This window comes from Ancylobacter sp. IITR112 (assembly GCF_041415945.1).
GTDB lineage: Bacteria > Pseudomonadota > Alphaproteobacteria > Rhizobiales > Xanthobacteraceae > Ancylobacter.
In genome coordinates this window covers 2,689,331-2,745,995 of the sequence record NZ_JBGCUS010000001.1, presented here as the reverse complement: position 1 = coordinate 2,745,995, position 56,665 = coordinate 2,689,331, and the positions used below count along the sequence as shown (strand labels likewise).

Annotated in this window: 52 protein-coding genes and 2 tRNA genes (1 of these 54 only partly in view); 28 read left to right on the top strand and 26 right to left on the bottom strand. The window is 69.7% G+C overall.

Translation table 11 applies throughout. From position 1 onward, the window contains the following. The 8 genes from AAC979_RS13145 to AAC979_RS13110 all read right to left on the bottom strand — a co-directional run. A protein-coding gene (locus AAC979_RS13145) for a C40 family peptidase (protein ID WP_371347326.1) crosses the window boundary here: on the bottom strand, positions 1-674 show its 5' portion. The gene continues 175 nt to the left of window position 1, outside the view; 674 of the gene's 849 nt are visible here — the first part of the coding sequence; it begins with the start codon at positions 672-674; its stop codon lies beyond the left edge, outside the window. A gap of 30 nt (positions 675-704) precedes the next feature. Continuing rightward, positions 705-1,055 carry a MarR family transcriptional regulator gene (locus AAC979_RS13140; RefSeq protein WP_371347325.1) on the bottom strand — a complete coding sequence of 117 codons (351 nt, stop codon included), beginning with the start codon at positions 1,053-1,055 and terminating at the stop codon, positions 705-707. A 117-nt stretch (positions 1,056-1,172) separates the two neighbouring features. After that, positions 1,173-2,549, bottom strand: a complete 1,377-nt coding sequence (locus AAC979_RS13135) for a M17 family metallopeptidase (RefSeq protein WP_371347324.1) — start codon at positions 2,547-2,549, stop codon at positions 1,173-1,175. A gap of 24 nt (positions 2,550-2,573) precedes the next feature. Beyond that, a complete protein-coding gene (locus tag AAC979_RS13130; protein WP_371347323.1) occupies positions 2,574-3,161 on the bottom strand; it encodes a histidine phosphatase family protein in 588 nt (195 codons plus the stop codon). Next, positions 3,158-3,778, bottom strand: a complete 621-nt coding sequence (locus tag AAC979_RS13125) for a hypothetical protein (protein WP_371347322.1) — start codon at positions 3,776-3,778, stop codon at positions 3,158-3,160. Before AAC979_RS13125 ends, AAC979_RS13130 begins: the two co-directional genes overlap by 4 nt. 27 nt (positions 3,779-3,805) lie before the next feature. Next, positions 3,806-4,621 (bottom strand): enoyl-ACP reductase FabI, encoded by an 816-nt coding sequence (gene fabI, locus AAC979_RS13120; RefSeq protein WP_371349054.1) that lies wholly within the window; start codon positions 4,619-4,621, stop codon positions 3,806-3,808. A 118-nt stretch (positions 4,622-4,739) separates the two neighbouring features. Next, positions 4,740-5,690: a DnaJ C-terminal domain-containing protein gene (locus tag AAC979_RS13115; protein WP_371347321.1), complete on the bottom strand. Its 951-nt coding sequence runs from the start codon at positions 5,688-5,690 to the stop codon at positions 4,740-4,742. A gap of 102 nt (positions 5,691-5,792) precedes the next feature. Continuing rightward, entirely contained in the window at positions 5,793-6,188 is a 396-nt protein-coding gene (locus AAC979_RS13110; protein ID WP_371347320.1) for an RT0821/Lpp0805 family surface protein, read from the bottom strand. A 132-nt stretch (positions 6,189-6,320) separates the two neighbouring features. On the opposite strand from AAC979_RS13110, the gene pdxH reads away from it, so the two are divergent. Continuing rightward, positions 6,321-6,947 (top strand): pyridoxamine 5'-phosphate oxidase, encoded by a 627-nt coding sequence (gene pdxH / locus AAC979_RS13105; protein ID WP_371347319.1) that lies wholly within the window; start codon positions 6,321-6,323, stop codon positions 6,945-6,947. Positions 6,948-7,010: 63 nt separating this feature from the next. After that, positions 7,011-7,751 carry an SDR family NAD(P)-dependent oxidoreductase gene (locus AAC979_RS13100; RefSeq protein WP_371347318.1) on the top strand — a complete coding sequence of 247 codons (741 nt, stop codon included), beginning with the start codon at positions 7,011-7,013 and terminating at the stop codon, positions 7,749-7,751. Positions 7,752-7,923: 172 nt separating this feature from the next. On the opposite strand, the gene AAC979_RS13095 is transcribed toward AAC979_RS13100, so the two are convergent. Further along, positions 7,924-8,901, bottom strand: coding sequence for a magnesium transporter CorA family protein (locus AAC979_RS13095; RefSeq protein WP_371347317.1), 978 nt, complete (start codon positions 8,899-8,901; stop codon positions 7,924-7,926). A 204-nt stretch (positions 8,902-9,105) separates the two neighbouring features. Continuing rightward, positions 9,106-9,432 carry a hypothetical protein gene (locus AAC979_RS13090; protein ID WP_371347316.1) on the bottom strand — a complete coding sequence of 109 codons (327 nt, stop codon included), beginning with the start codon at positions 9,430-9,432 and terminating at the stop codon, positions 9,106-9,108. Positions 9,433-9,647: 215 nt separating this feature from the next. Here AAC979_RS13090 and AAC979_RS13085 point away from each other — a divergent pair, with 215 nt between their 5' ends. After that, positions 9,648-10,250, top strand: coding sequence for a L,D-transpeptidase (locus AAC979_RS13085; protein WP_371347315.1), 603 nt, complete (start codon positions 9,648-9,650; stop codon positions 10,248-10,250). A 241-nt stretch (positions 10,251-10,491) separates the two neighbouring features. Here the strand turns inward: AAC979_RS13085 and AAC979_RS13080 are convergent, their stop codons facing one another. Next, a complete protein-coding gene (locus AAC979_RS13080; RefSeq protein WP_371347314.1) occupies positions 10,492-11,874 on the bottom strand; it encodes an aminotransferase in 1,383 nt (460 codons plus the stop codon). A gap of 90 nt (positions 11,875-11,964) precedes the next feature. Further along, positions 11,965-13,173, bottom strand: a complete 1,209-nt coding sequence (locus tag AAC979_RS13075) for an extensin family protein (protein ID WP_371347313.1) — start codon at positions 13,171-13,173, stop codon at positions 11,965-11,967. 57 nt (positions 13,174-13,230) lie between these two features. Here AAC979_RS13075 and AAC979_RS13070 point away from each other — a divergent pair, with 57 nt between their 5' ends. Both AAC979_RS13070 and AAC979_RS13065 read left to right on the top strand, forming a co-directional pair. Beyond that, a complete protein-coding gene (locus tag AAC979_RS13070) occupies positions 13,231-13,959 on the top strand; it encodes an HAD family hydrolase (RefSeq protein ID WP_371347312.1) in 729 nt (242 codons plus the stop codon). 21 nt (positions 13,960-13,980) lie between these two features. Continuing rightward, positions 13,981-14,766 (top strand): DUF1499 domain-containing protein, encoded by a 786-nt coding sequence (locus tag AAC979_RS13065; RefSeq protein ID WP_371347311.1) that lies wholly within the window; start codon positions 13,981-13,983, stop codon positions 14,764-14,766. A gap of 6 nt (positions 14,767-14,772) precedes the next feature. Here AAC979_RS13065 and AAC979_RS13060 read toward each other — a convergent pair whose 3' ends face one another. Further along, on the bottom strand, positions 14,773-15,684 hold the full coding sequence (locus tag AAC979_RS13060) for an MBL fold metallo-hydrolase (protein WP_371347310.1): 912 nt from the start codon (positions 15,682-15,684) through the stop codon (positions 14,773-14,775). A 110-nt stretch (positions 15,685-15,794) separates the two neighbouring features. Between AAC979_RS13060 and AAC979_RS13055 the strand changes: the two genes are divergently transcribed. Together AAC979_RS13055 and AAC979_RS13050 are read left to right on the top strand one after the other, a co-directional pair. Beyond that, complete coding sequence (locus AAC979_RS13055; RefSeq protein ID WP_371347309.1) at positions 15,795-16,409, top strand: carbonic anhydrase; 615 nt, start codon at positions 15,795-15,797, stop codon at positions 16,407-16,409. Between the two features lie 99 nt (positions 16,410-16,508). Beyond that, positions 16,509-17,054, top strand: a complete 546-nt coding sequence (locus AAC979_RS13050) for a DUF892 family protein (RefSeq protein WP_371347308.1) — start codon at positions 16,509-16,511, stop codon at positions 17,052-17,054. A 42-nt stretch (positions 17,055-17,096) separates the two neighbouring features. On the opposite strand, the gene AAC979_RS13045 is transcribed toward AAC979_RS13050, so the two are convergent. The 3 genes from AAC979_RS13045 to AAC979_RS13035 form a co-directional block, all read right to left on the bottom strand. Next, entirely contained in the window at positions 17,097-17,480 is a 384-nt protein-coding gene (locus AAC979_RS13045) for a response regulator transcription factor (protein WP_371347307.1), read from the bottom strand. 98 nt (positions 17,481-17,578) lie between these two features. Then, a complete protein-coding gene (locus AAC979_RS13040; RefSeq protein WP_371347306.1) occupies positions 17,579-18,238 on the bottom strand; it encodes a response regulator transcription factor in 660 nt (219 codons plus the stop codon). Further along, on the bottom strand, positions 18,235-19,662 hold the full coding sequence (locus AAC979_RS13035; protein ID WP_371347305.1) for a sensor histidine kinase: 1,428 nt from the start codon (positions 19,660-19,662) through the stop codon (positions 18,235-18,237). Before AAC979_RS13035 ends, AAC979_RS13040 begins: the two co-directional genes overlap by 4 nt. A 402-nt stretch (positions 19,663-20,064) precedes the next feature. Between AAC979_RS13035 and AAC979_RS13030 the strand changes: the two genes are divergently transcribed. The 5 genes from AAC979_RS13030 to AAC979_RS13010 all read left to right on the top strand — a co-directional run bounded on the left by AAC979_RS13030 (position 20,065) and on the right by AAC979_RS13010 (position 25,219). Then, the gene (locus tag AAC979_RS13030; RefSeq protein ID WP_371347304.1) at positions 20,065-20,640 is read left to right on the top strand and encodes a helix-turn-helix domain-containing protein; all 576 of its coding nucleotides are present in this window, start codon (positions 20,065-20,067) and stop codon (positions 20,638-20,640) included. Positions 20,641-20,946: 306 nt separating this feature from the next. Next, on the top strand, positions 20,947-21,783 hold the full coding sequence (locus AAC979_RS13025) for an alpha/beta fold hydrolase (protein WP_371347303.1): 837 nt from the start codon (positions 20,947-20,949) through the stop codon (positions 21,781-21,783). Between the two features lie 339 nt (positions 21,784-22,122). Then, positions 22,123-24,084, top strand: a complete 1,962-nt coding sequence (locus AAC979_RS13020; protein WP_371347302.1) for an FUSC family protein — start codon at positions 22,123-22,125, stop codon at positions 24,082-24,084. 14 nt (positions 24,085-24,098) lie between these two features. Beyond that, complete coding sequence (locus tag AAC979_RS13015) at positions 24,099-24,305, top strand: DUF1656 domain-containing protein (protein ID WP_371347301.1); 207 nt, start codon at positions 24,099-24,101, stop codon at positions 24,303-24,305. Further along, positions 24,302-25,219: an efflux RND transporter periplasmic adaptor subunit gene (locus AAC979_RS13010; protein ID WP_371347300.1), complete on the top strand. Its 918-nt coding sequence runs from the start codon at positions 24,302-24,304 to the stop codon at positions 25,217-25,219. The genes AAC979_RS13015 and AAC979_RS13010 overlap by 4 nt, the downstream gene beginning before the upstream one ends. Positions 25,220-25,279: 60 nt before the next feature. Here the strand turns inward: AAC979_RS13010 and AAC979_RS13005 are convergent, their stop codons facing one another. After that, the gene (locus tag AAC979_RS13005; protein WP_371347299.1) at positions 25,280-25,870 is read right to left on the bottom strand and encodes an adenylate kinase; all 591 of its coding nucleotides are present in this window, start codon (positions 25,868-25,870) and stop codon (positions 25,280-25,282) included. A gap of 101 nt (positions 25,871-25,971) precedes the next feature. Further along, positions 25,972-26,046: transfer RNA gene (locus tag AAC979_RS13000), tRNA-Gln, on the bottom strand. Positions 26,047-26,221: 175 nt separating this feature from the next. On the opposite strand from AAC979_RS13000, the gene AAC979_RS12995 reads away from it, so the two are divergent. After that, positions 26,222-26,298, top strand: a tRNA-Pro gene (locus AAC979_RS12995). Between the two features lie 287 nt (positions 26,299-26,585). Here the strand turns inward: AAC979_RS12995 and AAC979_RS12990 are convergent. Next, positions 26,586-28,265: a methyl-accepting chemotaxis protein gene (locus AAC979_RS12990; RefSeq protein ID WP_371347298.1), complete on the bottom strand. Its 1,680-nt coding sequence runs from the start codon at positions 28,263-28,265 to the stop codon at positions 26,586-26,588. Between the two features lie 296 nt (positions 28,266-28,561). Here AAC979_RS12990 and AAC979_RS12985 point away from each other — a divergent pair, with 296 nt between their 5' ends. Continuing rightward, a complete protein-coding gene (locus AAC979_RS12985; RefSeq protein ID WP_371347297.1) occupies positions 28,562-29,536 on the top strand; it encodes an amidoligase family protein in 975 nt (324 codons plus the stop codon). A gap of 57 nt (positions 29,537-29,593) precedes the next feature. On the opposite strand, the gene AAC979_RS12980 is transcribed toward AAC979_RS12985, so the two are convergent. From AAC979_RS12980 to AAC979_RS12950, 7 genes are all read right to left on the bottom strand, one after another. Next, positions 29,594-30,049, bottom strand: coding sequence for a MarR family winged helix-turn-helix transcriptional regulator (locus tag AAC979_RS12980; RefSeq protein ID WP_371347296.1), 456 nt, complete (start codon positions 30,047-30,049; stop codon positions 29,594-29,596). 121 nt (positions 30,050-30,170) lie between these two features. After that, complete coding sequence (locus AAC979_RS12975) at positions 30,171-30,848, bottom strand: ABC transporter ATP-binding protein (RefSeq protein ID WP_371347295.1); 678 nt, start codon at positions 30,846-30,848, stop codon at positions 30,171-30,173. Beyond that, on the bottom strand, positions 30,845-31,621 hold the full coding sequence (locus tag AAC979_RS12970; protein ID WP_371347294.1) for an ABC transporter ATP-binding protein: 777 nt from the start codon (positions 31,619-31,621) through the stop codon (positions 30,845-30,847). The genes AAC979_RS12975 and AAC979_RS12970 overlap by 4 nt, the downstream gene beginning before the upstream one ends. Then, positions 31,618-33,501, bottom strand: a complete 1,884-nt coding sequence (locus AAC979_RS12965) for an ABC transporter permease (RefSeq protein ID WP_371347293.1) — start codon at positions 33,499-33,501, stop codon at positions 31,618-31,620. Before AAC979_RS12965 ends, AAC979_RS12970 begins: the two co-directional genes overlap by 4 nt. Positions 33,502-33,525: 24 nt before the next feature. Then, positions 33,526-34,791, bottom strand: coding sequence for an ABC transporter substrate-binding protein (locus AAC979_RS12960; RefSeq protein WP_371347292.1), 1,266 nt, complete (start codon positions 34,789-34,791; stop codon positions 33,526-33,528). A gap of 100 nt (positions 34,792-34,891) precedes the next feature. Then, the gene (locus AAC979_RS12955; protein WP_371347291.1) at positions 34,892-35,806 is read right to left on the bottom strand and encodes a DMT family transporter; all 915 of its coding nucleotides are present in this window, start codon (positions 35,804-35,806) and stop codon (positions 34,892-34,894) included. A 6-nt stretch (positions 35,807-35,812) separates the two neighbouring features. Next, complete coding sequence (locus AAC979_RS12950) at positions 35,813-36,331, bottom strand: GNAT family N-acetyltransferase (protein ID WP_371347290.1); 519 nt, start codon at positions 36,329-36,331, stop codon at positions 35,813-35,815. 200 nt (positions 36,332-36,531) lie between these two features. Between AAC979_RS12950 and AAC979_RS12945 the strand changes: the two genes are divergently transcribed. The 14 genes from AAC979_RS12945 to trxA all read left to right on the top strand — a co-directional run bounded on the left by AAC979_RS12945 (position 36,532) and on the right by trxA (position 56,663). After that, positions 36,532-37,011, top strand: coding sequence for a hypothetical protein (locus AAC979_RS12945; RefSeq protein ID WP_371347289.1), 480 nt, complete (start codon positions 36,532-36,534; stop codon positions 37,009-37,011). Between the two features lie 155 nt (positions 37,012-37,166). Further along, a complete protein-coding gene (gene ubiE, locus AAC979_RS12940; RefSeq protein ID WP_371347288.1) occupies positions 37,167-37,982 on the top strand; it encodes a bifunctional demethylmenaquinone methyltransferase/2-methoxy-6-polyprenyl-1,4-benzoquinol methylase UbiE in 816 nt (271 codons plus the stop codon). Positions 37,983-37,986: 4 nt separating this feature from the next. Next, entirely contained in the window at positions 37,987-39,555 is a 1,569-nt protein-coding gene (gene ubiB, locus AAC979_RS12935) for a 2-polyprenylphenol 6-hydroxylase (RefSeq protein ID WP_371347287.1), read from the top strand. A 105-nt stretch (positions 39,556-39,660) separates the two neighbouring features. Next, entirely contained in the window at positions 39,661-41,211 is a 1,551-nt protein-coding gene (locus tag AAC979_RS12930) for a hypothetical protein (protein WP_371347286.1), read from the top strand. Positions 41,212-41,340: 129 nt separating this feature from the next. Then, positions 41,341-42,570, top strand: coding sequence for a bifunctional phosphopantothenoylcysteine decarboxylase/phosphopantothenate--cysteine ligase CoaBC (gene coaBC / locus AAC979_RS12925; protein WP_371347285.1), 1,230 nt, complete (start codon positions 41,341-41,343; stop codon positions 42,568-42,570). Beyond that, the gene (gene dut, locus AAC979_RS12920; RefSeq protein WP_371347284.1) at positions 42,567-43,040 is read left to right on the top strand and encodes a dUTP diphosphatase; all 474 of its coding nucleotides are present in this window, start codon (positions 42,567-42,569) and stop codon (positions 43,038-43,040) included. Before coaBC ends, dut begins: the two co-directional genes overlap by 4 nt. A gap of 9 nt (positions 43,041-43,049) precedes the next feature. Continuing rightward, complete coding sequence (locus AAC979_RS12915) at positions 43,050-43,493, top strand: Rrf2 family transcriptional regulator (protein ID WP_371347283.1); 444 nt, start codon at positions 43,050-43,052, stop codon at positions 43,491-43,493. A gap of 116 nt (positions 43,494-43,609) precedes the next feature. After that, on the top strand, positions 43,610-44,587 hold the full coding sequence (cysK, locus tag AAC979_RS12910; RefSeq protein WP_371347282.1) for a cysteine synthase A: 978 nt from the start codon (positions 43,610-43,612) through the stop codon (positions 44,585-44,587). Between the two features lie 135 nt (positions 44,588-44,722). Beyond that, a complete protein-coding gene (locus AAC979_RS12905; protein ID WP_371347281.1) occupies positions 44,723-47,311 on the top strand; it encodes an ATP-binding protein in 2,589 nt (862 codons plus the stop codon). A gap of 4 nt (positions 47,312-47,315) precedes the next feature. Then, positions 47,316-49,025 (top strand): tRNA (adenosine(37)-N6)-threonylcarbamoyltransferase complex ATPase subunit type 1 TsaE, encoded by a 1,710-nt coding sequence (tsaE, locus tag AAC979_RS12900; protein WP_371347280.1) that lies wholly within the window; start codon positions 47,316-47,318, stop codon positions 49,023-49,025. Then, positions 49,022-49,741 carry a nucleotidyltransferase family protein gene (locus tag AAC979_RS12895; RefSeq protein ID WP_371347279.1) on the top strand — a complete coding sequence of 240 codons (720 nt, stop codon included), beginning with the start codon at positions 49,022-49,024 and terminating at the stop codon, positions 49,739-49,741. Before tsaE ends, AAC979_RS12895 begins: the two co-directional genes overlap by 4 nt. Before the next feature lie 30 nt (positions 49,742-49,771). Continuing rightward, positions 49,772-52,840, top strand: coding sequence for a double-strand break repair protein AddB (addB, locus tag AAC979_RS12890; protein WP_371347278.1), 3,069 nt, complete (start codon positions 49,772-49,774; stop codon positions 52,838-52,840). Continuing rightward, on the top strand, positions 52,837-56,259 hold the full coding sequence (gene addA / locus AAC979_RS12885) for a double-strand break repair helicase AddA (RefSeq protein ID WP_371347277.1): 3,423 nt from the start codon (positions 52,837-52,839) through the stop codon (positions 56,257-56,259). The genes addB and addA overlap by 4 nt, the downstream gene beginning before the upstream one ends. A gap of 83 nt (positions 56,260-56,342) precedes the next feature. Next, a complete protein-coding gene (trxA, locus tag AAC979_RS12880) occupies positions 56,343-56,663 on the top strand; it encodes a thioredoxin (protein ID WP_371347276.1) in 321 nt (106 codons plus the stop codon). Positions 56,664-56,665 lie beyond the last annotated feature (2 nt).

The following is a 56,665-nucleotide window of genomic DNA, read 5'->3' as shown; positions in this document are numbered from 1 at the left end:
TCGCCGAGGTCGCCGGAAAAGGCGACGGGTACCCCGAGCGCGGCTTCCTGCATGTCGGTATCGCGCGGGCAGGGGATGCCGCAGGCGGTGAGCGCCGCCTGCACGAGGCCGGAACAGTCAAGCCCCAGGCTTGAGCGCCCGCCCCAGAGATAGGCGGCGCCGAGGAAGCGGGCCGCCACCGCGACGACATCCGCCTCGAAGCTGTCGAGCGGGGCGAGATGGGCGGCGAAGATGAAGCCGCCATCCTCCGTCACCGCGAAGCGCTCGCGCGTCTCGACGATGGCGACATGGCTGCCGAAAGACAGAAGTTCGCGCGGCGGCAGCTTGATCGAGGCGCCGGGAAAGACCGGGGTTCGCAGCGCCGCCACCTTGTGCGTCGGCGCCGGCCCCGCCGGGACGAGTGCCCCGGCCGGGAGCCAGCCGACATAGCCATCCGCATCGAGCTGGCCCCAGGCCCAGCCCTCGTCGGTGGTCTCGTAGACGGTCACGCTCTCGCCTGATAGCGCCTCCGTCACCAGTGGCGCCATAGGGTCCGGCGTCGCGCGTACCGGCGCGGTGGGGCGGCGCGTGCGGTGCGTCACCCCGTCGACATAGCGCGCTGCCGGCACCACGCCGTCGAGATGGCGCGCGGCAAGGTCGGGCCGGGCGGGGGTGAGACGGGGATCGAAGGTCACAGGACGCTCCTGCGCGAGGTGAGGCGAGGTTCAGCGTGGCAGGCCGCGCGCGGTGGCCACGACGAGATCGCCGAGCCGCTCCAGAAACAGCGCCCCTTCGACGGTGCGCTGGATGATGACATTGCGCCGGTCCGCCTCGTCGCGCCGGCGCGACACCAGCCGCAACTGGCCCATCGTGTCGAGCGCGCGGGTGATGACGGGCTTGGTCACGCCGAGCCGGGCGGCGAGGCCGCGCACCGTGTGCGGCGGCGCTTCCAGATAGACGCTGAGCAGGATGGCAAGCTGGCGCGGGCTGAGATCGGGCGCGTCGTCGCGCACCTGCGCGAGGGACAGCTCGTGCAGGAGACGCAACGCCTGCGATGGACGCAGCTCGACCGCCATTGGCCTGTCCCCGGTCCGCAATCGTTACGGTTGCGGATTGTTTCCCGGACTATGGCGGTTCGGCGACCAAGAAACCATTAACACCCGCGCGAGCGGGGGCGTTTGGCTGACCTTTCGTCAGCCATAGCGCTCCGCCAGCAGCGCGTCGAGCGCGCGGATGGTCTGGGCCTCGCCGCCTTCGGGGCGGCCGGCGCGGGAGGAGGGGTTCCAGGCGAAGATGTCGAGATGCAGCCAGGAGCCGGCGCGGGCGACGAAGCGCTGCAGGAACAGCGCGGCGGTGATCGAGCCGGCGAAGCCGCCGGCTGGCGCGTTGTTGAGATCGGCGATCTTGCTGTCGAGCATGGAGGCATAGGGCTGCCACAGCGGCATCCGCCAGCAGGGGTCGGCCTCCGCCGCGCCGTGCCGGGCGAGATCGGCGGCGAGGGTGTCGTCGTCCGTATAGGCCGGCGGCAGTTGCGGGCCGAGCGCGACACGCGCCGCACCGGTGAGCGTGGCGAAATCGACCAGCAGTTCCGGGGCTTCCTCATCGGCGAGGCTCAGCGCATCGGCGAGGATCAGCCGGCCTTCGGCATCGGTGTTGCCGATCTCGACGGTGAGGCCCTTGCGCGAGGCGAACACGTCGCCGGGGCGGAAGGCGGAGCCGTCAATGGCGTTCTCCACCGCCGCCACGATGAGGCGCAGCCGCAGCTTGAGCCCGCGCGCCATGATCATCTGCGCGAGGCCGATGGCGTTAGCGGCGCCGCCCATGTCCTTCTTCATCAGCAGCATGCCGCTCGACGGCTTGATGTCGAGCCCGCCCGTGTCGAAGGCGACGCCCTTGCCGACCAGCGTGACCTTGGGCGCGCCGGGATCGCCCCAGGCGAGGTCGATCAGGCGCGGCGCGCGCGGCGAGGCGCGGCCGACCGCATGGATCAGCGGAAAATTGGCGGCGAGCAGATCGTCGCCCGTCGTCACCTTCACCTGCCCGCCGAAACGCGAGGCGAGGGTGCGCACCGCCGCCTCGATCTCGGCCGGTCCGAGGTCGTTGGCCGGGGTGTTGACGAGGTCGCGGGTGAGCGTCACCGCCTCGGCGGTACGGCGCAGAGCGGTCTCGTCGGTTCCCTCCGGCACCACGAGACGCACATCGGCCACGGGGCGCTTGCCGTAGCGGGTGAAGCGATAACCGCCGAGCAGAAAGCCGAGCGCGGCAAGCCGGGGGTCGGCGGGCGGATGGGCGATGACATAGTCGCCCGCCGGCAGCGCGGTCGCCAGCTTGCCGAAGCTGAGCGGGTCGCGCGGCGTGCCTTCGCAGCCGAACAGGATTCCGGCGATCGCCCCATCCGCCGAGGGCAGCACCAGCAGCGCGCCGCTCTCCGCCTTGAAGCCGGTCGCCTCGCCGAAGGAGAGCGCCGGGGCGGGCAGCCCGCTCGCCACCTCGCGCCAGTTCTGCGGGGTGACGCACCAGATCGGGCGGGGGGAGCGGGCCTCGTCGGCACGGATCAACTGGGCGCCCATTCGGCTCAGGCCTCTTGTCTCGGTTCAGGCGACGGCGAGTTCGAACGCGCCGTTCTCGATGAGATAGACCGCCCCCTGGCGTACCGGCAGCTCGACCGCCTGGGCCGGCGGCATGCCGGCGAAGGCGTGCAGCATGGCCCGCACCACGCCGCCATGCGTGACGACGACGCTGTCGCCCGGCAATTCGGCGATAGCGTCCAGCACCCGGGTGGAGAGGGCGGCGTAGCTCTCTCCGCCGGGCGGGGTGAAGTTCCAGGGATCGGCGTCGCGCGCGGCGAGGCTCACGGGATCGCGCCGACGCAGCTCCGGCCAGGTCGAGCCCTCCCAGCGGCCGAAGCTGATTTCGCGCAACCGCGCGTCGCGGCGGAAGGCATCGGGCGACAGGCCGAGTTCCGCACGCAGGATCGCCATGGTCTGGGCGGCGCGGCTGAGCGGGCTCGCGACGAAGTCGAGATGACGCGCCCCGCCGCTCAGGCGTTCCACCACCCGCGCCGTTTCCGCCGCCTGCTCGCGCCCGAGATCATTGAGCGGGATGTCGTTCGTGCCCTGCAGGCGGCCGGCGAGGTTCCAGTCGGTCTCGCCGTGCCGCACCAGAAAGATCCGCCGGGTCATTTGGACGGCAGGCTCACGACATGGGTGTAGCTGATCCGCTTGAACGGATAGGACACGCGCAGCGTCGCGGTGGCGCCGGCGGGGGCGCGGCCCTTGGCGGTGACGAGCACACCGCCGACCGTGCGGCCGAGGCAGCGATGCGAGCCGCCGTCGACGCCGGTGGCGGTGAACTTGCCGATGCTGAAATTGAGCTTCACGCCGGGCGGAGCGGACAGCACCTTCACCTGCGGGGCCTGGGTCATCTGACACAGCGAATCGGCCGAGCCGGCGGCGAACAGCACCGCGCCCTGCCGCCCGCCGGTGAGAAAGCCGCGGCGGTCGCGGTCGTTCTGTCCGTCGCTCGGGCTGACATAGCCGGGGAAGATGGCGCCGCCGAAGCCGAAAATGCGGTCGAGCAGCGGATATTGCTGGAAGGTCGGCGGCACGCCGCTGTCCTGCGCGTCCGGCGGGGGAATATAGGGCAGGTTCGAGAGCCCCGAGCCCGGCGGCGGATTGATGATGATCGGGCCGGACTGCGCCGCCGCCGGGCCGAGGCCGGCCGCCGCCAGCAGAAGGGCGGCGGCGAGGCGGGTTCGGGCGCGCGAATTCAGAAGCGTCTTCAGGCGGGCCTTCATCATGGCGCGTGCTCCGCTGGGGGGATCGGCTCAGTCGCGTTCGAGGGTGAGGTCGGGCGCGTCGGGGTTCTTCATGCCGACAATATGGTAGCCGGCGTCGACATGGTGCACCTCGCCGGTGACGGCGCGGCCGAGATCGGAGAGCAGGTACATGCCGGTATCGCCGACCTCGTCGATGGTGACGGTACGGCGCAGCGGGGCGTTCAGCTCGTTCCACTTGAGAATGTAGCGGAAATCGCCGATGCCGGAAGCCGCCAGCGTCTTGATCGGACCGGCGGAGATGGCGTTGACGCGGATGTTTTTCGGGCCGAGATCGGCGGCGAGGTAGCGCACGCTCGCCTCCAGCGCGGCCTTGGCGACGCCCATCACATTGTAATGCGGCATCCACTTCTCGGCGCCGTAATAGGTCAGCGTCAGCATCGAGCCGCCATTGGTCATCAGCTTCTCGGCGCGCTGGGCGACGGCGGTGAAGCTGTAGCAGGAGATCAGCATGGTCTTGCTGAAATTCTCCGCCGTGGTGTCGACATAGCGCCCGTCGAGCTCGTTCTTGTCCGAGAAGGCGATGGCGTGGACCAGAAAGTCCAGCCCGCCGAGCTGGCGCTCGGTCTCGGCGAACACCGCGTCGATGGTCGCGGGGTCGGTGACATCGCAATGGCCGACAATGGCGGCGTCGAGTTCGGCGGCGAGAGGCTCCACGCGCTTGCGCAGCGGTTCGCCCTGATAGGTGAGGGCAAGCGTCGCCCCCTGCGCGCGGGCCGCCTTCGCGATGCCCCAGGCGATGGAGCGATTATTCGCCACTCCCATCACCAGGCCGCGCTTGCCGCTCATCAATCCGCCCGATGCCATGCTCGTCACGATGCTCCGTACCGTTGCCCGTCTTTCCGGGCGCAGGTTCCTATCGCACAGCAGCAAGAACCGCTCAAGCGAGCGGTGGCGCGCGGCCCGTTTCCGTCGCGGAGATGGCTCAGGAAGTAGCGTCGCGGCGGCGGCGCATCAGGTCCTCAAGCTGCGGGTCCGGCGCGTCGGGCAACATGATGCGCATGGTCGCCAGCAGGTCGCCCGCGCCGCCCTCCGCCTTTGGCAGCCCCTTGCCGCGCAGGCGGAAGGTACGGCCCGACTGGGTGTGGGCCGGTACGGAAAGCGACACCTCGCCGCCGAGCGTCGGCACCCGCACCTTGCCGCCGAGCACCGCGTCGGCGAGCGGCAGCGCCACATCGGTGCGCAGATCCGATCCCTCGATGCGGAAATGCCGGTGCGGCGCATAGGCGACCACCACATAGGCGTCACCCGGTGCCCCACCGAACGGGCTCGGCTCGCCCTGGCCTTTCAGCCGCATGCGATGGCCTTCGACCGCCCCGGCCGGGATCTTCACTTCGACGGTGCGGCCATTGGGCAGATGGACCTTGACCGATCCGCCCTCGACGATGCGCTCCAGCGCCACCGGCACGGTGATGTCGACATCGCCGCCGCGCGGCATCTCGCCGCCGGCGCCGCGCGCCCGGCCGCGCCCGCCGAGCCCGCCGAGAATGTCGGCGATCACATCGTCGAAGCCCCCGGCATCGTGCGGGCCATGGCCGGAGCGGCGCGCGCCTTCCGGACCGAAGGAGAAGCTCTCATAGGCCGCGTCCCCCGGCGGGGGGCGGCGGAATCCGCGATTGAAGCCGCCGCCGGGGAAGCCTTCGAAGCCGCGCGGCTTGCCTTCCGCGTCGATCTCGCCGCGGTCGAACTGCGCGCGCTTCTCCGGGTCGGAGAGAATCTCGTGGGCGGCGTTCAGTTCGGCAAACTGCTCCTGCGCCTTCGGGCTGTCCTTGTTGGCGTCCGGATGCAGCTTCTTGGCGAGCTTGCGGAAGGCCCGCTTGATGTCGTTCTGGTCGGCGGAGCGGGCAACGCCGAGAATGTCATAGGGATCGCGCATGTATGGTAATCTCGTCCGGCGGTTCCGGCTCCCTTGCATGTAGGGAGGGTGTTGCGGGGATGCAACGGCCGGCGCGCGCGGAGTTGGCGGCGCGTGGCGGATTCAAGTGCGGTCGAGCAGGCGGGCCTGATCCACCTTCCATCCGCTCTTGCCGGAACGGCAGGCCTCGCCCTGCAGCCAGTCCTCGCGGCTGTCGCGCACGAAGCTCATCAGGAATTCGCGGCATTTTCCGCCGTCGCCGATTTCGCCGAGCGGGGTCACCGTGCCGCGGGTGGCGCTGGCCAGGTTCTCCCACGGCACGCTCGGCGCCGCGTCCTTCTCGTGCAGCGCCTCGGCGAGGGCGGTGCGGGCGGCGGCCCAGTCGTCGGGGGCGATGCCCTTCGGCACCGGCTCGCGGGCATAGGCGCTCGCCGGCACCGAGCCGGTGGCCAGCGTATCGAGATCAGGGCCGGTAGAGCAGCCGCCGACAAGCAGGGCTACACCGACCAAAGTGAGCACGCGGGGTGCTGGGCGGAAGGATGCCGGGAGCGTATATGGAAGGCGCGCGCCGCTCCGTTCGCGCATTGCCTGCTCCCGCCACCTGTGGAACGTGTCCATGGGTCCCGTACTCGACCGTCCGAAGATGTCGTTATGGAAGCGTCCGAACAGTTAACATCCGGTGATTTCACTGCCGCGACCGAGCCTTTCCGGCTGTTCGAGGAGTGGTTTGCCCAGGCCAAGGAGAGCGAGCCCAACGATCCGAACGCGATGGCGCTCGCGACCGTCGATGCCGACGGGCTCCCCGATGTCCGCATGGTGCTGCTCAATCAGCGCGACGCGCGCGGCTTCGTGTTCTTTACCAATACCGGCAGCGCCAAGGGGCGCGAGCTTGCCGCCGTGCCCAAGGCGGCGGTGGTGTTCCACTGGAAATCGCTGCGGCGGCAGGTGCGGGTGCGCGGCCCGGTGGAGCAGGTGAGCGAGGCCGAGGCCGACGCCTATTTCGCCTCGCGTCCGCGTCTGTCGCAGATCGGCGCCTGGGCGAGCCAGCAGTCGCGGCCGATGGAAGGGCGCTTCGCGCTGGAAGCCGCGGTGGCGAAGGTCACCGCGCAGTACGCGCTGGGCGCCGTGCCGCGCCCGCCGCACTGGACCGGCTTCCGCATCCGCCCGCTTCAGATCGAATTCTGGCACGACCGGCCGTTCCGCCTGCATGATCGCGTCGTCTTCGCGCGCGAAAGTGACGAGGCGCCGGAATGGTCCAAAACGCGCCTTTATCCCTGAGTGTTTCTTCCCCCGGCGGCACCGTCCCTGACACCGCCTCGTCGCTGAGCTAGAACATCGCCCATGAACAACCAGCCCCGCCGCACCCTCCTGCTCACCGGCGCCTCGCGAGGCATCGGTCATGCCACCGTCAAGCGGTTCTCCGCCGCCGGCTGGCGCGTCATCACCTGTTCGCGCCACGCCTTCCCGGAAAACTGCCCGTGGGAGATGGGGCCGGAAGACCATATCCAGGTCGATCTCTCCGATCCCGCCGACACGCTGCGGGCGGTGGAAGAGATCAGGAACCGGCTGCCCAATGGCGAACTGCACGCGCTGGTGAACAATGCCGGCATTTCGCCGAAGGGACCGGGCGGGGCGCGGCTCGGCACGCTGAACACGCCGGAGGAAGACTGGCGGCGGGTGTTCCAGGTGAATTTCTTCGCGCCGATCCTGTTGGCGCGCGGGCTGCTGGAGGAACTGAAGCGCACCCATGGCGCGGTGGTCAACGTCACCTCCATCGCCGGCTCGCGGGTGCATCCTTTCGCCGGGGCGGCCTATGCGACCTCCAAGGCGGCGCTGGCCGGCCTCACCCGCGAGATGGCGGCCGATTTCGGCCCGCTCGGCGTGCGCGTGAACGCCATTGCCCCCGGCGAGATCGACACTTCGATCCTCTCGCCCGGCACGGAGAAGCTGGTCGAGCAGATCCCGATGCAGCGGCTCGGCACGCCCGACGAGGTGGCGAAGATCATCTATGTGCTGTGCACCGAGACCTCGTCCTATCTGAACGGGGCGGAAATCCACATCAATGGCGGCCAGCACGTCTGAGGCGGCGGCCGACGGCGTGCCGCAGCCTGCTCGCCCGCGTGGCGGCGTCATGGCCGGGCTTCACCCGGCCATCCATGTCTTAGCGGGTCACGTCGGCGATGCTCGGCCCCGAAGCCGGGCATGACATCATGACCTCCGGCCGGGATGCCGGTCGCGCGAGAGACGGCGCCCTCTACAGCCACCGCTTCCACTTGAAGAACAGATACGGCACCACCGCCGCCACCAGCATGCCCGCCAGCGCCAGCGGGTAGCCCAGGGTTTCGTCCAGCTCCGGCATGTGCTGGAAGTTCATGCCATAGACCGAGGCGATGAGCGTCGGCGGCATCAGCACCACCGAGAGCACCGCGAAGATCTTGATGATGTTGTTCTGCTCGATGCCGACCATGCCGAGCGTGGCGTCGAGCAGGAAGGTGATCTTGTTGCCGAGATAGGAGACGTGGTCGTTCAGCGAGCCGACATCGCGCTGCATGCTCTTCAACAGCGCGCGCTGGTCCTTGTCGAAACGCTGGGCCTCGCCCTCGGTGGACAGGAAGGTGACGAGCCGGCCCATGGAGACGAGACTCTCGCGCACCTTGGAGGCGAGATCGCCGCGCCGCCCCAGTTCCTTCAATATGCCGCGGAAGCGCCGGCTGTCGCCCGCCCGGCCCGAGCCCTCCTCGAACACCTGGCGCGACACGGCGTCGATGTCGCCGGACAGGCGCTCGATGATGTCGGCGGCGCGGTCGATGATGGTGTCGAGCATGATCAGCAGCAGCCGGTCGCCGCGCGTGCCGGGCGGGCAGGCGCGGTCGAGCTTCGCGACGACGAGGCGGAACGGCGTCGGCTCGTCATAGCGCACGGTGGTGAGCCGGTTGCCGGCCAGAATGAAGGAGATTTCCGCCAGCGCCGGCCGCTCGCCCTCGCTGTTGCAGACGATGGCGCCGGTCATGTAGCGCGCGCCGTTTTCCACCCGCAGCCGGCTCGAGGGTTCGATCTCGACCATTTCCTCCCGCGTCGGCACGGAAAGCCCGAGCGCCTGCTCGATGATCCGGTCCTCGCCCTCGCCGGGGCGGAACAGATCCACCCAGACGGCATCCATCGGCATGTCGTCGAGGCTCCGCACCGGAACGGGGACCAGCAGTCCGTCGCGGATGCAATAGGCGGTGATCATGGCTCCTCCGGCTATGTCGCGGCGGCGCCGACCATGCTCTGGATCGCCAGCGGATTCCAGCCGGCCCCGCGCTGAAGGCGCAGGGCCGCACCATGGCCGTCTTCGCGGCGCGAATCAGGCGAGACATTCCGGCCCGGGCGCGCGCCTGCGCAGCACCCGGAGGGGAGCGGTTCGTCGTTCAGCGGCTCTGAAGGGGAGGCGGCCTCAGGCCGCGAAATATTCTACGTCGCGAAGCGTGACGATTTTGGCTTCCGCATCATCGGTCCGCGCCGCGCCCGAAACGGGGGCATCGGATACCGTCTTGTTGGAGGAGGCGTAGCGGGCCGCAGCGGCCACGGCGGAAATGCCGATCTCGCGCCAATGTGCGCTCTGCTCGGCGCGGTCCCAGCGTTCGCTCGGTCGGCTCTCGGGAGCGCGGCTCTGTTGGGCCGGGCTTTCTTCTTCGGTAGACATGACACTCTCCAGGTTGAACCACCGCGGTCGCGGATGGCTGCCGACGAAGTGGGCGTCGACTGCGTCAAAAATATGCAAAGTCCGGGTCCGAGATAAGGCCCCTCGACGCATAGCCGGCTTCTTCCTGGGTTTTCCCACCTCTTCCAACGTAACTGATGTTTTTCAGCCACAAGTTATGGCGACGAGGCGGTGGCGTTCATGTGGCCCCTTCAAGGCGGGTGCTACATAGGTTAATCGACGGACAGCGAGCGATTTGACGCGCATGGCGCGTGGCGGGATTCGGAGCTTTCAAAATGGTTTTGCGCGGGGCGGCGGTGGTCCTGTTGGCGGTTCTTCTGGCGGCGTGCAGCAATGCACAGCGGCAGCCGGCTCCCGAGGCGTCGCTGACGCCTCGCGACAAGAAGCTGCTGGCCAGTGCGCCGTACAAGAAGGTTCAGCCGCCGGAGATGTACCAGCGCGCGATCGTCGACTATTCCGGCAGCGAGAAGCCCGGCACGATCGTTGTCGATACCGACAAGAAGTTCCTCTATCTGGTCGAGGATAACGGCAAGGCCATCCGCTACGGCGTGACGGTCGGCGAAGAAGGTCTCGCCTTCAAGGGCGAAGCCAAGGTGGGCCGCAAGGCCGAGTGGCCGACCTGGACTCCGACGCCGGAAATCAAGCAGCGCCTCAGCGGCATTCCGAACTTCGTCGGCCCCGGCCCGCACAACCCGATGGGTGCCCGCGCGCTCTATCTCTACCAGGGCAACAAGGACACGCTGTTCCGCATCCATGGCACCAACCAGCCGGAATATATCGGCTGGGCCATCTCTTCCGGCTGCATCCGCATGCTCAATGAGGATGTGATCGACCTCTATACCCGCGTGCCGCAGGGCGCGAACGTCGTCGTCCTCTGACGATCACGAGGGGTACAAATGAAAAGGGCGCTGCCGCCGGCAGCGCCCTTTTTGTTTGTCGGTGCGGTGCTTCAGAGCATTTCACTGTTTCATGGAAACAGTGAAATGCTCTAACTCTTTCTTTTGTCGCGTTTTCTTCACGCGAACCGGTATCCACTTCGCTCGAAAACGCTCTAGGAGCTTACCGCCGCCATCATGCCGGGAAGGCGGGGCCCCGGCGCTCGGCCGGGGCCCCGTTACGTCACGCCGCCAGCAGGTTCTCGCGCACGGCGTAGTCCAGCGTCTTGTCGAGCGCCCGGGTGAGGCGGTCGAACAATTCGTCGATCTCCGCCGGGGAGATGACCAGCGGCGGGCAGATGGTGACGGTGTCGCCGAAGACGTTGCGCAGGATCAGCCCCTCCTGCTGGCAGAAGGCGACGCACTTGGCCGCCATGCCGAGCTTGGGGTCGAACTGGTGCTTGGTCTTCTTGTCCGCCACCAGCTCGATGCCGGCCACCAGCCCCTTGCCGCGCGCCTCGCCGACCAGCGGGTGGTCTTCCAGCGCGGCGCGGCGGGCGTCGAACTGCGGAATCTTCGCCCGCACCCGCTCGAAAATGCTTTCGCGCTCGTAGATTTCCAGCGTCTTCACCGCGACGGCGGCCGCGACGGGGTGGCCGGAATAGGTGTAGCCATGGCCGAAGCTGCCAAGCTTGCTGCTCTCGGTGAGCATCGCCTCATACATCAGCTCCGGCACCATCACCGCGCCGATCGGCTGGTAGGCCGAGGACAGCGCCTTGGCGACCGAGATCGAATCGGGGCGCATCTCCATCGCCTCGCTGCCGAAGGCAGTGCCGAGACGGCCGAAACCGGTGATCACCTCGTCGCCGATGAAGAACACATCGTACTTCTTCAGCACCGCCTGGATCTTGGGATAGTAGGTTTCCGGCGGCACGATCACCCCGCCGGCGCCCATGACCGGCTCGGCGATGAAGGCGGCGACCGTCTCCGGCCCCTCGGCGATGATCAGCGCCTCCAGGTCGTCGGCGAGGCGGGTGGCGAAGTCGGCCTCGCTCTCGCCGGGCTCGGCGAGCCGGTAGTGGTGCGGCGAGGTGGTATGGCGGACCCCGGCGATCGGCAGGTCGAAATCATTATGGTTGCCGGCGAGGCCGGTCAGTGAAGCGGCGGCGATGGTGACGCCGTGATAGCCGCGCATGCGGGCGATGATCTTCTTCTTCTTCGGCCGGCCGAGCGCGTTGTTCATGTACCAGACGAGCTTCATCTGGGTGTCGTTGGCCTCGGAGCCCGAGCAGGTGAAGAACACCTTGGAGATCGGCACCGGCGCCATCTCCTTCAGCTTCTCCGCCAGTTCGATCGCGGGGTCGTGGCTCTTGCCGCCGAAGACATGGGTGAAGGGCAGCTTGCGCATCTGCGTCGCCGCCGCCTCGACGAGTTCTTCATTGCCGTAGCCGAGCGCCGTGCACCAGAGGCCGGCCATGCCTTCGAGGTAGGGCTTGCCGTCGACATCGTGCACCCACACGCCCTTGCCGCGCTCCAGGATCAGCGGCCCGGTCTCACGCACGGTCACGAGATTGGTATAGGGGTGGATCAGCGTCTCGACGTCGCGAGCCTGAAGATTGGTAAGCATGGCAGCTACTCCGCCGGCCGGGTGGAAATGTGCCCACCCTAATGCCGCGACGGCCGGCCCGGAAGCGCGCCCTTGGTCGGAACCGCCATTCTATTGACTTGTGCCGGGCTTTTCGGTCGCACCGGCGGCGTGCCCTTCCTCGTCCGGCTCGTCGGCGTGATCGGGCGTCAGCGGCTTGCGGGGCGGCAGCGGCGCGCGGGCGCCCGCTTCCGTAACGGCCCATTGGCACAGCACCGCGCCGCTGCGCCGCTCCGCCCGGTCCACATGCAGATGCTGTTCATGATAGCCGTCCGAGCCCGGCCCGAGGATGGTGGTGAAATCAGCGCAGGCGCTGGCCTTGATCTGCTCCTGAAACGCGACCGGCATGGGCTGGTCGCCGCTGCCGGGCACTGGGGCGCCGATGACGAAGCGCCGCCCGTCCTGCAGCTTATAGCCGCTGATGTCGAGCGCATTGCCGCGCCCATGCTCGCTGATCTTGGCGCCGGCGACGCGGTTGCGCGGCCGGCATTGCTGCGAGGCGGCGACGAGCACCGCGTCAAGCGGCGCCCCGAGCGTCGCCACCGCCGGCGCGACGCCCTCGCGGACCCAGCGCGCCACGGCGGCGGCCATTTCGCAACGCAGCGTCGCCGCTGGTTCCAGCGTCACCAGCCGCCCGTCCTTCATCCTCACGGCGGAGAGGGCGACGCCGCGGTCGACGGTGCAGGCGGTGTTGGTGGCGGTGACCTCCACCGGGGTGAAGACGCCGAGCGCGTCATTCGACAGTTCCGGGCAGATGGTCGCCACGGTCGTCTGCGGCACGGGCGCGGGGCTGGGCGCGGCCTCGGGCGGCGATGCGGCGGGCGGCGGCAGCGCCGCGAGCTGGCGCTCGGGGCCCGGCGGCGGCAGCGGAACCTCCGCCCGTTCCGGCGCCCGCTCCGGCGCCTGTGCCGGGGGCGGAAGCTCGGCGGGCGCGGTGACGCGATCATCCTGCACCGTAACGGCGGAATCTGGCCGTTCCGCCTCGGGCGTCGGGGCGTCGGCCGGGGACATCGCGTCCATATCCACCGGCCGGGGAGGGGGCAGCGGAACAGCCGTCGCCCGCGGGCGGGTCGACACGCGCCGCCGGGCCGGCCGCTCGGGCGCGACGCCCAGCCATTCGCCGAGCTGGCGGTTCACCGCCGTCCCGGCCTCATCAATGGAGCGCTTGATTTCCTGCGCGGGTTCAGCGGCGAGGGGGCCAGCGCCCGCCGCCAGAAGCGCGAGGCCGGCAAGCCCGGACAGGGCGCGGCGGCGGCCGGATGGGAGGCGGAGAAAATCCATGCTATCAGGCCTCCACTGCCGGCTCACGGACCCGGGCAAACTGGATTGCGACAGACTGTGAACGCTCCTCGCGCCATTCTGTTCGACAAGGATGGTACTCTTGTCGACTTCGACAGCACCTGGGGGCCCGCCGCCGGCGCGGTGATGCGCCGCCTCGCCGGCGAGGAGGGGCCGGTGCTGGAACGGCTGTTCCGCGCCAGCCACTATGTCGCGGATGAGCGGCGCTTCCTGCAGAGCTCGCCGCTGATCGCCGGCTCGTCGCGGCAATATGGCCCGCTCTGGGCCGAGATTCTCGCGCGGGCGGCGGATGCAGCCTTCTATCATCAGGTCGATCTGCTGTTCTGCGAGGAAGGCGAGCGCTACCTCACCCCGATCGGCCGGCCGGCCGAGACGCTGGCGCGGCTGCATGCCGGCGGGCTGCCGCTCGGCATCGCCACCAATGACGCCGAACCCAATGCAAGGCTGCAGGCGGACCGCCTCGGTCTCATGCCCTATCTGAGCGCGGTCTATGGCCATGATTCGGGCTATGGCTCGAAGCCCGCCCCGGGCATGGTGGAGGCCTTCGCGGCGCACACCGGCCTGCCGGCCTCCGCCATCGCGCTGGTCGGCGACACCCGGCACGATCTTGACACCGCGCGGGCGGCGGGGGCGATGGCGGTGCTGGTGCGCTGCGGCCCCGCGCCGGTGGACGATTTCGCCCATGAGGCCGATCTCGTTGTCGACACGGTCGAGGAACTCGCCGCGCTGGTTCTCGGCGCGGCGCAGCCCCGGCCTGTTATGGCGTGAACGGGGGCGGGAGTGGCAGCGATGATCCGCCGGCGGCTTTACATTGACGAGCGGATGTCGCGGCTCGCCGTCTGGAGCCTGCGCACGGCCATCTTCGCCTTTCCCGTCACCTTTATCGGCGCGGTGCTGTTCGCCACCGAGACACTGGATTTCCGCAGCGCGCTCTACACCGTGCTGGCCGGGGTCGCCGTCGCGGTGCTCGCGCTGCTGCTGGCGCTTGCCGGCTTCGTGGTGATCTGGAACGAGGGGCTGAAGGGCCTGTGGCGGGTGATCGGCGCGGCGGCGCTGGCGCTGGTGCTGATCATGCCGACGGCGACGCTCGCGGCGCTCGGCATGGGCGTGCGCAACCTGCCCGACGTGACCAGCGACATGGAAGACCCGCCGGCCTTCGTCACCCTCGGCACGGTGCGCTCGCGCGCCGCCAATCCTCTCGCCTATCCCGGCGAGCGGCTGGCCATGCTGCAACTCGATCTCTATCCCGGCATCAAGCCGATGAGCTTCGACGCGCCGCCCGAGGAGATCTATCGCGGGCTTCTGGCCCTGGCCAAGCGGCACAAATGGCTGATCGTCGCGGCGGTGCCGCCGCGCGAGGGGCGCGACGGGCGGGTGGAAGCGGTGGCCCGCAGCCTGCCCTTCGGGCTGCGCGACGATGTGGTGATCCGCGTCCGACCCATCGCCACCGGCACGCGGGTCGATATCCGCTCGATGGCGCGCAGCGGCGATGTCGATTTCGGCTCCAATGCAAGGCGCATTTCCCAGCTCTTCGCCGAGCTGGCCGACCAGCAGGGGCGGCCGCCGCGCCGCTGACCGCGCTCAGGCGAGCCGGTAGAGGCCCGCCAGCACGGCGGGGCCTTCGGTGAGCACGTCGCCGCGCTCCACCAGATCTTCGAGATGGGCGAGGGTGGAGAGCCCGGCGGCGCCGGCGAGGCGCGGGTCGAGGCCGAAATAGATCGCCCGCACAATCTCCGGAATCGAGCGCGGGCCCTTTTCCAGCGCCCGCAGGATCGCGGTCTCGCGCGCCTGCCGATGGCGCAGAAAGCGCTGCACGAAGGCCGGTCCCTGAGCGATGGCGCCGCCATGTCCGGGCAGATAGAGCGTTTCCGGCCGCTCGCCGAGCCGGCGCAGCGAGTGCATATAGTCGTTCATCGCACCGTCCGGCGGCGCCACCACGGTGGTCGACCAGCCCATCACGTGATCGCCGACGAAGATCGCCCCGGCCTCTTCCAGCACGAAGGCCATGTGGTTGGCGGTGTGACCGGGCGTCGCCAGCGCCTCCAGCGTCCAGCCGCCACCTTCCACACGGGCGCCGTCGGCCAGCGCGACATCGGGAAGAAAGCCGCGGTCGCCGGCCGAATCGAGCGTGCCGACCTCCTGCGCGTGCAGCGGGCGGGCGGCGCGATGCGGGCCCTCGGCATAGGTCGGGGCGCCCGTCGCCGCCTTGAGCGCCGCCAGCGCGCCGCTATGGTCGCGATGGGTGTGGGTGAGGAAGATGTGCGTCACCGTCTCGTCCGCCACCGCGGCCAGCACGGCGGCGACATGCACGGCGTCGTCGGGGCCGGGGTCGATGACCGCCACCTCGCCATGCCCGACAATATAGGTGCAGGTGCCGGTGAAGGTGAACGGCCCCGGATTGGGCGCCAGCACCCGCCGCACCCCCGGCGCCACGGCTTCCACGACACCCGGCACCGCCTCGAAGCGCCGCTCGAAAGGAATGTCGTCCGCCATATGTGCCTCCCGACGCCGTCATGGCGGGCATGCGCCCGGCGCCCGTTTGCACGCCGGGCCCGCCACGTCTATTCAGCTACTGCGCGGACTAGCTATCGCAAGGATGAGGGATGGACAAACTGCTCGACGGCTATCGCCGCTTCCGTGCCACCGGTTGGCCGGAACGCAAGGCGCTTTTCGAACAGCTCGCGGCTCTCGGCCAGAAGCCGCAGACGCTGGTCATCGCGTGTTCCGACAGCCGGGTCGATCCGACGATGATCTTCGACGCCGGCCCCGGCGAATTGTTCGTCGTGCGCAACGTCGCCAATCTGGTGCCGGCCTATTCCACGCCGGACCATCAGCACCATGGAACCAGCGCCGCCATCGAATTTGCCGTCCGTGTGCTCGAAGTGCGCGAGATCGTGGTTCTCGGCCATGCGCTGTGCGGCGGCGCTGGCGCGATGATCGACGGCGCGCCGCCGCAGGCGCAGGACTTCCTGCCCGACTGGATTCGCATCGGCTCTCCCGCGCGCGACATCGCCCTCAAGCTCAGCGACGATCCCGCCGAACGGCGCACCATTCTTGAATATCAGTGCGTCAAGCTCTCCCTGCGCAATCTCGCGACCTTTCCCTGGGTTCGCGAGCGGCTCGATGACGGAAGGCTGGCCCTGCAGGGCGCCTATTTCGCCGTCGCCACTGGCGTGCTGGAGCGGCTGCGTCCCGACGGCACCTTCGCACCGGCCTGATACTTTTGGCTGAGAGGCCCGGAACTTCCACCCCGCACCCCGCGTTTGGCGCTCGACCGGCGCTGCCGGTCCATCAGCCATAAGGCGGGAGGACGTGCCGTGGGACTGCTCTCGAAAGACATCAGGTCGCTTGACGACCTCCTGATCCAGGGACTCGGCGAACTGCTCTACACCGAGCGCCGTATTTCCAAGACGCTGGCCGTGCTGGCGGGCAAGGTGTCCGATCCGGCGCTGCGCCACGATATCGAGGCCTGCCAGGCCGCAGGCAGCGGGAATATCGCGCAGATCGAGGAAGTGTGCCGCCGGCGGGATTGCCGTCCGCATGTGACGGAATCCCCCGCGATCGACGGCATCTTCATCAGTGAAGAAGAATTGGCCGGCGAGATCGACGACGATCATGTGCTGGATATCGCCATTGCTGGCACGGTTCACGCCGCCGCCGCCTATACCGCCGCGCGCTATGCGAGCCTCATCGGGCGGCTGGTGGGCGTCGGCCGGCCCGATTGCGGCCGGCTGCTGCAGGCCGGCATGACGCACCACCAGCGGGCGGCGGAGTCCCTGCGCCTGCTGGCGGAGAAGCGCCTGACGCCTCGCGCTCTCGCCAAGGTGGGGCGCGACCCGGTAGTGGTGGCGATCGCGAGCTGACCGAGGCGGCGGCCCGCCTTCTGGCAGGGCCGGCGATCGCCGTCAGTTGGGCGGCGTGGGGCGCTTCAGCGCGTCGAGCACGAAGCCCATCATGGTGTCGGCATCGAAGGGCTTGGAGAGGAAACCGGCGGCGCCGGCCTCCTGCGCCCGGCGGCGTATCCGCTCCTCGGGGAAGCTGGTGATGAAGATGACCGGCAGGCCGACGCCCCGCGCCCGCAGCAGCTCGACCAGCTCAAGCCCGCTCATGCTCGGCATCTGCACATCGGTCACGAGGCACCGGGTTTGCGGCAGGGCCGGCGAGGCGAGAAAAGCCTCCGCCGAGTCGAACACCGCGGTCTTGAAGCCGAAGGAACGGACAAGGCTTGCGGTTGCCACGCGCACCGACTCATCGTCGTCGACGATGGCGATCATCGGAACGTCAGACACGGGAGAAATCCTTTCGCGGACAAAGCGGCACGCCTTGGCGCGTCAAGCAGAGGATGGCGCGAAAGTTCCGGGATTCAAATCATACGGAGGTTTGCACTTTAAGCCTTTGTGATGCCGAGGCCGAGCGTCTCCGCCATCCGCACCAGATCCGCCAGCGATCTCGCGTTCATTTTCCGCATCACATGGCCGCGGTGAATCTTTACGGTGATTTCCGACAGGTTGATCTGCGCCGCCACCTGCTTGTTCATCAACCCCGAGGTCACCAACGCCATCACCTCCTTCTCGCGCGCGGTGAGCGACTGGTACAGGTCGCGGAGATCGGTCGCGGCCTTCTCCGCCTCGCTCTGCCGGCGGTCATGCTCCAGCGCCGCCGCCACCGCGTCGAGCATGTCCTGGTCGCGGAAGGGCTTGGTGAGGAAGTCGACCGCGCCGGCCTTCATCGCCCGCACGGTCATCGGTATATCGCCATGCCCGGTCATGAAGATGATCGGCATGTTCATCGGCGAGGCGGCGATCTGCGCCTGGAAGTCCAGCCCGCTGACCCCGGGCAGCCGGATGTCGAGCACCAGGCAGCGCGGCGCGGCGGGCGGCTTGGCGGCGAGCAGTTCCGCCGCCGAGCCATAGAGTTCGACGCGCAGCCCCACCGAGCGGAACAGGCTGCTCAGCGCTTCGCGCAGGGCCTCGTCGTCATCGACCACGATCACCGTCGGGGCGGGCGCGGGGGCAGGCGGGCGACCGGAAGAGGCGCGGTTTATCACGGCAAGGATTCCTCGAGTGCGGGCAGCCGGATGGAGAAGCTCATCCCATGGTCGGGATTGGCGGCGAAGGCGATGCGGCCCCCATGGGCCTCGACGATGGAGCGGCAGATCGAGAGACCCATGCCGAGCCCGTCCTTCTTGGTGCTGTAGAAGGCGGTAAAGAGCCGGTCGGCGCTCTGCGCGTCGATGCCCACCCCGGTATCGCGCACCTCGACGCGGACGCAGCCCTGGCCGGCGGCTTCGCCGTCCCGGCGGGTGGTGACCGACAGCCGCCGCGCCCGCCCCGAAACGCCCGCCATCGCCTGAATGGCGTTCATCATCAGGTTGATGACCACCTGCTGCAACTGCACGCGGTCGCCGGAAATGGCGGGCAGCGCGGCCTCAAGCTCAAGCGCGACGCCGACGCCCTGCGTGTCCGCCTCGCGTTCCACCAGCGTCAGCGCCTCCTCGACGATGTCATTGAGGTTGACGGCGACATGGTCGGGATCGTCCCGCCGGGCGAGCGCGCGCAGGCGGGCGATGACGTTGCTGGCGCGCCGGCCATTGCTGATCATGCGCTCCACCGAGGCGCGGGCCTCGTCGAGATCGGGCACCTCGCGGCCGAGCCAGCGCAGGCACGCCTCGCCATTGGTGACGACGGCGGCGAGCGGCTGGTTGACCTCATGCGCGATGGAGGCGGTGAGTTCGCCCATCGTCGCCACGCGGGTCGCGTGGGCCAGTTCGGTCTGGGCCTTCTGCAGCATGGCTTCCGAGCGCTTGCGTTGGGTGACGTCGTTATTGGTCTCCATAACCGCAACCGGACGCCCGGATTTGTCGAGTTGCAACGACCATCGGCTCAGCACGGCGACCTGCGTGCCGTCGCGCTTGAAATGGAGGAGTTCGCCGGCCCAGTGGCCCTCGGCCAGCAGGGCGGCGTGGATGCGCGCCGGCGTGTCGGGAAAGCGGGTGCGCAGCAGGCTGGCGGCGGTCTGGCCGAGCGCTTCCGCCCGGCTCCAGCCATAGAGCCGTTCCGCCCCCTGGTTCCAGTAGGTGATGCGGTCCGTCAGGTCGCGCACGAAGATGGCGTCGTGCGTCAGGTTCAAGAGGTTGGCCTGGGCGCGCAGCGCCGCCGTCACCTGCTGGTTGCGCAGGGTCAGCGCGCTGGTGATGAGGATCGCCGCGAGGCTCACCCCCAGCCGCACCAGTGCCGAACTCTCCCAGTCGTCCTGATGCACGATGATGAAGCTGGTGAGCGCGAGGGCGATGCAACTGCCGGAGACCACCAGCACGCCGCGCTGTCCGAGGAAATGCGCCGATGGCATGATGACGGCGACGTAGAGAACGGCGATGGCGGTGTCGAGCGGGGTGAGCGTGTCGACCGCGAAGATCGGCGCGGCCATGGCGACGGCGAGTGCCGGGAAAAAATAGGGTGACCGTCCCGCCATCGCGCCTCGTCCTTTCTGGTACCGCACCTGCCGCTACCGCACCTGCGCCCTGCGGCGCCGTCTGTCGTGACGTATGGGCAGGCCCCGCATGTCGGGCGAAGGCGTTGATTAAAGCTATCCTGATCGCACGGTCCAGAGCGGCGCCGGCGCAGGGCGGGCGCGGGCAGTCTTCCTTTCCGGAATCCGCCTACAAGCAAGAGGTGTTATATTAAGGCTGGTCGTCAGTCCCGGCGCGGCGGCGGCGTTTCCTGGTGCGGGATGAAACAGGCGCCGCCGACATACCAAGGTATGGGGACCGGCATCCAACAGAATAGGTATTGAAACGCTCGTACAATTTTGCCGGGCGCCGGGATGTCTACTCTCAACTCATCGCATTGCCTGATGATCTTGAGAGGATTTCACATGCATCCCTGCGCAGCCCGGACCACCGACAACGGCGTGTATGGCGAGAGCGCCGAGCGCCTTCAGGAAGCAGACGGCGCGATCAGCGCCATCGACCGCAATGCGCGGGCCCTTTCGGCCCTGCCGAAATGGCGCCTCAAGCGCGTTGTCGACTATGTGAGGATGAACATCGGCGAGCGTGTCACCCTTGCCGATATGGCCGGCGCCGCCGGGCTGAGCCGCATGCATTTCGCCGCCCAGTTTCGGCGCGCCACCGGCATGCGCCCGCATGACTATCTGCTGCACTGTCGTATCGAGGCGGCCCAGGAACTGCTGGCGGGCACGCAGCAGCGCGTCATCGACGTTGCCCTCGCGGTCGGCTTCCAGACCCAGGCGCACTTCACCACCGTGTTCAAGCGCCTCACCGGCGAGACGCCGCGCCGCTGGCGCGTTGCCGAAGTCCGCCGGCGCAAGATGCTGAAGCCGGCGCAACCCCTGCGCGCCTTGTCCTCGGCGTCCGCCCGTCTCGGTCTCGTCACCGCGCTGTGGAAGGATCACGCCACGGCCGCGCAGGCGGGCGTCGTCACCGGGTTCTGAGCGCCGCGCAGCCGCGTCTCTCGCTTACCCCCTCTCGTCTCCCGCAGGCATCCCGTGCCGGTGGGAACGTGCCAGTGGGGACGTGCCGCCGCCGCCCGCGCGCAACTGTGCAGAGCTGCAGACACGAAAACGCATCGCTGCCGTCGATTTTATCTTTCGCGATAAATGATATCGCGCTATGTATTGTCGCGTACGATACAAAGGTCGGCGGGCACCTCCCGGCGGCGCCCCGCATTCCCTGCGTTCTCCCGCAAAGGCGCAGCAAGAGCCTGAAACACATCCTCTTCCATCAGAAGGAGTATCATCATGGGTTACGTCACGACCAAGGACGGCGTCGAGATCTTCTACAAGGACTGGGGCCCGAAGGACGCCCAGCCCATCGTCTTCCATCACGGCTGGCCGCTGTCCTCGGACGATTGGGACGCGCAGATGCTGTATTTCCTCGGCCAGGGCTTCCGCGTCGTCGCCAGCGACCGCCGCGGCCATGGTCGCTCGGCGCAGGTGAGCGAGGGCCATGACATGGACCATTACGCCGCCGACGTGTCGGCCGTGGTGGAGCATCTCGACCTGAAGAACGCGGTGCATATCGGCCATTCCACCGGCGGCGGCCAGGTGGCGCGCTATGTCGCCCGGTTCGGCGAACCGCAGGGCCGCGTCGCCAAGGCGGTCCTGGTCTCCGCCGTTCCCCCGATCATGGCCAAGACCGAAGCTTATCCCGGCGGCCTGCCGATCGAGGTGTTCGATGGCTTCCGCGCCGCGCTTGCCGCCAACCGTGCGCAGTTCTTCCTCGATGTCGCTTCCGGCCCGTTCTATGGCTTCAATCGTGAGGGCGCGCAGGTCTCGCAGGGCGCGATCAATAATTGGTGGCGCCAGGGCATGATGGGCAGCGCCAAGGCGCATTATGAAGGCATCAAGGCCTTCTCCGAGACTGATCAGACGGAAGACCTCAAGGCGATCTCCGTGCCGGTGCTGGTGATGCATGGCGAGGACGACCAGATCGTGCCGATCGCCAATTCCGCCCATCTCTCGGTGAAGCTGGTGCAGAACGGCACGCTGAAGACCTATCCGGGCTTCCCGCACGGCATGCTGACCACCCATGCCGATGTGATCAATCCGGACCTGCTTGCTTTCATCAAAGCCTGAGCCTCACGGCTGGTGACGTGACCGGAGAGCGGCGGTGCCTTTACGGGCATCGCCGCTTTTCGCATGCGCCCGGCCGCGCCGTGTCGGCGCGGGCGCCGGAGACGGTTTTACCGATCAGGTTTTCTCAAACGGATCGGATCGGGCTCCGGCATACCAAAGGGCTAGACGGCGGAACGGCCGTATGATTTTCGCCGGTGCCGCACGGCCTATGCTGGGAACGTCCTCAACCCGGCGGGCTACACGATGAGCGAAGCTCACGCATCATTGGCGACAGGTCGCGGCCCGGCGTCAAGCCGGGGGAAGGCGGCGGCGCTTCTCACCGTTCTCCGGCCGCGCCTGTTGTTCGGGCTTCGCCTCGCCGCCTCGGTGTGCCTCGCGCTGTACATCACCTATTATCTCGAACTGCAGAATGCCTTCTGGGCGGCGACGACCGCCGCGATCGTCTGCCAGCCCAATCTCGGCGCCTCGCTGCAGAAGGGGCGCTTTCGCGCCATCGGCACGATCATTGGCGGGGTGGCGATGGTGGCGCTGCTCGCCCTGTTTCCGCAGCAGCGCGATGCGCTGTTGTTCTCTCTCGCCCTGTGGTGCGGGCTGTGCGGCGTCGCCGTGGTGCTGCTGCGCAACTTCGCGGCCTATGCGGCGTCGCTGGCCGGCATCACGGCGGTGATCATCTTCGCCGACAGTCTGGCGGATCCGGGCGGGGCCTTCTTTCTCGCGGTGATCCGCGTCGGCGAGATCTGCATCGGCATCGCCTCGGCCGGCCTGGTCATGGTGCTCACCGATTTCGGAGCGGCGCGCAAGCAGCTTGCCGGCACGCTGCGGCACACCGCCGGACAGGTCGCGGCCGGCTTCCTCGCGACGCTGGAACAGCCCGGCGAGACGCCCGAGCACGCGGCGGCGCGGCGCGCCGTCGCCCAGAGCCTCGGCCCGCTGCAGGCGCAGATCGACGCCGCGGTCGGCGAGTCCTCCTATCTGCGCTCGCGCGCGGGAAATCTTCAGCGGATGATGGACGGGCTGGTCGGCGCGCTGGTCGGCTGGCGCAATGCCGCCGCGCATCTGGCGCTGCACCCGGAGGATTTGGCGCCGATCCGCGAGCAACTAGTGCCGCTGCTTCGCCGGGTCGATCCCGCCCGGCTCGAACGAGCCCCGCGGCAGTGGCGCCGCACGGCGGAAGAGGTCGCCGGCGCGCTTCACGCGCTGCCCGCCGCCGACCCGGCGAGCCGCATCGCGGTGGACGCGGCGCGGGAGGTGGTCGCCGGTCTCATCGGCCTCACCGATACGATCGTCCTCCTCATCGAACTCGAAAGTCCGCGCCGTGCGGCGCCGCGCCGGCCCTTCGTGACCGCCGATCTGCTGCCGGCGCTGCTGAACGGTGCCCGGGTTTTCCTCGCGGTTCTCGTCACCAGCGTCTTCTGGGTGGAGTCCGCCTGGCCGAACGGCGCCTTCGCCATCGTCTTCGCCACCGTCGGCACGCTGGTGTTCGGCTCGTTCGGCGATCAGGCGCGCGCGTTCGCAAAGGACTACGCGATCGGTGCCGCCGCCATGGTGGTGCTGGGCGGCGTGCTTTATTTCGCTGTACTTCCAGGGCTTTCGACCTTTGCCGGCCTTTTGGCGGTGCTCGCGCCTCTGTTCGTCTGCCTCGGCATGATGCAGGCGGGCACCTGGCATAATGTCGCCTTTCTCGGCATGTCCATCGCCTCATTGCCGCTGCTGGGGGTGGGAAATCCGATCAGCTACGACGCGGCCGCCTATTTCAATCTCGCTCTGGCGATCGTCTCCGGCACGGTCATCGGTGTGCTGTTCTTTGTCGTCATGCCGACCATCGACCCGCAACACCGCGCCCGCCGCCTCGTCGCCCTGTCGGTGCGGGATCTGCGCCGGCTGGCACGGGACGAGGGCCCGGGCGACGCCGCCCGCTGGACCGCGCGGCTGACGCGACGCGCCGAGGCGCTGCCGCCGCAGGCGGCGCCCGAACAGGCCGGTAGCCTGACGGGCCTGCTCGCAATGGGACAGGCGGTGCTTCAACTCAAGGCGCTGCCCGATTGCCCGGTTGCTGCTCCCGCCTTGCGGCGCGCCCTCGACGCGCTGGCCGGTGGTCGACTCGATGTTGTCCGTAATGCATTGGAAGATATACAGAATATGGGCGACGCCGGCCCGGCGGGCCTGCCGGAAGACTCGCCCTTTCGCACCGTGAAAATTCGTGCCGCGGTGGATGTGCTGCGCGACGCCGTCGATCTGCATGCCGGGCTGCTCAGCGCGCGGTTCGACGCGCGAGCGCTGTTCCTGTCGTCCTTCAGCTAGGAAAGCGAGAGATCATGTATAGGGAATTCGACATTTTCGGGGTCTATGTCGCCCCCTTCGCGGTGATGATGCTGGCGGCCTGGCTGGCGACCTTTCCCCTGAGCCGCATCGCCCATCATGTCAGCCTGACGCGCCGGGTCTGGCATCCCGGCCTGTTCAATCTCTCGCTCTACATCATCCTCCTGTCCCTCCTCGTGCTGCTGCTGGGGCCGCGCCAATGACCGCTCTTTCTCCGGCCGATGAGCGGCCGTCGACCACTTATGCTGTCACGCCCATGCTGCTCACCCTGTGCGCGCTGGGCGCCGCCCTTCTGTTGGGCTGGTGGGGCTGGCAGGCCTATATGCAAACACCCTGGACCCGCGACGGCACGGTGCGCGCCTATGTCGTCACCATCGCGCCGCAAGTGTCCGGCCGCATCGTCGACCTGCCGGTCAAGGACGACCAGTTCGTGCATAAGGGCGACACGCTCGCTCTCATCGAACCGGATGACTACCAGATCGCCCTCGCCAACGCCGAAGCCGCCGTGGCGCGGGCCAAGGCCGACCTCGACAACAAGCAGGCGGAAGCCCGGCGTCGCGCTGATCTCGATACGCTGGCGGTCTCCAAGGAGGAGCAGCAGAGCTTTGCCGCAGGGGCCGAGATGGCGGCCGCCGCCTATCAGCAGGCGCTCGCCGTGCGCGATAAGGCACGACTGGACCTCAGCCGCACCCGCATCGTCTCGCCGGTGAATGGCTATGTCACCAATCTCCTCGCCCAGCCCGGGGATTACGCCACCAGCGGCCAGCGGGCCTTGTCCGTGGTGGACGCCGACAGCTTCTGGGTCGACGCCTATTTCGAGGAATCGGTGCTGAGCGGCATTCGCCCGGGAGCGACCGCACGGGTGGCGCTGATGGCCTATCCCGGCACGCTGACCGGCAAGGTCTCCGGCATCGGGCGTGGGATCGCCATTGCCAACGCGCAGCCCGACGGTTCCGGTCTCGCCACGGTCAATCCGGTCTTCACCTGGGTTCGGCTTGCCCAGCGCGTTCCCGTGCGGATCGCTCTCGACCCGGTGCCGCCCGGCATCACCCTCGCGGCCGGCTTAACCGCGACTGTCTCGATCAGCGGCGATCCGCAAGGCGCGGCGGTTCCTTAGCGTTTTCGAGCGAAGTGGATGCCGTAGCCTGAAGGAAGCACGCCAAAACAAAGAATGAGGTCATTTCACTGTGTCCTTGAAACCGTGAAATGAGCCGGCGTCGAGGCGGGCCAGCGCGTCAATGACGGCGCGCGCCAGTTCCTCGGTTGGGCGCTCGCCCTGCAGACGCAGCACGGGGGCGGATTGCTGCTCCAGCCAGCGCTCATGCTGGGCGAGGTTTCGTCCCTCGAAGGTGGGATCGTCATAGCGCGAGGCCCATTGCCGAAAGGCGAGATGCGCGTCGTGCATGTCGCCGCCGGGCCGGATGCGCGCGCCGTGCCGTTCCACCTCCCGCGCGTCCAGCCGCTGCAGCCGAATGGGCGTTGGCGTGACGAGAAACACGATCAGGTCGACGCCGCGAATCAGTGCGTCGCCCCAGCCGATGAACGACCCGGTGAGCACCCAGCCCTCCGCCTCGGCCTGCTTCTGCGCGATCAGGCGGACGCGGTCCTCCGGCGGGCGCTTCTGGCTGTAGGGCGGATCGCTCGGCATCCAGTAGAAGGCGTCCACATCGAGATGCGGCAGGCCGAGCCTCCCGGCTACGATGTTCCCGAGGGTGGAAACGCCGGAGCATGACGCCCCCATCACATAAAGCCGCGGCTGTGCTGTCATCATTGCTCCGGAAAAGACCTGTCGGCGCGGCACGCCTCACGGACGTGCGGTGGCGGCGCATCGCTCGCCAACCGCGCCTGACCTCAACGAGATAACGAGATTGGCTGGGGCGGGAGGATTCGAACCTCCGCATGGGGGAATCAAAATCCCCTGCCTTACCGCTTGGCGACGCCCCAATCGTCGCGCCCTGCCGGGCGCGTTCCGTGGGCGCGGAGATAGCCACAGCTTGCCGCCGCTTTCAACCTCGACGCTCGGGCAGGCCACAGCCGGCTTATCCACCGATCCCTCGACAAGTGGCGGCGGGCCCCTTGCCGGCCGGCTCATTCACATGCTAGAGGCTGCGCGCCGCGGCGGAGTGTAGCGCAGCCTGGTAGCGCACCTCGTTCGGGACGAGGGGGTCGCAGGTTCAAATCCTGCCACTCCGACCACGCGGATCCGAGACATTTCAATGTCTTGGAACATGGGCACACCAGGGCCCAACAGAACGACATTCCTGCCCGGCCACAAAGGTGCCGCTCCCCTGATGCGGCAGCGCCAGCCTTCCCGGCCGGTGCCGCTTCGGCGCGGCGCTGCGAAACGCCGCTCGCCATCCTCGCCAGCCGACCGCATGACAACGCCCGCCTTCGGCTCGAAGGCGGGCGTTGTCGATCTGGCCTTCCCGTCGCCCGGGTGCATGAGGCCGCGCCGTCGCGCCGCGACCTCGCCGGGGAGTGGATCAGCCCGCGCGCAGATTCTGCACGAACTCGGCCACTTCGCGCTGCAGGTCGCCGGCCCGCGAGGACAGCGAATTCGACAGCGAGGAGAGCTGGGTCGAGGCGGCGCCGGTCATTTCCGCCGCGCGGCCGACACCCGCCATATTGTCGTTCACCGCGCCGGTGCCGCTCGCCGCCATATGGGTGTTGCTGGCGATCTCCCGCGTGGCGGCAGCCTGCTCTTCCACCGCCGAGGCGATCGCGGTGGTGACATCGCGGATCTGGGTGATGGTCCCGACGATCTTCTCGATCGAACCGACGGTGCGGCTGGTGGACTGCTGGATTCCCTGCACTTTCAGGCCGATTTCCTGCGTCGCCCGGGCGGTCTGCTCGGCGAGCTGCTTCACCTCCTGTGCCACCACCGCGAAGCCGCGTCCCGCCTCGCCCGCCCGCGCCGCCTCGATGGTGGCGTTGAGCGCGAGGAGATTGGTCTGGGCGGCGATGTCAGTGATGAGGTTGACCACTTCGCCGATCTTGGTCGCCGCTTCGGACAGCTCGCGGATTTCACCGGCGGCGCGGGTCACTTCATCCGAGCCGGAGGCGGCAAAGGCGGCGGCCTGTGTCACCTGCGAGCCGATCTCGCTGATGGAGGAACTCATTTCCTCGGTGGCGCTGGCCACCGTCTGCACATTGGTGGAAGCTTCCGCCGCCGCATTGGTGACGGCGACCGCCTGGCGCGAGGTTTCCTCCGCTGTGTCGGATAGGTTGTGAGCCGCCACCGACACCTCGCTGGAGGATGAGGCGACCTGATTGACGATGCTCTCCATTTTGGCGACGAAGCTCTGGGCGAGCTGGTCGCGCCGGGCCATCGCCTGACGCTCGCTCTCGGCACGCGCGGCCGCCGCCTGGCGGGCATGTTCGGCTTCCTGAAGGCCGTCGCGGAAAGCCAGAAGCGCGTTGCTGATGGCGCCGATCTCGTCCTTGCGTTCGGTGTAGTCCACGGCGGTGGCGAAATCGCCGCCCCGGATCTGCTCCATGGCCGACACGGTGGCGCGGATCGGCACGGCGATCATCTTGTTCAGTATGAAGGCCGCACCGACGCCGATCAGCAGAATCACCGCGACTGACAGGGCGACAGCGAACAGGATCATCCCCTCGGCCGCTTCCATGTCGTTCCGCCGCACGGTGAGCAGTGAAGCCTCGGCTTCCCGGAGTTCGGCAACAAGGCTGCGGATCTTGTCGAAATAGACCTTGCCCTTGCCGGCGTATTCGACCTCGCGGGCGCCTTCTGCAGAACCTGACTTCATGAGGTTGATGGCAAAAGTGGCCACGTCGCGCTTCCAAGCCTCGACCTGCTGGCGAACGGCCTCAAGCCGCTCCTGCTGAGTGGGATTGTCGCTGGTGAGCGACTTCGCCTCGGTCCAGTCCGCAACAAAGGCCGCCTCTCCTGCCCGGAGCGGCGCCAGATTGGCCTCGTTGCCGGTGATGAGATAGCCGCGCAGGCCGGTTTCCTGATCGACCATGGCGGCCATCATGCCGTCGATGTGCTCCAGGACATCGTAGGTGTGGACCGTCCAGTCCACGTTTTGCCGGACAGCGGACTGCGCCTGCAAAATGACGCCGCCGGTGACGAGGCTGGCGATGAGGACAAGCCCGAATGCCAGCATGATCTTGGTACGGATCGCTAAATTCTTCATGTTCATTCCAGGTCTCCGGGCGGCGGCCAGGTGATGCGGCGGTCGCGCATGCACCGGCGCCTGCCGTGGCAGGGAGTGGCGGGGCGCGATCCGGACACGGTTGGAGGAGATCTGCGGAGCCCAGGTTAAGAGCCGGCCGGGGGGGCACACTTCTCACGGAGCGTTCACCTGACCGTGACGCGAACTTCCTGCCGCTGTCTTGCGTGAGGCTGACCTGTCTCACGGGAGCGGACCGCCGCTTCTGGACAAGACGCGCGGCTTCCCCATATGCCGCGCATGAGCCAGCCCCATTGGTGCCGCGGGTGAGCGTGCCCGCTCCGCCGTTCGACCCCCTGCCGACGCCATCGACCGACCACGGCCGTTCCCGGCGGGTCGGGGTGGAGATCGAGTTCACGCGCCTGGCGGAGCGGGAGGCGGCGCGGTGCCTCAGCGCCGTCCTTGGCGGCAGTGTCGAGGAAGAAGACCCTCACGCCTTCCGGCTCGTCGGCTCCCGCCTCGGTACCATCGGCATCGAGCTGGACATGCGCCATGTGCACCCGAAGCGCGCCGGCCCAGGACGGCGGCTCGGCTCCCTGGCCGGCTGGCTGGGGAGGCTGGCGCGCCCCTTGGTGCCGCGCGAACTCATCACCGACCCTTTGCCGCCGGAACGGCTGCACGAGCTCGACGCCGTGACGCAGGCGCTGCGCGCGGCGGGGGCGGGGGGCGAGGGGGCGATCGCGACCGATTCGCTCGGCCTGCATTTCAATATCGGGCCGGCGGCCACCGATGCACGGACGCTACTGCGCCTGCTGCGGGCCTATCTTCTGCTCGAACCGGCGTTGAGGCGGGCGACGCTTACCGGCCCGCTGCTGCGCTTTCACGCGCCGCCGGCCTATCCGCCGGCCTATGTCCGGCGTGTGCTGTCGGCGGACTACCGGCCGGACCTCGCCATGCTCTGCGCCGACTATGTCGCGGCCAATCCCACACGCAAGCGGTCGCTCGACCTGCTGCCGCTGTTCCTGCATCTCTTTCCCGACGAGGTCCGCGCGCGGATTCGCGGCAAGGTCACGCCGCGGGCCGTGCTGCATTACCGGCTGCCGCTGGCCTATGTCGGCCGACCCGGCTGGAGCCTCGCCGCTGACTGGAACCGCTGGGTGGCGGTCGAGGCACTGGCCGCTGACGCCTTGTGCGACGGGCGGGGCGATGTGAGCCGACTGATCGAGAACTGGATCGACGAGACCGGACGCCGGGCGTGGTTCCGCTCCGAATCCTGCCGGCATGAGGCGCACCGGGGCTGATCTCTCCCGCCGGCATCCCGTGCCTTCCCCTGGCGCCAACGGGTGGCGGACGCCGCCTCAGCCGAGCTTGTGCAGCAGCCGCACCACCTCGGTCCGCTCGCCCGGGGTGAGGGGTTCGAGGGTGGCGTCGGTGATCTCACCGGCGACGCGGATCGCCGCGTCAGCCACCTCCCGGCCGGAGGCCGAGAGGTCGACCGTGCGCCGGCGCCGGTCGCGCGGATCATCGGTGATGACCAGCAAGGCGCGGGCCGCGAGCCGGTCGACCACGCCCTTGATGGTGGCGGCGTCGAGATGGATCATCCGCCCCAGATGGTTCTGCGAGCAGGGGCCGATCTCGCGCAGCTTGGCCAGCGTGGCGAATTGCGGCGGTGTCAGCCCTTCGATCATCCGGGCGGCGAAGAGGGAGGCATGGCGCTGGCAGGCGACGCGCATCAGGAAACCGACCTGGGCGTCGACGCGATAGGGCTCGCCGTCCCTGGCGCCGTCCGGCCGTTCCGGACCGCCCCTTGTCATCGCTGTAACCCCTTCTGATACCATCGGCGTATCAGAGCACAGGCGCGCCGAAGCGCAAATGCCATTTTTTGAACGAGACGCTGCGGTGGCGGCGCTCAGTATGTGTTCGCCGCGCTGGTCATCACGCTTGCGCCGGCGCCCGCATCTCGCCCTGCTCGATGCGCAGCACCCGGTCGCAGATCGCCGCGCACAAATGCGAACTCTCCTCACAGATCAGCAGCGATAGCCCGGCCGCCTTCAGCCGTGCCAGCGCCCGGCTCATCTGCTCGACCACGATCGGCGCCACACCTTCGGAGGGCTCGTCGAGCAGCAGCAGCGCCGGATTGCCGACCAGCGCGCGCGCCACCGCCAGCATTTGCTGCTCGCCGCCGGACATCTGCCCGCCCTGCCGCTCGCGCATCGCGCCGAGCTGGGGAAACAGCTCGAACACCGCCTCCTCCGACCACGCCGCACGGCGGGCGCCGGGCGGCGGCGGACGGCGGCCGAGATCGAGATTCTCCCGCACGGTCAGCTCGGTAAAGATGCGGCGATCCTCCGGCACATAGCCGATGCCGAGGCGGGCAATGGCGTGGGTCGGCAATGCGGAAAGGTCGGTTCCGCCAAAGCGCAGCCGGCGCGCCCGCCGCCGCACAAGACCGAGAATCGCCTTCATCGTCGTCGATTTGCCCGCTCCGTTGCGCCCGACCAGGGCGACGGCTTCGCCGGGGGCGATGTGGAAGGAAAGGCCGAACAGGATCCGCGCCTCGCCATACCAGGCGTCGAGACCGTCCACATCGAGCAGCGGCGCCAGGGTGTTCATCGGTCGTCCCGGGTGAGGAAGGTGGTGTCGCCGAGATAGACCTCGCGCACCGCGGGGTCGTTCTGCACCGCCTCCACGCTGCCATCGGCGATGAGCCGGCCGCGCGCCAGCACCACCACACGGTCGGCATGGCCGAACACCACATCCATGGCGTGCTCGGTGAACAGGACGGCGAGGCCGCGTGCGCGCGTGAGCCGACGCACCAGTGCGATCATCGCCTGGCGTTCCTCGCCCGCCATGCCGGCGGTGGGCTCGTCCATCAGCAGCAGGCGGGGTTCGCCGGCGAGCGCCATGGCGAGTTCGAGCCGCTTCACATCGCCATAGGCGAGGGCGGCGGCGGGCCGCTCCGCCAAAGCCGCCATGCCGGTCTGCTCCAGCAGGGCCTGCGCCGCCTCGCGCGCCTGCCCCTGCGCCGACCGCCAGAGGCGGAACACCTGCCCGCGCGCGGCGATCAGCGCCATCTGCACATTTTCCCGCGCGGTCATCGAGGCGAAGACGCTGGCGACCTGGAAGGTGCGGCCGACGCCCAGCCGGGCGATGCGGCGCGGGGGAAGCCCGGTAATGGCGCGTCCGCCGAGGCGCACCGCGCCGGAATCCGGCCGCAACTGGCCGTTGACGATGTTGAAGCAGGTGGATTTGCCGGCCCCGTTCGGGCCGATCAGCGCCAGAAGCTCGCCCGGCGCGATGGAAAAGCTCACCCCATCCAGCGCCTGTACGCCGCCGTAACGCTTTGTCAGAGCTGAAACTTCCAGCACGGGCGCGGCGGGATTCATCGCACACTCCTGCGGCGCAGCCCGCCGGCGATGCCGGAGGGGAACAGCAGGACGAGGGCGAGGATCAGCAGGCCCAGCAGGCCACGCCAGTAAGGGCTCTCGCGCATCACCATGTCCTGCAAAAGCGTCAGGCCGCCGGCGCCGAGCAGCGGGCCCATCAGGCTGTGGACGCCGCCGAGCAGCACCATCACCAGCCCGTCAATGGAGCGCCCGACCGAGATCGCCTCCGGCGAGATCGAGCCCTTGGCGAAGGCGAACAGCCCACCCGCCGCGCCGCACAGCGTGCCGGCCAGGGCGAAGGCGAGCCAGCGCACCTTTTCCACCGCGATTCCTGAGGCTTCCGCCCGCAGGCGGGAGTCCCGCGATGCCCGCAGGGCGAGGCCGAAGGGGGCGAACACCACGCGCCGGAGCAGGAACAGCCCGAGCACGGCGACCGCCAGCGCGGCGAGATAGAGCCCGTTCGCGCTGTCGAAGGGCGGGTCCGGCCAGACGCCGAACAGCCCGTTGGAGCCGCCCGTCACCTCTTCCCACTGATGCGCGATCGACCACACGATCTGCGCGAAGGCCAGGGTCAGCATGGCGAAGGACACCGCTTCCAGCCGCACGCAGAACCAGCCGAACAGGCCGGCACCGGAAGAAGCGGTAAGGATTCCAACGGCTAAGGCGAGCGGCGTCGGCAGGCCGAGCACGGTCGCGGCATAGGCGGTGCCGTAGGCGCCGAGGCCGAAATAGGCGGCGTGGCCGAAGGAGGCGAGGCCGCCCGGGCCCATCAGCAGGTGCAGTGAGGCGGCGAACAGCGCCGCGATCAGCATGTCCAGCGCCAGCACCGGGGCGTAGCTGGCGAAGGTACCGAGCAGGGGAATGCCGGCGAAAAACGCCAGCACCGCCAGCACGATGAGCCGACCCTGCGGGCCGAGCGGGCGCAGCGGCGCCTCGGCTTCGCCGCGCCGGGCGGCGGGGGCGAGCGGCCGGCCGAACAGCCCGTGCGGGCGGACCACCAGCACCACCGCCATGACGAGAAACTCCGCCACCAGAGTCAGCCGCGACATATTGAAGGTGAAGCCCGCCACCTCCACAATCCCTAGCGCGGTGCACAGCGCCTTCACCTCCGCCACCAGCAGCGCCGCGACATAGGCACCGCGGATCGAGCCCATGCCGCCCACCACCACCACGACGAAGGCGTCGCCGAGAACGGAGAGGTCGAGCGCGAGATTTGCCGGCTCGCGCGCCATTTGCAGCGCACCGCCGAAGCCGGCAATGCCGGTGCCGAGCGCGAAGACGGCGGTGAACAGCACCGCCTCGTTGATGCCGAGCGCGGCGACCATCTCGCGGTCCTGCGTCGCCGCCCGCACCAGCCGGCCGAAGCGGGTGCCGGTGAGGACGATGTGGAGGACGATGAGGACGATCGGGCCGATGAGAGCGAGAAAAATGTCGTAATCGGGCAGATGCCGCCCGAGGAATTCCACCGAGCCCGACAGTCCCGGCGCGCGCGGCCCGAGAATGTCCTCCGGCCCCCACAAAGCGAGGGTGGCGTCGCTCAGAATCAGCAGCAGGGCGAAGGTGGCGAGCAACTGGTAGAGTTCCGGCGCGGCATAGAGGCGCCGCAGCAGCAGCACCTCCACCACCGCGCCGAGCGCGGCGGTGATCAGCGCCGCGCCCAGCACCGCGCCCCAATAGCCCAGCATCCCCCCAAACGCCTCGCCCAGCCACGGCGCCAGCGTCACCGCGAGGTACAGCCCCAGCATGTAGAAGGAGCCATGCGCCATGTTGACGATGCGGGTGACGCCGAAAATGATCGACAGTCCCGCCGCGACGAGGAACAGGCCGGAGGCCGAGGCGAAGCCGTTGATCGCCTGGAACGCCAGCGCCTCGACGCTCATCCCCGCCAACCGCCCGCCGCCGCGCTAGTTCGCCGCCGGGCGCAGCTTCGTAACCTCGTCATCCGAGGGCAGCACGCGGACGCCGTCGACATAGACGGGATCGATCATCACCCCGCGCCCGTCCTTCACCGCCAGCGTGCCGACAAAGGCGCCCATCGTCGCCTGGTGGTCGCTGGCGCGGTAGGTGAAGGGGCCGAACGGCCCGTCCACTTCCAGCCCCTCGAAAGCATCCACCAGCTTCTCGGCATCGGTGCTGCCGGCCCTGGCGATGCCGGCGGCGAGCGACTTGATGGTGGCATAGCCGACGATGGAGCCGAGCCGGGGATAGTCATTATAGGCGGCGCGGTAGGCGTCGAGAAACGCCTGATGCTCGGGGATGGTGATCGCGTACCAGGGATAGCCTGTGACCACCCAGCCGGTCGGCGCCTCGTCCTTCAGCGGGTCGAGATATTCCGGCTCGCCGGAGAGCAGGCTGACGACGAAGGTGCCGTCCAGTGCCTTGCGGGCATTGGCCTCGCGCACGAAGCGGGCGAGGTCGGCGGCGAACAGCACGTTGAACACCGCGTCGGGCTTGGCGTCGGCGATCGCCTGCGCCACCGGGCCGGCGTCGATCTTGCCCAGCGGGGTCGCCTGTTCGGCGACGAATTCCACATCCGGCTGCGCCGCCGTGAGCAGGGTCTTGAAGGTCTGCGCGGCGGACTGGCCATATTCGTAATTGGGGTAGACGATCGCCCAGCGCTTGCGGTTGGCCTTCACCGCCTCCGGCATCAGCATCGCCACCTGCATATAGGTGGAGGGGCGCAGGCGGAAGGTGTAGCGGTTGCCGTCCGCCCAGGTCAGCTTGTCGGTCAGCGGCTCGGCGGCGAGGAAGAACACCTTGCGCCGCTTGGCGAGTTCCGCCACCGCCAGCCCGACATGGGAGAGGAAGGTGCCGGTGATGAGGTCCACCCGGTCGCGGGTGAGCAGTTCGGTGGCGACGCGCACCGCGTCGCCGGGATTGCCGCCATCGTCGCGCGAGATCAGTTCGAGCGGGCGCCCGAGCACGCCGCCGGCGTCGTTGACCTGCTTCAGCGCCAGTTCCATGCCCTTGCGATAGGGGTCGAGAAAGGCGGCCTGCGCCTTGTAGCTGTTGAGCTCGCCGATGCGGATCGGCTCCGCCGCGCCGGCCGGCAGCGCCGGCAGCACAGCGAGGGCGGCGAGGGCGAACAGGGCCGCGCGGGTCGCCGCGCCAAGGGCCGCGCGGCGCGGAAGGGGCGCCGACAGGAACGGCGCTGCCGTGAGGGGGCGCATCGCAGAACTCCGGGTGAACCGAGGAGGGGGGCGTGTCGCGGCCTAACCTACCGTCTTGCGGCGCGCGGTCCAGCCCCGCGCGACGGATCACGCATCGCGGTCAGGGGCCGACCTCGACCTCCGCCTCGTGCAGATGGCTGCGTCGCGAGGCGATAAGCGCGCCGCCGGCGATCAGCACCGCGCCGGCGAGCGTGCTGGGAGCGGGAATCTCGCTGAACGCCACCAGGCCGATCACCAGCGCCCACAGGAAGGAGGTGTATTCGAACACGCCGAGCTGGCTGGCATCCGCCCTTCCATAGGCCCAGGCCATGCCCAGATGTCCCATTGTGCCGAGCACGCCGATCAGCACGAACAGCCACACCGCCTCGCCCGACACCGGCACCCACTGCCAGGTGCCGAGCGGCGACACCAGCACGCAGGCGAAGCCGTTCTGCAGCAGCACGATGGTGGGTATCGGGTCGCGCGCGGCGCGGCTCTTCAGCGTCACCATGGCCAGCGCATAGGTGACGGCCGCCACCAGCGCCGCGACCACGCCCGGCCCATTGGCGAGGCTGCCGCCCGCGCTCATGTCGAGCTCGTTCCACAGCACCACCAGCACGCCGGCGAAGCCGAGGGCGAGAGCGAGCAGGATCGACTTTCCCGGCCGCTCGCCGAGGAACAGCGCGGCGAACAGGGCGATGAACAGCGGCGAGGAGAAGGACAGGGCCAGCGCCACGGCAAGCTGCAGCACGGAGAGCGAATAGAAGAAGGTGAGGGCGGTGATCGACACCAGCACCGAGCGCCACAGATGCGGGCGCAGCAGGGAAGGGCCGGGCAGGGGGGTGCGGCAGGCGAGGAACACCGCGCCCGCCGCCAGCGCGCCGACGGCATAGCGCAGCATCGCGATCTGGCCGGGGCCATGGGCGACGGCGACATATTTGATGACGCCGTCCATGATCGAGAGAAGGCCGATGGCGGCGATGGCCACCAGAGCGGGGCCGTTGAGCACGGCGCGTCGAAGGGTTGCCTGCCACATGGAGGTTCAGCCTTCGCCCGCCCGGCCGGCCGCGAGCGGCAGGCGGTAGAGATATTCCCAGGTGGCGGACAGGTCGTGGCACTCGCGCGCCGCCCCGTCGCGGATGAACCCGCAGCGCTCATAGAAGCGGTGGGCATCGGTGAAGCGCGTATCCGTCCACAGCCGGATTTCCGGCGCGGCGGCGGCCCGCGCCGCGGCGAGCGAGGTGTCGAACAGCGCGCGGGCGATGCCACGGCGGCGGGCGGCGCGGGCGACATAGACCTTGAAGATCTCCTGCCCGCCGGCCGGGGCGTCGGCATCGCGCGTCGGCGCCAGCGCCGTCGAGCCGATGACGCCCTGCGTCCCTTCGGCCACCCAGATACAGCCGCCGCGTGCGGAAAAATGGCTGGCAATGGCGTCGAGTTCAGGAAATTCGGCGGCGCGGTCGAACACGCAGCCCTCATATTCGGCGAAGGCGGCGGCGATCAGCGCGGCGATGGCATCGCCATCCGCGTCGCTCGCCGGCCGGATCAGGAAATCGCTCACGTCGGTCACTCCGGCCCGGCGCGGTCCATTTTCTCGCCGGGAAGGCTGGGAGAGTTCGACGGCGGGGCGCGGGCGGACTATGTTCGGCCCGGCTTCTGGCGTAAAGACCATTCATTATGCCCGATGCATGGATCTGAAATGGCGGGCTGGTGCTTAACCGCGACGGCCCGTCCGCTTGGCCTTCCGTTCCGGAGTGCTCGATGAACCTGTCCCGACCCGTCCTCCGCCTGGCTTCGGCCGCCCTGCTCGCCGCCCTGCTCGCCGGCTGCGCTTCCGCGCCCGCGCCGCAGCCGATCGAGCCGCCGCGCCCGCAGTTCACCTCGCCGATCACGGCGCAGCAGGTGGAAGGCAAATGGGGTCTGGCCGCCTATCACCGGCCGGAGGACGCCGCCCGCACCGAGGCGCAGGCGCGCCAGGGCTGCCGCCAGCCTTATGTCATCAGCATCGGCCCGACCGGCGGCTTCATGATGTATCTCGCCGACGATTCGTCGCCCTCCGAGGTGGTGTCGAAGCAGGTGGCGGGCGGGCCGATCTATATCGGCCTCGCCGATGAACCCCCGGGCGCGCGATCGGACCGCGAGGTGGTGCGCTTCGACGGGCAGGTGCTGGTGCTCAAATGGCTCGACCCGGAAGTGGCCGGCCGCTACGGCACCATGGTCTATGTCCGCTGCCCGGCGTGAGCGGGCGCGCTGAGCCGGGCACCCGCCGCCCGGCGCCGTCCTGCACGGCCCGCAGGGCTGGGGCGTCCTGACGCTCCGGCCGGCGGCTTGGAGGCGCCGGGGCACTCCGCTATGGTCCGGCCGCAAATCGCATCGAACGCGGGAGCCGCGATACCATGCTTGGCGACACACAGGTGGCCGGCGCTACGCCGGTGGCTGGCGACACGCCGCAGGCGGGCGCCGGCGCCGATACGCATTTCGGCTTCCGCACCGTGCCGCTGGAGGCCAAGCAGCGCATGGTCGACGAGGTGTTCCACTCGGTGGCGCGCCGCTACGACCTGATGAACGACCTGATGTCGCTCGGCCTCCACCGGGTGTGGAAGGACCTGCTGGTCTCCCGCCTGCGCCCGCCCAAGAGCGCGCGCGCCTTCCGCCTGCTCGATGTCGCCGGCGGCACCGGCGACGTGTCCTTCCGGACGGTGGAGGCCGGCGGGCCGGGCACCAGCGCCGTCGTCGCCGACATCAATGGCGGCATGCTCGGCGTCGGGCGGGAGCGCGCGCAGGGGCTCGGCCTCGCCGACCGGGTGGAGTTCGTCGAGGCCAACGCAGAATCGCTGCCCTTCGCCGACAAGAGCTTCGACGCCGCCACCATTGCCTTCGGCATCCGCAACGTGCCGCGCATGGACAAGGCGCTTGCCGAGATGCGCCGGGTGCTCAAGCCCGGCGGGCGCTGCTTCGTGCTGGAATTCTCCCGCGTCGACGTGCCGGGGCTCGACGCCATTTACGACGCCTATTCGTTCAAGCTGATTCCCGGCATGGGCAAGCTGGTGACGGGGGACGCCGAGTCCTACCAGTATCTGGTCGAATCGATCCGCAAATTCCCGCCGCCGGAAGCCTTCGCCGATCTCATGCGCGAGGCGGGGCTGAAGCGGGTGGCCTGGCAGCCGCTCACCGGCGGCATCGTGGCGCTGCATTCCGGCGTGCGGATCTAGCGCCGTGGCGACTCCTCTCGGCGATTATCTGCGCCTCGCCCGTGCCGGCTTCGTGATGGCGCGCGAGGGCGTCGCCTCGCGCATCGACCCCGGCGTGCGCCCGCCCGGCTCCGAGCCGCTCTTCGCGCTGGCGGCGCTGATCGCCCGGCGCGGGCCGGCCTCCAGCGCCGCCCGGCTCGGCGCCGCGCTCTCCCGGCTGGGGCCGTCCTATGTGAAGCTCGGCCAGTTCCTCGCCACACGGCCGGATGTAGTCGGCCCGCAGCTCGCCCGCGACCTGGAGTTGCTGCAGGACCGCATGCCGCCCTTTCCGCAGGCGGTGGCGGAGGCGACCATCGCCCGCACCTTCGACCGGCCGGTGGGCGCGGTCTATGCAAGGCTCGACCCGCCGCTCGCCGCCGCCTCCATCGCCCAGGTGCATCAGGGCGAGGTGATCGACCCCGACGGCACCGCCCGCCGCGTCGCGGTGAAGGTGCTGCGCCCGGACGTGCAGCGGCGCTTCCGCATCGACCTCTCTTCCTTCTACCGCGCCGCGCGGCTCGGCGAGAGTTCCTCGCCCGAGGGCAAGCGGTTGCGACTGGTGGCGGTGGTCGACACGCTGGCGCGCTCGGTGTCGATGGAGATGGATCTGCGGCTGGAAGCCGCCGCCATGTCCGAACTGGCGCAGAACACCGAAGAAGATGCCGATTTCCGCGTGCCGGCGGTCGACTGGGACCGCACCGGTCGCGAGGTGCTGACCACCGAATGGGTGGACGGCATCAAGCTGAACAATCTGGAGGCGCTGCGCGCGGCCGGGCACGATTTGCCGCGTCTCGGCCAGATCGTGATGCAGTCCTTCCTGCGCCACGCGCTGCGCGACGGATTCTTCCACGCCGATATGCACCCCGGCAATCTGTTCATCGACGCCGAGGGCCGGCTGGTGGCGGTGGATTGCGGCATTATGGGCCGGCTCGGCCATAAGGAGCGGCGCTTCCTCGCGGAAATCCTGTTCGGCTTCATCACCCGCGACTGGCTGCGCACCGCGCAGGTGCATTTCGAGGCCGGCTATGTGCCGCCGCATCATTCGGTGGAGGATTTCGCCCAGGCGATCCGCGCCATTGGCGAGCCGATCTATTCGCGCCGCGCCGACCAGATTTCCATGGCCAAGCTGCTGACGCTGCTGTTCGAGGTTACCGCGCTGTTCGACATGCAGACGCGGCCGGAACTGCTGCTGCTGCAGAAGACCATGGTGGTGGTGGAGGGCGTCGCCCGCAATCTCGACCCGCAGCTCGACATGTGGAAGACCGCCGAGCCGGTCGTCCGCGCCTGGATCGAGCGCAATCTCGGCCCCGCCGGGCGGATGGAGGAGATGGCGACCGGCATCGGGGCGGTCGGCCGCTCGCTGCAGACGCTGCCGGAGCTCATCGCCCACGGCCAGCGCATCGCCATACAGCTCGACGCCGCCACCCGCGACGGACTGACCCTCTCGCCCGAGACGACGGAGGCCATCGGCCGGGCCGAGGGGCGGGGCAATCGCTGGGTCGCCGCCGGCCTGTGGGCGATCGCGGCGCTGCTGCTGGCGCAGATGCTGTTCTGAGCCAGGGTGTTTCGGTTGCTAAACTGAATTGATACAACTTTAAAGTGCCATAACACACCAAATGGTGTAATGATACTTTCCGCAACCATTGCGGGGAGTTATGCCATGCGTGCCCTCACCATGCTGTGCCTCGCCGGAGCGGTCGGCCTCACCACCGCCGCCGCGCAATACGCCTACAGCCAGACCCCCTATGTGCCGGTGGCGCAGTTCTGCGCCAATGGCGCCAGCGCGCCCTGTGCGATCATCCCGGCCTATATCGGCCCCGACCCGATGCTGGGCAACGGCGTTGGCTATAACGGTATCATTGGCGGGCGGCCCACCAACGCCGCCAAGGATTCGCAGACGCCGTTCGACAATATGTCGTGGCAGAGCTTTGTCGGGCTTAACTGGACGGCGGATACGGAATCCGCCCCCGCCGCCACCGGCCTCGCCGCCAGCGGGCCGCGCGTGTGGCAGACCTGGGCGAAAGTGAACCAAGTATTCGGCAATGCGCCGGTTCAAGCCTCCTGCGCCAACCCGTCGGGCCTGCCGGTCATTTCCATCGGCAGCGACGGCAAGGGAAATCCGTCGCAGAAGAATGACGACTATTACCAGGCCTCCACCGATGTGCCGCTGATCGAAATCAACGGCAACTGGACGCTGTATGAGCGGCGGGTCAACGTCACTGAAATCGCCTATCTCGCCGCGCCCGGCGGCAACCCGCTCAACACGCTGCTGACCGTCGCGGGTCAAAAGAACTTCGTCGCCGGCGGCAACAGTGTCGCCTTCACCGCCTCTTCCACCGACCCGCAGGGCGCGCGCGGCGCCATCGAACTGAAGATCGCCTGGCGCGTGCTCGGACCCAACGACACCGCCAGCCGCTACATCACGCAGAACGTGCTGCTGGCGGTGGCGCCCGACCTTGTGAGCAACGCCCAGCCGATCTGCGCCAATGTGACGGTCGGCATGGTCGGCATGCACATCATCCAGCGCAATCCCGATTACGCCACGAACAAGAACCTGCGGCCCGAATGGATCTGGTCCACCTTCGAGCATGTCGACAATGCGCCTCTGGCGGAAGCGGCCTGCGACCCCACCGCTCCCACCAAATGCCGGAACTTCGACCAGCCCTCCTGCGGCGCGGCGGCGCCGGGGAGCCCCGTCGCGTCCTATTTCGTCCCGTCCACCAGCGCGGCGACCAATATTCCTCCCACAGCCTCGTCCAGCCTGCCCAACTTCGTCTGGAACCCGGTCCAGCCCTACGCCAAGGGCTATGCGCAGCCGGTGAGCGTGGGCGCGCGCACGCTGTATTCCGGCCCGCAGGTGGTGCGCTGCTGGCAGATCTACAGCCTCACCGTCGACCTCAACGCCCAATGGCAGAAGGCGCTCGCCGGATCAGCGCTGGCCAATTACCAGTTGGTCGGCACCCAGTGGGGCGCCGGCCTGGAAACATTCCTGGCGCCCTATCCCATCGACGCGGTGCCCGGCCTTCTCTCCAACGCGACGCTGGAAACCTATATTCAGAACAACACCAAGCCGACCGCGTCCGGCGGCGTGGGCTCCTGCATCGGCTGCCACCGCGCGGCGACGCTGGTGGACGGCAAGACCCCGTCTGATTTCAGCTTCCTGCCGAGCCTTGCCACGCCCACACCGACGCGGTTCCAGTTCGCGCAGTAAGCCGGGCTCCCGCCGCCGGTTCCCCTGGCCGGCGGCGGGCGTTCAGCATGTTCGCGGTTGCCCTTCGGCCGAATCGGCGTTTGGCTGTATGAACGCCCGACCTCCCGCTCCGGGCCTTCGGGAAACGCCATGCTCGCCACACCGCGCATCCTGCTCATCATCGGCGGCGGCATCGCCGCCTATAAGAGCCTCGACCTGATCCGCCGGCTGAAGGAGCGCGGCGCGGCGGTGCGGGTGGTGATGACATCCGCCGCGCAGCATTTCATCACCCCGCTGGCGGCCGGCGCGCTTTCCCACGACACGGTGTTCACCGAACTGTTCGACCGCGAGGCGGAGCAGGATGTCGGCCATATCCGCCTGTCGCGCGAGGCCGACCTCGTCCTCGTCGCCCCCGCCACCGCCGATCTGATGGCGAAGATGGCGCATGGCCTTGCCGATGACCTCGCTTCCGCCGTGCTGCTGGCGAATACCCGCCCCGTCCTGCTCGCCCCGGCGATGAACCCCGCCATGTGGGCGAACCCCGCCACACGCCGCAACGCCGCGCAGCTCGCCGCCGACGGGGTGCGCTTTGTCGGGCCGAATGCCGGGGCCATGGCCGAGCGCGGCGAGGACGGGCCGGGCCGCATGGCCGAGCCGCTGGAGATCGCCGACGCCGCCGCGCGGCTGCTGGCCGGAGAGGGCCCGCTCACCGGCCGGCATGTGCTGGTGACCTCCGGCCCGACGCATGAGCCGATCGACCCGGTGCGCTACATCGCCAACCGTTCCTCCGGCAAGCAGGGCCATGCCATCGCCGCCGCGGCCGCGCGGGCCGGGGCGCGGGTGACGCTGGTGAGCGGGCCGGTCAACCTGCCCGACCCCTTCGGCGTCGATGTCCGCCGCGTCGAGAGCGCGCGCGAGATGCTGGCGGCGGTGGAAGCGGCGCTTCCGGCCGATATCGCCATCTTCGCCGCCGCCGTGGCCGACTGGCGCGCGGCCAGCGAGGCGGGCGAGAAGATGAAGAAGGATGGCGGCGCCCTGCCGCCGCTGGCGCTGATCGAGAACCCCGACATTCTCGCCACCATCGCCCATCGCGGCGAGGGGCGGCCGCGCCTCGTGATCGGCTTCGCGGCGGAGACGCAGAATGTGGTGGCCTATGCGCAGGCCAAGCGCGCCCGCAAGGGCTGCGACTGGATCCTCGCCAATGATGTCTCCGCCCGCAGCGGCATTGCCGGTGGGGTAATGGGCGGTGACAGCAACGCTGTGCATCTGATTACCGCCGCCGGGGTGGAAGCCTGGCCGACCGCCTCCAAGGGCGCGGTGGCCGAGCGCCTCGTTGCCCGCATCGCCGCCTCGCTCGACCAGCCGGAGACCTCCCCGTGAGCCTTTCTGTCACTGTCCGCGTGCTGCCCCATGGCGAGGGCCTGCCGCTTCCCGCCTATGCGACGCCAGGCGCGGCCGGGCTCGATCTGATGGCGGCGCTGCCCGAGGGCGAGGCGCTGACGCTCGCCCCGTTCGCCCGCGCGGCGGTGCCGACCGGGCTGGCGCTCGCCTTGCCGGAAGGCTTCGAGGCGCAGGTGCGCCCGCGCTCCGGGCTGGCGCTGAAACAGGGGCTGACGGTGCTGAACGCGCCGGGCACCGTCGATTGCGACTATCGCGGCGAGGTGAAGGTGATCCTGGTCAATCTCGGCACCGAGCCGGTGGTGCTGGAGCGCGGCCAGCGCATCGCCCAGATGGTGGTGGCGCCGGTGACGCGGATTCATCTGGTCGAGACCGGGGATTTCGACGAAACAACGCGCGGCGATGGTGGATTTGGCTCCACAGGGCTCGACGGCCGGCAAATATCGCGCTAGCCAAGAGCCATGCCGCGCCTCTCCGATAAAAGCCTTCTCGCCATCGCCGCCGTCGTCGACGTGGCGCTGCATGCCCGTGGCGCACCGGTGGCGGCCAAGGCGCTTGCCGCGCGCCACGAATTGCCGCCGCGCCATCTGGAGCCGGTGCTGCAGGCCCTCGTTCATGCCGGCGTGCTCAAGGGCGTGCGCGGTCCGCGTGGGGGCTATGAACTTGCCCGCGAGCGGCGGCGCATCACCGTGGCCGAAGTGGTCCGGGTGGTCGAGGCGGAAGCCGAGGAGGCGCTGGAAGGCTTCCCGCCGCTGGTGCGCGACATCGTCCAGCCGGCGGTGGCCGAGGCCGAGCGCGCCTTCGAGACGGCGCTGGACGGGGTGACGGTGGAAGACCTCTGCCGCGCCGCCGCGCAGAACACGCTGCGCAAGGGGCTGCCGGAAGGCATAGATTTCACAATTTAATTTTGTTTAAAATTTGTTTTCTCGACTTGGCAACGTGAATATGGTAGCGCTGCCAGCGAAAGCAATTCGCCAATGACGGGCCGTGCCATGAGCCGGCCCGCTTGCTGGAGGCACCCATGGCCGACACCGCTCCGAACAAGACCGCCGCCAAGCCCGGGCGCGGGCGCGTCTATTCCTCCATCACCGAGACGATCGGCGATACCCCGCTGGTGCAGCTCAACCGGCTGCCCGCCGAGCGGGGGGTGAAGGCGCGCATCCTCGCCAAGCTCGAATTCTTCAACCCGATCGCTTCGGTCAAGGACCGCATCGGTGTCTCCATGATCGAGGCGCTGGAAGAGGCGGGCGTCATCAAGGCCGGCACCGTGCTGGTCGAGCCGACCTCGGGCAATACCGGCATCGCGCTGGCCTTCGTCGCCGCCGCGCGCGGCTACCGGCTGATTCTGGTCATGCCGGAGTCCATGTCGGTGGAACGGCGCAAGATGCTGGCGCTGCTCGGCGCCGAACTGGTGCTCACCCCGGCGGCGCAGGGCATGCGCGGCGCGGTGGCGCGGGCGGAAGAGCTGGTGAAGGAACTCCCCGACGCCATCATTCCCCAGCAGTTCCGCAACCCGGCCAACCCGGCGGTGCACCGGCGCACCACGGCGGAAGAGATCTGGAACGACACCGACGGCGCGGTCGATATCGTCATTTCCGGCGTCGGCACCGGCGGCACCATCACCGGCCTCGGCCAGGTGCTCAAACCCCGCAAGCCGGGCCTGCGCATGGTGGCGGTGGAGCCGGAGGACAGCCCGGTGCTGTCCGGCGGCCAGCCCGGCCCGCACAAGATCCAGGGCATCGGCGCCGGCTTCGTGCCCGACGTGCTCGACCGCTCGGTCATCGACGAGGTGGTGACGGTCGGCAACCAGACCGCGTTCGAGACCGCCCGCGCCATCGCCCGGCTGGAAGGCATCCCGGTCGGCATCTCCTCCGGCGCGGCCATCGCCGCGGCGCTGGAAGTGGGCGCGCGGCCGGAGAATGAGGGCAAGACCATCGTGGTGATCATTCCCTCCTTCGCCGAGCGCTATCTGTCTACCGCCCTGTTCGAGGGACTTTGAGCCTCCCCCTGTGTATGCCGGGCCCAGCCCTTCTAGAGCCCGTCCGGCTTCGCTAAAGTCGCGATGATTCGGTGCTCCGCCTGGCGCGGGGCGCCGGCGGGATTTCGGCAGTCGGCGAGGGGGAGACGGGCGCGGATGGCGCATCCGGCCGACAGCGGCGGGAGGGAAGACGGCTGGCGCCGTGCGGCGCGTGCCGCCCGTGCGCCGCGCCCGTGGTGCTGGCGCACGGCGCGGGCCGGTGCCGACCTCGGCCCTGTCGCTCGCGCCCTTGCCGGTCTTGCCCCCGCCAGTCTTGCCCTTGCCGATCTTGTCCTTTCCGGGCGCCCGGCGCTGGCCCAGCCGGCGGGCGAGGGCGTCTTCGCCGTGCTGGCGGTGCAGGACCCGAGCGCGCTGATCGGCCTCGCCCTTGTCGTCGGCCTCATCGTCTTCGCCGCCACCACCGCCATCGTGCATCTGCGCTACCGCCGGCAGTCGCTGCTGCGCGAGGCGGAAGCCTATGGCGAGATCGCCCGGCTGGAAGCGCAGATCGACGAGGCGCGCGCGCTGCTGATGGCCGAGCCGCAGATCGTCATCGTCTGGCGCGACCCCGCCGCCGAGCCGGAGATCATCGGCAACACCCCCGCTTTCACCGGCGTCGCCGCCCCGGCCCGCATCCTCGCCTTCGGTTCCTGGCTGGCGCCGGCGGCGGCAGGCGAGATCGAGGCGGCGGTGGACCGGCTGCGGGCGCGCGGCACCCCGCTCACCGCCACGCTGGCGACGCAGGATGGCCGCTTCGTCGAGGCGGAAGGCCGCCCTGTCGGCTCCGCCGTGGTGCTGCGCCTGCGCGACATCACCGGCGTGCGGCTCGACCAGGCGCGGCTCGAAGTCGCCTATCGCGCCCTCGACGACGAGAGCACGGCGCTGCGCGCGCTGCTCGACGCGCTGCCCGCCCCCGTCTGGGTCGGCGGCGAGGACGGCAAGCTGCGCTGGAGCAATGCCGCCTATGCCCATGCGGTGGAAGCGCGCGACCCGCATGACGCGGCGGCGCGCGACCTCTGGCTGCTCGACCAGCAGAGCCGGGCCAAGGCGCAGAAGGCGCATGAAGCCAGCCTGCCGTTCAAGGCGCGTATGCCTGTCGTGATCGCCGGCACGCGGCAGGTGCGCGACGTGCTGGAAGTGCCGGTTGGCGGCGGCGCGGCCGGCATCGCGCTCGACGCCACCGAGGCGGAGACGGTGCGGGCCGAACTCGCCCATGTCGTCGGCGCCCATCGCCGCACGCTGGACCAGCTCGCCACCGCTGTGGCCATTTTCGGCAAGGATCAGCGGCTGGTGTTCCACAATGCCGCCTATGCCAGCCTGTTCGAGCTCGACGCCGCCTTTCTCGACGACCGCCCGACCGACGGCGCGGTGCTCGACCGGCTGCGCGCGGCGCGGCGCCTGCCGGAACAGGCGGATTTCCGCGTCTGGCGCGAGGATCTGCACGCCGCCTACCGCGCCATCGAGCCGCGCGAACATTGGTGGCACCTGCCGGGCGGGCGCACGCTGCGCGTCGTCACCGCCCCCAATCCGGAAGGCGGCGTCACCTATCTGTTCGACGAAGTCACCGAGCGTCTGGCGCTGGAAAGCCGGTTCAACTCGCTGACCCGCATCCAGAGCGAGACGCTGGACGCACTGGCCGAGGCGGTGGCGGTGTTCGGCAGCGACGGGCGGCTCGGCCTGTCCAATTCCGCCTTCCGCCGGCTGTGGAACCTCGACAAGGCCGCGCTCGGCGCCCATCCGCATATCGACGCGGTGGCGGAGGCCTGCCGCCGGCTGACCGCCGACGCCGCGGTGTGGTCGAAGCTGCGCGCCGCCGTCACCGGTATCGAGGCGCGGGTGCCGACCGAATTCCGGCTGGAGCGCAGCGACGGCCTCGTGCTCGACGGTTCCACCCAGCCGCTGCCGGATGGCGGCACGCTGGTGACGCTGCGCGACATCACCGACAGCGTGCATGTCGAGCGCGCGCTGGTGGAGCGCAACGAGGCGCTGGTGGCGGCCGACCACCTCAAGAGCACCTTTGTCGGCCATGTCTCCTACGAGCTGCGCTCGCCGCTGACGACGATCATCGGCTTCGCCCAGTTGCTGGACGACACCGGCATCGGACCGCTCAACCCCAAGCAGCGCGCCTATGTGAACCACATCACCGAGAGTAGCGCCGCGCTGCTCGCCATCATCAACGACATTCTCGACCTCGCCACCATCGACGCCGGCGCGATGACGCTGGAACTCGCCGAGGTCGATCTGCGGGCGGCGATGGAGGCGGCGGCGGAAGGGGTGCGCGACCGCCTCGCCGAGGGTGATATCCGCCTCTCCATCGAGCTGCCGCCCGCCGCCGGCACCTTCCGCGCCGATGCCAAGCGGGTGCGGCAGGTGCTCTACAACCTGCTCTCCAATGCCGTCGGCTTCGCCCCCGAAGGCTCCACCGTCACGCTGTCGGCCGAGCGGCACGACGACAAGGTGGTGTTCCGCGTGCGCGACCGCGGCCCGGGCATTCCGCCGGAAATCGGCGCGCGGGTGTTCGACCGTTTCGAAAGCCACACCGCCGGCTCGCGCCATCGCGGGGTCGGGCTCGGCCTGTCCATCGTCCGCTCGCTCGTGGCGCTGCATGGCGGTACGGTAAGTCTCGGCGCGGCGCCGGGCGGGGGCACGCTGGTGACCTGCACCTTCCCGCGCGCGGCGGATGCCGGCCGGGACGCGGCGGAGTAGGGCGATGATCGAGAGCCGCAACACGGGCGCCGTTCCCACCTCGCCGGTGGCGCATTGGGACGTGGTGCTGCCGGACGAGACCGCCACCGGCCGTCTCGCCATGGACCTCGCCGCGCTGCTGCGGCCGGGCGATCTCGTCACGCTCGGCGGCGATCTCGGCGCCGGCAAGACCACGCTGGCGCGCGCCATCATCCGCGAACTGGCGGGCAACCCCGCTCTCGACGTGCCGAGCCCGACCTTCACCCTGATGCAGACCTATGATCTGCCGCGCCACCGCGTGGTGCATGCTGATCTCTACCGGCTCGGCGATTCCTCCGAACTCGATGAACTCGGCTGGAGCGAGGAGACCGATGGCGCGGTGACGCTGGTGGAATGGGCCGAGCGCGCCGAGGGCGCGGTGCTGCGGCCCGACCGGATGGAAGTGCACATCACCCTGCCCAGCGAGGGCGCGGAGAAGATGCGCCGGGTGCGGCTGTTCGGCTATGGCCGCATGGCCGGCGCGCTCTACCGCATGAAGGCGATCCGCGCGCTGATCGACCAGGTCGGCTTCGGCCCGGCGCAGCGGCGCTTCCTGCAGGGCGACGCCTCCTCCCGCACCTATGAGCGGCTGATCGGCGCCAAGCGCAACGCCGTGCTGATGAACGCGCCGCGCCGGCCGGACGGGCCGCCGGTGCGCGGCGGCAAGCCCTACAGCGCCATCGCCCATCTCGCCGAGGATGTGAGGCCCTTTGTCGCCATGGCGCGGGCGCTCCGGGCGCGCGGCTTCTCGGCGCCGGCCATCTATGGCGGCGATCTCGATGCCGGGCTACTGGTGATCGAGGATCTCGGCCATGAGGGCGTGCTGGAGGGCACCCCGCCGGCGCCGGTGCCCGAACGCTATGAGCTGGCTGTGGACGTTCTGGCGGCGCTGCACGGGCAGGATTTGACCGCCACCGTCGCCGTCACCACCGGGCTCGACCATGTGATTCCGCCCTATGACCTCGACGCGCTGCTGATCGAGGTCGAGCTGCTGCTCGACTGGTACCTGCCGCATTCCGGCAACCGGCTTTCCGCCGATGCCCGCCGCTCCTTCGGCCAGCTCTGGGCGGCGGCGCTGGCGCCCTCGCTGGCGCAGAAGCCGGTCTGGGTGCTGCGCGACTATCATTCGCCCAATCTGATGTGGCTGCCCCAGCGCAGCGGGCTGGCGCGGATCGGCCTTCTGGATTTCCAGGACGCGGTGATGGGCCCGCCAGCCTATGACCTCGTCTCGCTGGCGCAGGATGCGCGCGTTGACGTGCCCGAGGCGCTCGAACTCGCCTTGCTTTCGCGCTATGTGAAGGCGCGCCGCACCGCCGATCCCGGCTTCGACACCAAGGCGTTCGCCGCGTCCTATGCGGTGATGGGCGCGCAGCGGGCGACCAAGATTCTCGGCATCTTCACCCGGCTGAACCAGCGCGACCGCAAGCCGGTCTATCTCAAGCACCTGCCGCGCATCTGGACCTATCTGCAGCGCTGCCTCGCCTTTCCCGAACTCGGCGGGCTGGCGAGCTGGTACAAGGACCATGTGACCGCGCCCGGTGCCTCGCGCCTGCCGCCCGGCGTGCGCCCGGCCGTGTTCCCGGTGAGGGTCGCGCCTGCCGCCGCCACGCCTTCTGGCTCGACGCCGTCCGCTTCCACGCCGTCCGCTTCCACATCTCCCGCATCCCCTCCGCCGAACGAATCCGGCCGTTCATGACCGACATCACCACCGCCATGGTGCTCGCCGCCGGCCTCGGCACGCGCATGCGCCCGATCACCGATCGCCTGCCCAAGCCGCTGGTCGAGGTCGGCGGGCGGGCGATGATCGACTTCGCGCTCGACAGCCTGGCGGACGCCGGCGTAACCACCGCCGTGGTCAATCTCCACGCCCATGCCGACCTGCTGCAGCGCCATCTCGCCCGGCGCACCCGCCCGGAGATCCTGCTCTCCGACGAGCGCGGCGAATTGCTGGAAACCGGCGGCGGCATCCGCAAGGCGCTGCCCTTGCTGGGCGACGCGCCGTTCTTCGTGATGAACGCCGACACGGTATGGATCGAGGGCATCCGCCCCAATCTGCGCAGCCTCGCCGCCCGCTTCGATGCACAGGAGATGGACATCTGCCTGCTGCTCGCCTCGGCGGCGGCCTCGATCGGCTATGATGGACGCGGGGATTTCCTTATGGACGGGCTCGGCCGGTTGACGCCGCGCCCGGAGCGGCTGACCGTGCCCTTCGTCTATGCGGGGGCGGCGGTGGTCTCTCCCGCGATCTTCCGCGACGCGCCGGAAGGGGCGTTCTCGCTCAGCCGGCTGTTCCGCCGCGCCGCCGAGGCGGGGCGGCTGTTCGGCCAGCGCATGGAAGGGGTGTGGATGCATGTCGGCACGCCGGAAGCCATCGCCGAGGCCGAGGAAGCCATTGCGCGTTCCAAGGACTGACGCCGTGCCCGCACCGCAGGGAGCGCGCGGATGAGCGCGGACGCCCCGCGCCGCGACCCGCGGCTGTTCACCATTCCGCCCTCGGCGCCCTTTGTGGCTGTCCTCGCCGACGCGCTGCTCGACGGCGTGCTGGTGGAGGGCTTCGCCCCGCGTGGCGATCCGCTGCTTCTTGCCACCGCCACCGTCTATCTGCCGACCCGCCGCGCCGGGCGCCTCATGGCCGAGGCGCTGCGCCAGCGCATGGGCGCGGGGGTGACGCTGCTGCCGCGCATCGTCCCGGTCGGCGATGTCGACGAGGATGCGCTGGCCTTTGCCGAGATCGTCACCGACCCGCCGCGCGCCGTGCCGACCACCACCCGCCGGCTGGCGCTGGCGAGCCTGATCCGGCTGTGGCGGCGGGCGCTGGCGGGCGATGACGGGCGCACCGCCGTCGCCGCTGGGCCCGGGGCGGAATTCGCCCTCGCCGACGAGCTGGCGCGGCTGATCGACGAGATGGCGGCGCAGGAAGTGCCGTGGGAGCGGCTGGACACGCTGGTGCCCGGCGAACATGACCGCTACTGGGACATGGCGCTCGACTTCCTCAAGATCGCCCGCGCCTTCTGGCCGGGCTTCCTGGAGGAACAGGGTCAGGTGGATGCGGCGGTGCGGCGCGACCGGCTGATCGCCGCCGAGGCGGCGCGGCTGGCGAGCCTGCCCGCGGGCGGCCCGGTGATCGCCGCCGGCTCGACCGGCTCCATGCCGGCCACCGCCCGGCTCTTGGCGACGGTGGCGCATCTGCCGCGCGGCGCCGTGGTGCTGCCGGGGCTCGACATGACGCTCGACGGGCCTTCCTGGGACGCGCTGACGCGGGAGGAGGGCGCGCCGAGCCACCCGCAATATGGCCTCGCCTTGCTGCTTGAGCGGCATATGCGCGTCACCCGCGCGGCGGTGCGCGAACTCGCCCCGCCGGCCGCTCACGGCCGCGAGCGGCTGCTGTCGGAAGCGTTGCGCCCGGTCGACTCCACCGAGCAATGGGCGACGCTGGCCGAGCGGCTGAACCCCGCCGCCCTCGACGCCGCGCTGGCGCAGGTGAGCGTGATCGAGGCGGAGGATGCGCGGGAGGAGGCGCTCGCCATCGCCCTCGCCCTGCGCGAGGTGCTGGAGGCTCCCGGCCGCACCGGCGCGCTGATTACTCCCGACCGCGACCTCGCCCGGCGTGTGGCGGCGGAATTGCTGCGCTTCGAGGTCGCCATCGACGATTCCGCCGGCGAGCCACTGTCCGAGAGCGGCCCGGGGCGCTTTGCCCGGCTGGTGGCGGATGCCTGCCGCGACGCGCTGGCGCCGCTGCCGCTTTCCGCTTTGCTGCGCCACCCGCTCGCCCGCTTCGGGCTGGACCGCGCCAGCCTCGACGCCGGTGCCGACGCGCTGGAAATGATGGTGCTGCGCGGGCCGCGCCCGGCACCGGGTGGGGACGGGCTGACCGAGGCGGTGGCCGGGTTCAACCCGTCCGATTTCCACCCGCGCGACCCCCGCGCCCGGCTGGGCGAGGAGCGCCGCGCGCTGGCCGAGGCGCTGGCGGGCCGCCTCGCCGGCGCCCTTGCCCCGCTGCTGGCGCTGGGGGAGGGCGAGCACCCCTTCGCGGCTCTGCTGGAGGCACACCGCGCCGCCATCGCCGCCGCGTGGAACGGGCCGGAGGCCACAGGCCCCGAGATCGACTCGCCCGCCGAGGCGACGGCGCTGACTGAGCTCGCCCGTGCCTTCGAGGCGCTGGGCGAGGGCGCCGCCCATGCGCCTGATATGACGCTGGCGGATTACGCCGCCGCGCTGGTGCTGCTGCTGTCCAGCCAGCCGGTGCGCCCGCCGCTGGTGCCCGGCGCGCGGCTGCGCATTCTGGGGCCGCTGGAAGCCCGCCTCGTCGGCGTCGACCGCGTGGTGCTGGCCGGGCTGGTCGAACAGACCTGGCCGAACGCGGTGCGCGCCGACCCGTGGCTCAGCCGGCCGATGCGCGCCGCGCTGGGGCTGGAGGCGCCGGAGCGGCGCATCGGCCTTTCCGCCCACGATTTCGCCCAGGGCTGCGGCGCGCCGGAGCTGGTGCTGTCCTATCCGCGCAAGCTCGGCGGGGCGCCGACCGTGCCCTCGCGTTTTCTGCAGCGGCTGGCGGCGGTGAGCGGGGAGGCGCGCTGGCGCGCGGCGATTGCGCGCGGCGACCGCTTCCGCCGCCTCGCCGGCTTCATCGAGGAAGAGCCGCCCGCCGCCCGCATCGCCCGGCCGGAACCGGCGCCGCCGCTGGAACTGAGGCCGCGCCAACTCAGCGTCACCGAGATTGAGACCTGGCTGCGCGACCCCTACACCATCTATGCCCGCCACGTGCTGGGCCTTTCCCCGCTCGACGGTCTGGACGAGGCGCCGGGCGCTGGCGAGCGCGGCAGCGCCATTCACGACGCGCTCGGCACCTTCGCGCAGGCTTATCCTGAGGGGTTGCCCGAGGAAGCGGAGGCGGCGCTGCTCGCCTTCGGCCGGCGCGCCTTCGCGCCGCTGGAGCGCTTTCCCGCCGAGCACGCGTTGTGGTGGGCGCGGTTCGAGCGGCTGGTGCCGCGCCTCATCGGCTGGGAGCGGGCCCGCCGCACCCGGACACGGCGCGTCTTCGCCGAGAAATATGGGCGGCTGCCGCTCGCCGGCGGGCGCTTCACCCTGACCGGCCGCGCCGACCGCATCGAGCAACTCACTGACGGCGGGTTGGCGATCCTCGACTTCAAGACCGGCGCCGTGCCGACGGCCAAGCAGACGGCGGTGCATTATTCCCCGCAACTGCCGCTGGAAGCGGCGATGGCGGCGGCCGGCTGCTTCCCCGACGTGCCTGGCGAGGAGGCGGCCGGCCTCGCCTATGTCAGGCTCGGCACGGCCGAGGTGAAGGAGGTGAACGCGGTGGACAAGGAGACGACCGCCGCCGGCCTCGCGGCCGACACGCTGGCGCGGCTGCAGACGCTGATCGCCGCCTTCGAGAACCCCGCGCGCGGCTATGCCTCGCTGGCGCGGCCGATGTTCGGCGGGCGCTATGGCGATTACGACCATCTGGCGCGGGCCAAGGAATGGTCCACCGGCGGGGAGGGCGAGGAATGAGCGGGACCGACCTCGCCCCCGGCGCGCTGCGGGCGGCCACCGTGCTGCAGACCTCCGCCTCCGACCCGCTGCTTTCCGCCTGGGTTTCGGCCAATGCCGGCTCCGGCAAGACCCATGTGCTGGCGCGGCGGGTGATCCGCCTGTTGATGCGCGGGGTGAAGCCGGGGCGCATTCTCTGCCTCACCTATACCAAGGCGGCGGCGGCCAACATGGCCAACCGCGTGCTCGGCGAATTGCGGCGCTGGACCACGCTGGACGACGACGCGCTCGACGCCGAGATCGTCCGCACCGATGGCGGCGCGCCCGGCCCTCTGCGCCGGGCGCAGGCGCGGCGGCTGTTCGCGCAGGCGCTGGAAACGCCGGGCGGGCTGAAAATCCAGACCATCCACGCCTTTTGCGGCGCGCTGCTGCACGCCTTCCCCTTCGAGGCCGGCGTCCCCGCCGGCTTCGGCGAGTTGGAGGAAGCGGCGCGGCTGGAACTGCTGGCCCGGGTGCGGGCGGACGTGGTGCTGCACGCCGCCGGCGCCCCCGAGAGCGACCTCGGCCAGGCGCTGGCGCTGATCGTCGGGCAGACCTCCGATGCCGGCATCAACGACCTGCTCAGGGAACTGGTCGCCGACGCGCGAGCGCTGGCGGCGAGCGAGGACGACCTCGCCCGCGCCGTCGGGCTCGACGCGCCCATCGCCGCCGCCGACATCGAGCGCGCGATCATCGAGGCGGCGCTGATCCCGCGCGGCGCGTGGCTGGGGCTGGCGGAAGCGCTGCTGCTGGAAGGCGGCAATTGCGCCAAACGCGGGCAGGGGCTGCGGGCGGCGGCGCTGGCGCCGGAAGAGGCGGTGGCCGACACCTATGCCGGCGTGTTCCTAAAGGAGGACGGCGAAGCTTATTCCGACGGGCAGTTCGGCAATGCGGCGGCGCGGGCGAAATACCCCCAGCTTCTCGCCGAGCGCGACCGCATCGCCCCGCTGGCGCGCGAACTCGCGGCGGCCCGCGCCTTCGAGCGCAGCCGGGCGGTGCTGATCCTCGGCCGCGAGGCGGCGCGGCGCTATGAGCGCGCCAAGGCGGCGCGCGGCGTGCTCGACTTCGCCGATCTGGTCGATGCCGCCCGCCGGCTGCTGGCGTCGGGCGCCTCGGCCTGGGTGCACTACAAGCTCGACCAGGGCATCGACCATGTGCTGCTGGACGAGGCACAGGACACCAGCCCGGAGCAATGGGAGGTGATCCGCCCGCTGGTGGCGGAGTTCTTCGCCGGCGAGGGCGCGCGCGAGGACCGCCAACTGCCGCGCACGCTGTTCGTGGTCGGCGACGAGAAGCAGTCGATCTTCTCCTTCCAGGGCGCCGATCCGCGCCGCTTCGACACGGTGCGGCGCGAATTCGAGGCGGCGGGCGGCGAAGGCTTCGTGCATGTGGAATTGCAGCACTCCTTCCGCTCGGCGCCGGGCATTCTCGAAGCGGTGGACGCGGTGTTCGGCCGCGAGGCCTCCTATCGCGGGCTTTCCGCCGAGGCCAAGCCCCCGGTGCATGCGCCGATCCACGCCGCGCTGCCGGCGCTGGTGGAGATGTGGGAGCCGGAAGCGCCGAGCGAGAAGGTGGATGTCGACGCCTGGCAGCGCCCGCTCGACGCGCCCGGCGCCGACGATCCCAAGGGGCGGCTGGCGAAGAAGATCGCCGCCCATATCGCCGCCCGCATCCGCGAAGGCTTCCCCGTCACCGGCCGCCACGGCACCCGCCCGGCACGGCCCGGCGATTTCCTCATCCTCGTGCGCCGGCGCGACGGGCTGTTCACCTCGATCATCCGCGAGCTGAAACAGGCGCGGGTGGAGGTGGCCGGCGCCGACCGGCTGGTGGTGGCCGAGCATATCGCTGTCATGGACCTGATGGCGCTGGGCGACGCGCTGCTGGCGCGTGATGACGAGCTGGCACTGGCCAGCGTGCTGAAGAGCCCGCTTTTCGGCTTCGATGATCATGATCTCATGAAGCTGGCGCCCGGTCGCGATGGGCTGCTGGAAGACGCGCTGAACGCCCGCGCCGGGGAAAACCCGAAATGGCGCGCCGCCGCGATGAGGCTGGCGCGGCTGCGCGACGAGGCGCGGCGGTTGCGGCCGTTCGATTTCTACACCCGCGTGCTCGGGCGCGAGCGCGGACGCGCCGCCATGCTCGCCCGGCTGGGGCCGGAAGCGGCGGACGCGCTCGACGAGATGCTGGCGCTGGCGCGGTCCTATGAAAGCCTGGAAGCGCCCTCGCTCGCGGGATTCTTGGCCTTCCTGCGGCGCGGTGGTGCCGAGGCCAAGCGCGACATGGAGGCCGGGCGCGACGAGGTGCGGGTGATGACCGTGCACGGCGCCAAGGGGCTGGAGGCGCCCTATGTCCTCCTCGCCGACACCACGTCGGGCCCGATGACCCGCCGCAGCGCCGGGCTGCTGCGCGTGGAACTGGCCGACGGGCGCCGCGTCGCGCTGCACGCTCCGGCCAAGAAGGGCGACACGCCGGCCATGGCCGCCGCCCGCCAGCGTGGCGACGACGGGCAGCAGGACGAATATCGCCGCCTGCTCTATGTCGCGCTGACCCGCGCCGAGACCGCGCTGGTGCTGTGCGGGGCGGATGGCGCCCGCCAGCGCCCCGCTGATTGCTGGTATGATCTCGTGCGTGGCGCGCTGGAACCGGAGGCGGTGGAGGCCCCCGCCGCCGGTTTCGCCGGCACGGTGCTGCGCTGGCGCGAGCGGGGTGCGGCGAGCCCGCTTGCCGCGCCGTCCGCGGCCGTGCCGTCGCCCGACGAAGCGGAGATGCGCGAAGGTGAGCGCACGCTGGCACGGGCGCTGGCCCGGCCGGTGCGCGAGACGCTGGCACCGGCGAGCCTTCGCCCCTCCGGCGCCGATGTCTTTGGCCCCGCGCCCACCGGCGATGCCGCCCGCGCGCTGGAACGCGGCGACCTCTTGCACCGGCTGATGGCGGCGCTGGCGCCGCTGCCGGACGGGGCGCGCGCGGAGCCCGGCCGGCGGCTGCTGGCGTCGAGCACCGACTGGCCGGAGGCCGCGCGCGAGGAACTGCTCGCCGAGGCGCTGGCGACGCTCGCTCTGCCGGAACTCGCCGCGCTGTTCGCGCCCGGAAGCCTCGCCGAGGTGCCGCTGGCCGGTGAACTGGAGGACGGCACCCCGGTTTCCGGCCGCATCGACCGGCTGAGCGTGACAGAGGGGCTGGTGCTGCTCGCCGACTTCAAGACCGACCGGCATGTGCCGCGCGCCGCATCAGCCATGCCGCCGGCGCATATCCGCCAGGTCGCGCTCTATGCCCGGCTTCTCGCCAAGCTATTCCCAGGCAAGCCTGTGCGGGCATTGCTGGTCTACACCGCCGGCCCTCTCGTGCACACGCTCGACGGCGCGACGCTGGAGAGGGCGGTGGAAAGAGTCACGTTGGGGTGACGCTGCCTTGACGCACAGGGGGGCGGATACCTACCTTCCCGTCAACTTCTGTGGAAATCACACGATTCTAGAAAGGTGTCCAAATGGGCGTCGAAAAGGTTTCGGACCAGAATTTCGAGTCCGAGGTGCTGAACTCGTCTTCTCCCGTGATCGTCGATTTCTGGGCGGAATGGTGCGGTCCCTGCCGCATGGTCGCCCCGGTGCTCGATGAAATGGCGAACGAGCTCGGCGACAAGGTGAAGATCGTCAAGCTGAACGTCGACGAGAATCCGGCGACGGCCTCCAAATACGGCATCATGTCGATCCCGACCCTGCTGCTGTTCAAGGATGGCCAGCTTGCCTCGCGTCAGGTCGGCGCGGCGCCGAAAGCGAAGATGCTGAGCTGGGTCGGCAGCGCGATCTGATC

Coding starts and splice junctions, on each gene's coding strand:
- AAC979_RS13140 (WP_371347325.1), bottom strand. CDS start 1,055: ATGGCGGTCGAGCTGCGTCCATCGCAGGCGTTGCGTCTCCTGCACGAG.
- AAC979_RS13135 (WP_371347324.1), bottom strand. CDS start 2,549: ATGGGCGCCCAGTTGATCCGTGCCGACGAGGCCCGCTCCCCCCGCCCG.
- AAC979_RS13130 (WP_371347323.1), bottom strand. CDS start 3,161: ATGACCCGGCGGATCTTTCTGGTGCGGCACGGCGAGACCGACTGGAAC.
- AAC979_RS13125 (WP_371347322.1), bottom strand. CDS start 3,778: ATGATGAAGGCCCGCCTGAAGACGCTTCTGAATTCGCGCGCCCGAACC.
- fabI (WP_371349054.1), bottom strand. CDS start 4,621: ATGGCATCGGGCGGATTGATGAGCGGCAAGCGCGGCCTGGTGATGGGA.
- AAC979_RS13115 (WP_371347321.1), bottom strand. CDS start 5,690: ATGCGCGATCCCTATGACATTCTCGGCGTTGCCCGCTCCGCCGACCAG.
- pdxH (WP_371347319.1), top strand. CDS start 6,321: ATGGAAGCGTCCGAACAGTTAACATCCGGTGATTTCACTGCCGCGACC.
- AAC979_RS13100 (WP_371347318.1), top strand. CDS start 7,011: ATGAACAACCAGCCCCGCCGCACCCTCCTGCTCACCGGCGCCTCGCGA.
- AAC979_RS13095 (WP_371347317.1), bottom strand. CDS start 8,901: ATGATCACCGCCTATTGCATCCGCGACGGACTGCTGGTCCCCGTTCCG.
- AAC979_RS13085 (WP_371347315.1), top strand. CDS start 9,648: ATGGTTTTGCGCGGGGCGGCGGTGGTCCTGTTGGCGGTTCTTCTGGCG.
- AAC979_RS13080 (WP_371347314.1), bottom strand. CDS start 11,874: ATGCTTACCAATCTTCAGGCTCGCGACGTCGAGACGCTGATCCACCCC.
- AAC979_RS13075 (WP_371347313.1), bottom strand. CDS start 13,173: ATGGATTTTCTCCGCCTCCCATCCGGCCGCCGCCGCGCCCTGTCCGGG.
- AAC979_RS13065 (WP_371347311.1), top strand. CDS start 13,981: ATGATCCGCCGGCGGCTTTACATTGACGAGCGGATGTCGCGGCTCGCC.
- AAC979_RS13060 (WP_371347310.1), bottom strand. CDS start 15,684: ATGGCGGACGACATTCCTTTCGAGCGGCGCTTCGAGGCGGTGCCGGGT.
- AAC979_RS13055 (WP_371347309.1), top strand. CDS start 15,795: ATGGACAAACTGCTCGACGGCTATCGCCGCTTCCGTGCCACCGGTTGG.
- AAC979_RS13035 (WP_371347305.1), bottom strand. CDS start 19,662: ATGGCGGGACGGTCACCCTATTTTTTCCCGGCACTCGCCGTCGCCATG.
- AAC979_RS13030 (WP_371347304.1), top strand. CDS start 20,065: ATGCATCCCTGCGCAGCCCGGACCACCGACAACGGCGTGTATGGCGAG.
- AAC979_RS13025 (WP_371347303.1), top strand. CDS start 20,947: ATGGGTTACGTCACGACCAAGGACGGCGTCGAGATCTTCTACAAGGAC.
- AAC979_RS13015 (WP_371347301.1), top strand. CDS start 24,099: ATGTATAGGGAATTCGACATTTTCGGGGTCTATGTCGCCCCCTTCGCG.
- AAC979_RS13010 (WP_371347300.1), top strand. CDS start 24,302: ATGACCGCTCTTTCTCCGGCCGATGAGCGGCCGTCGACCACTTATGCT.
- AAC979_RS13005 (WP_371347299.1), bottom strand. CDS start 25,870: ATGACAGCACAGCCGCGGCTTTATGTGATGGGGGCGTCATGCTCCGGC.
- AAC979_RS12990 (WP_371347298.1), bottom strand. CDS start 28,265: ATGAACATGAAGAATTTAGCGATCCGTACCAAGATCATGCTGGCATTC.
- AAC979_RS12980 (WP_371347296.1), bottom strand. CDS start 30,049: ATGACAAGGGGCGGTCCGGAACGGCCGGACGGCGCCAGGGACGGCGAG.
- AAC979_RS12975 (WP_371347295.1), bottom strand. CDS start 30,848: ATGAACACCCTGGCGCCGCTGCTCGATGTGGACGGTCTCGACGCCTGG.
- AAC979_RS12970 (WP_371347294.1), bottom strand. CDS start 31,621: ATGAATCCCGCCGCGCCCGTGCTGGAAGTTTCAGCTCTGACAAAGCGT.
- AAC979_RS12965 (WP_371347293.1), bottom strand. CDS start 33,501: ATGAGCGTCGAGGCGCTGGCGTTCCAGGCGATCAACGGCTTCGCCTCG.
- AAC979_RS12960 (WP_371347292.1), bottom strand. CDS start 34,791: ATGCGCCCCCTCACGGCAGCGCCGTTCCTGTCGGCGCCCCTTCCGCGC.
- AAC979_RS12955 (WP_371347291.1), bottom strand. CDS start 35,806: ATGTGGCAGGCAACCCTTCGACGCGCCGTGCTCAACGGCCCCGCTCTG.
- AAC979_RS12945 (WP_371347289.1), top strand. CDS start 36,532: ATGAACCTGTCCCGACCCGTCCTCCGCCTGGCTTCGGCCGCCCTGCTC.
- ubiE (WP_371347288.1), top strand. CDS start 37,167: ATGCTTGGCGACACACAGGTGGCCGGCGCTACGCCGGTGGCTGGCGAC.
- AAC979_RS12930 (WP_371347286.1), top strand. CDS start 39,661: ATGCGTGCCCTCACCATGCTGTGCCTCGCCGGAGCGGTCGGCCTCACC.
- coaBC (WP_371347285.1), top strand. CDS start 41,341: ATGCTCGCCACACCGCGCATCCTGCTCATCATCGGCGGCGGCATCGCC.
- AAC979_RS12915 (WP_371347283.1), top strand. CDS start 43,050: ATGCCGCGCCTCTCCGATAAAAGCCTTCTCGCCATCGCCGCCGTCGTC.
- cysK (WP_371347282.1), top strand. CDS start 43,610: ATGGCCGACACCGCTCCGAACAAGACCGCCGCCAAGCCCGGGCGCGGG.
- AAC979_RS12905 (WP_371347281.1), top strand. CDS start 44,723: ATGGCGCATCCGGCCGACAGCGGCGGGAGGGAAGACGGCTGGCGCCGT.
- tsaE (WP_371347280.1), top strand. CDS start 47,316: ATGATCGAGAGCCGCAACACGGGCGCCGTTCCCACCTCGCCGGTGGCG.
- AAC979_RS12895 (WP_371347279.1), top strand. CDS start 49,022: ATGACCGACATCACCACCGCCATGGTGCTCGCCGCCGGCCTCGGCACG.
- addB (WP_371347278.1), top strand. CDS start 49,772: ATGAGCGCGGACGCCCCGCGCCGCGACCCGCGGCTGTTCACCATTCCG.
- addA (WP_371347277.1), top strand. CDS start 52,837: ATGAGCGGGACCGACCTCGCCCCCGGCGCGCTGCGGGCGGCCACCGTG.
- trxA (WP_371347276.1), top strand. CDS start 56,343: ATGGGCGTCGAAAAGGTTTCGGACCAGAATTTCGAGTCCGAGGTGCTG.